Annotated in this window: 56 protein-coding genes and 1 pseudogene (2 of these 57 only partly in view); 33 read left to right on the top strand and 24 right to left on the bottom strand. The window is 66.3% G+C overall.

Annotated features, from left to right (window positions below; all coding sequences use genetic code 11):
• From EYS21_RS08530 to EYS21_RS08570, 9 genes are all read left to right on the top strand, one after another.
• Window positions 1-1,194, top strand: the 3' portion of a protein-coding gene (locus EYS21_RS08530; protein WP_131132760.1) for a flotillin family protein. It extends 240 nt beyond the left edge of the window; only the last 1,194 of its 1,434 coding nucleotides appear in the window; its start codon lies off the left edge, out of view; it ends in the stop codon at window positions 1,192-1,194.
• Window positions 1,187-1,435, top strand: a complete 249-nt coding sequence (locus EYS21_RS08535; protein WP_131132761.1) for a hypothetical protein — start codon at window positions 1,187-1,189, stop codon at window positions 1,433-1,435. The genes EYS21_RS08530 and EYS21_RS08535 overlap by 8 nt, the downstream gene beginning before the upstream one ends.
• Before the next feature lie 89 nt (window positions 1,436-1,524).
• Window positions 1,525-2,709 (top strand): glycosyltransferase family 1 protein, encoded by a 1,185-nt coding sequence (locus tag EYS21_RS08540; RefSeq protein ID WP_131132762.1) that lies wholly within the window; start codon window positions 1,525-1,527, stop codon window positions 2,707-2,709.
• Window positions 2,706-4,082 (top strand): UDP-glucose/GDP-mannose dehydrogenase family protein, encoded by a 1,377-nt coding sequence (locus EYS21_RS08545; protein ID WP_131132763.1) that lies wholly within the window; start codon window positions 2,706-2,708, stop codon window positions 4,080-4,082. The genes EYS21_RS08540 and EYS21_RS08545 overlap by 4 nt, the downstream gene beginning before the upstream one ends.
• 110 nt (window positions 4,083-4,192) lie before the next feature.
• Complete coding sequence (locus tag EYS21_RS08550) at window positions 4,193-4,459, top strand: GlsB/YeaQ/YmgE family stress response membrane protein (RefSeq protein ID WP_131132764.1); 267 nt, start codon at window positions 4,193-4,195, stop codon at window positions 4,457-4,459.
• A gap of 287 nt (window positions 4,460-4,746) precedes the next feature.
• Window positions 4,747-6,819 (top strand): EAL domain-containing protein, encoded by a 2,073-nt coding sequence (locus EYS21_RS08555; RefSeq protein WP_131132884.1) that lies wholly within the window; start codon window positions 4,747-4,749, stop codon window positions 6,817-6,819.
• A 59-nt stretch (window positions 6,820-6,878) separates the two neighbouring features.
• Window positions 6,879-8,204, top strand: a complete 1,326-nt coding sequence (locus EYS21_RS08560) for an MBL fold metallo-hydrolase (RefSeq protein WP_131132765.1) — start codon at window positions 6,879-6,881, stop codon at window positions 8,202-8,204.
• A 102-nt stretch (window positions 8,205-8,306) separates the two neighbouring features.
• A complete protein-coding gene (locus EYS21_RS08565) occupies window positions 8,307-11,699 on the top strand; it encodes a response regulator (protein ID WP_207307718.1) in 3,393 nt (1,130 codons plus the stop codon).
• A complete protein-coding gene (locus tag EYS21_RS08570) occupies window positions 11,696-12,604 on the top strand; it encodes a diguanylate cyclase (protein ID WP_131132766.1) in 909 nt (302 codons plus the stop codon). Before EYS21_RS08565 ends, EYS21_RS08570 begins: the two co-directional genes overlap by 4 nt.
• Before the next feature lie 32 nt (window positions 12,605-12,636).
• Here EYS21_RS08570 and EYS21_RS08575 read toward each other — a convergent pair whose 3' ends face one another.
• Entirely contained in the window at window positions 12,637-13,155 is a 519-nt protein-coding gene (locus tag EYS21_RS08575; RefSeq protein ID WP_131132767.1) for a hypothetical protein, read from the bottom strand.
• A 260-nt stretch (window positions 13,156-13,415) separates the two neighbouring features.
• On the opposite strand from EYS21_RS08575, the gene EYS21_RS08580 reads away from it, so the two are divergent.
• Window positions 13,416-13,967 (top strand): dihydrofolate reductase family protein, encoded by a 552-nt coding sequence (locus tag EYS21_RS08580; protein ID WP_131132768.1) that lies wholly within the window; start codon window positions 13,416-13,418, stop codon window positions 13,965-13,967.
• An 18-nt stretch (window positions 13,968-13,985) separates the two neighbouring features.
• On the opposite strand, the gene EYS21_RS08585 is transcribed toward EYS21_RS08580, so the two are convergent.
• Window positions 13,986-16,970 carry a BTAD domain-containing putative transcriptional regulator gene (locus EYS21_RS08585; protein ID WP_165478280.1) on the bottom strand — a complete coding sequence of 995 codons (2,985 nt, stop codon included), beginning with the start codon at window positions 16,968-16,970 and terminating at the stop codon, window positions 13,986-13,988.
• Between the two features lie 249 nt (window positions 16,971-17,219).
• Between EYS21_RS08585 and EYS21_RS08590 the strand changes: the two genes are divergently transcribed.
• Window positions 17,220-17,744, top strand: coding sequence for a hypothetical protein (locus EYS21_RS08590; protein ID WP_131132770.1), 525 nt, complete (start codon window positions 17,220-17,222; stop codon window positions 17,742-17,744).
• 3 nt (window positions 17,745-17,747) lie between these two features.
• On the opposite strand, the gene EYS21_RS08595 is transcribed toward EYS21_RS08590, so the two are convergent.
• On the bottom strand, window positions 17,748-19,160 hold the full coding sequence (locus EYS21_RS08595) for a PLP-dependent aminotransferase family protein (protein WP_131132771.1): 1,413 nt from the start codon (window positions 19,158-19,160) through the stop codon (window positions 17,748-17,750).
• On the opposite strand from EYS21_RS08595, the gene EYS21_RS08600 reads away from it, so the two are divergent.
• The gene (locus tag EYS21_RS08600; RefSeq protein WP_131132772.1) at window positions 19,159-20,133 is read left to right on the top strand and encodes a DMT family transporter; all 975 of its coding nucleotides are present in this window, start codon (window positions 19,159-19,161) and stop codon (window positions 20,131-20,133) included. The genes EYS21_RS08595 and EYS21_RS08600 overlap by 2 nt on opposite strands.
• 4 nt (window positions 20,134-20,137) lie before the next feature.
• Window positions 20,138-20,767: an FMN-binding negative transcriptional regulator gene (locus EYS21_RS08605; protein ID WP_131132773.1), complete on the top strand. Its 630-nt coding sequence runs from the start codon at window positions 20,138-20,140 to the stop codon at window positions 20,765-20,767.
• On the opposite strand, the gene mmuM is transcribed toward EYS21_RS08605, so the two are convergent.
• On the bottom strand, window positions 20,764-21,723 hold the full coding sequence (gene mmuM, locus EYS21_RS08610) for a homocysteine S-methyltransferase (RefSeq protein ID WP_131132774.1): 960 nt from the start codon (window positions 21,721-21,723) through the stop codon (window positions 20,764-20,766). The genes EYS21_RS08605 and mmuM overlap by 4 nt on opposite strands.
• Window positions 21,724-21,848: 125 nt before the next feature.
• Here mmuM and EYS21_RS08615 point away from each other — a divergent pair, with 125 nt between their 5' ends.
• Window positions 21,849-22,637 (top strand): IclR family transcriptional regulator, encoded by a 789-nt coding sequence (locus tag EYS21_RS08615; RefSeq protein ID WP_131132775.1) that lies wholly within the window; start codon window positions 21,849-21,851, stop codon window positions 22,635-22,637.
• A 74-nt stretch (window positions 22,638-22,711) separates the two neighbouring features.
• Here EYS21_RS08615 and EYS21_RS23905 read toward each other — a convergent pair whose 3' ends face one another.
• The 10 genes and pseudogenes from EYS21_RS23905 to EYS21_RS08650 form a co-directional block, all read right to left on the bottom strand.
• The gene (locus EYS21_RS23905) at window positions 22,712-22,840 is read right to left on the bottom strand and encodes a hypothetical protein (protein ID WP_278184721.1); all 129 of its coding nucleotides are present in this window, start codon (window positions 22,838-22,840) and stop codon (window positions 22,712-22,714) included.
• A 276-nt stretch (window positions 22,841-23,116) separates the two neighbouring features.
• The gene (locus tag EYS21_RS08620) at window positions 23,117-23,539 is read right to left on the bottom strand and encodes a hypothetical protein (RefSeq protein WP_131132776.1); all 423 of its coding nucleotides are present in this window, start codon (window positions 23,537-23,539) and stop codon (window positions 23,117-23,119) included.
• A 370-nt stretch (window positions 23,540-23,909) separates the two neighbouring features.
• Window positions 23,910-24,302, bottom strand: coding sequence for a hypothetical protein (locus EYS21_RS08625; RefSeq protein WP_131132777.1), 393 nt, complete (start codon window positions 24,300-24,302; stop codon window positions 23,910-23,912).
• Between the two features lie 149 nt (window positions 24,303-24,451).
• Window positions 24,452-24,607 carry a hypothetical protein gene (locus EYS21_RS23365; protein WP_165478281.1) on the bottom strand — a complete coding sequence of 52 codons (156 nt, stop codon included), beginning with the start codon at window positions 24,605-24,607 and terminating at the stop codon, window positions 24,452-24,454.
• 20 nt (window positions 24,608-24,627) lie between these two features.
• Window positions 24,628-24,809, bottom strand: a pseudogene (locus EYS21_RS23570) (hypothetical protein); the annotation flags it as partial.
• A 4-nt stretch (window positions 24,810-24,813) separates the two neighbouring features.
• The gene (locus EYS21_RS08630) at window positions 24,814-25,578 is read right to left on the bottom strand and encodes an IclR family transcriptional regulator C-terminal domain-containing protein (RefSeq protein ID WP_131132778.1); all 765 of its coding nucleotides are present in this window, start codon (window positions 25,576-25,578) and stop codon (window positions 24,814-24,816) included.
• A 78-nt stretch (window positions 25,579-25,656) separates the two neighbouring features.
• Window positions 25,657-27,096: an amino acid permease gene (locus EYS21_RS08635; RefSeq protein WP_131132779.1), complete on the bottom strand. Its 1,440-nt coding sequence runs from the start codon at window positions 27,094-27,096 to the stop codon at window positions 25,657-25,659.
• 193 nt (window positions 27,097-27,289) lie between these two features.
• Window positions 27,290-28,108: an SDR family NAD(P)-dependent oxidoreductase gene (locus EYS21_RS08640; RefSeq protein WP_131132780.1), complete on the bottom strand. Its 819-nt coding sequence runs from the start codon at window positions 28,106-28,108 to the stop codon at window positions 27,290-27,292.
• A 126-nt stretch (window positions 28,109-28,234) separates the two neighbouring features.
• Entirely contained in the window at window positions 28,235-28,930 is a 696-nt protein-coding gene (locus EYS21_RS08645) for an ABC transporter ATP-binding protein (protein WP_131132781.1), read from the bottom strand.
• A gap of 50 nt (window positions 28,931-28,980) precedes the next feature.
• Window positions 28,981-30,114 (bottom strand): ABC transporter permease, encoded by a 1,134-nt coding sequence (locus EYS21_RS08650; protein WP_131132782.1) that lies wholly within the window; start codon window positions 30,112-30,114, stop codon window positions 28,981-28,983.
• A gap of 172 nt (window positions 30,115-30,286) precedes the next feature.
• Here EYS21_RS08650 and EYS21_RS08655 point away from each other — a divergent pair, with 172 nt between their 5' ends.
• On the top strand, window positions 30,287-31,627 hold the full coding sequence (locus EYS21_RS08655) for a sensor histidine kinase (protein ID WP_131132783.1): 1,341 nt from the start codon (window positions 30,287-30,289) through the stop codon (window positions 31,625-31,627).
• Window positions 31,624-32,277 carry a response regulator transcription factor gene (locus EYS21_RS08660; RefSeq protein WP_131132784.1) on the top strand — a complete coding sequence of 218 codons (654 nt, stop codon included), beginning with the start codon at window positions 31,624-31,626 and terminating at the stop codon, window positions 32,275-32,277. The genes EYS21_RS08655 and EYS21_RS08660 overlap by 4 nt, the downstream gene beginning before the upstream one ends.
• 101 nt (window positions 32,278-32,378) lie before the next feature.
• Here EYS21_RS08660 and EYS21_RS08665 read toward each other — a convergent pair whose 3' ends face one another.
• Together EYS21_RS08665 and EYS21_RS08670 are read right to left on the bottom strand one after the other, a co-directional pair.
• The gene (locus EYS21_RS08665) at window positions 32,379-33,782 is read right to left on the bottom strand and encodes a GntP family permease (RefSeq protein ID WP_131132785.1); all 1,404 of its coding nucleotides are present in this window, start codon (window positions 33,780-33,782) and stop codon (window positions 32,379-32,381) included.
• A 57-nt stretch (window positions 33,783-33,839) separates the two neighbouring features.
• A complete protein-coding gene (locus EYS21_RS08670) occupies window positions 33,840-34,385 on the bottom strand; it encodes a gluconokinase (protein WP_131132786.1) in 546 nt (181 codons plus the stop codon).
• Between the two features lie 190 nt (window positions 34,386-34,575).
• Here EYS21_RS08670 and EYS21_RS08675 point away from each other — a divergent pair, with 190 nt between their 5' ends.
• Complete coding sequence (locus EYS21_RS08675; protein ID WP_131132787.1) at window positions 34,576-35,310, top strand: FCD domain-containing protein; 735 nt, start codon at window positions 34,576-34,578, stop codon at window positions 35,308-35,310.
• A gap of 95 nt (window positions 35,311-35,405) precedes the next feature.
• Window positions 35,406-37,160 (top strand): cytochrome c oxidase subunit I, encoded by a 1,755-nt coding sequence (gene ctaD / locus EYS21_RS08680; RefSeq protein ID WP_131132886.1) that lies wholly within the window; start codon window positions 35,406-35,408, stop codon window positions 37,158-37,160.
• A 26-nt stretch (window positions 37,161-37,186) separates the two neighbouring features.
• Here the strand turns inward: ctaD and EYS21_RS08685 are convergent, their stop codons facing one another.
• Window positions 37,187-38,452 (bottom strand): plasmid pRiA4b ORF-3 family protein, encoded by a 1,266-nt coding sequence (locus EYS21_RS08685; protein WP_165478282.1) that lies wholly within the window; start codon window positions 38,450-38,452, stop codon window positions 37,187-37,189.
• A 40-nt stretch (window positions 38,453-38,492) separates the two neighbouring features.
• Here EYS21_RS08685 and EYS21_RS08690 point away from each other — a divergent pair, with 40 nt between their 5' ends.
• Window positions 38,493-38,972, top strand: a complete 480-nt coding sequence (locus tag EYS21_RS08690; RefSeq protein WP_165478283.1) for a hypothetical protein — start codon at window positions 38,493-38,495, stop codon at window positions 38,970-38,972.
• A gap of 34 nt (window positions 38,973-39,006) precedes the next feature.
• On the opposite strand, the gene EYS21_RS08695 is transcribed toward EYS21_RS08690, so the two are convergent.
• Both EYS21_RS08695 and EYS21_RS08700 read right to left on the bottom strand, forming a co-directional pair.
• Complete coding sequence (locus EYS21_RS08695) at window positions 39,007-39,588, bottom strand: dihydrofolate reductase family protein (RefSeq protein WP_131132790.1); 582 nt, start codon at window positions 39,586-39,588, stop codon at window positions 39,007-39,009.
• Window positions 39,589-39,754: 166 nt separating this feature from the next.
• Complete coding sequence (locus EYS21_RS08700; protein WP_066274236.1) at window positions 39,755-39,958, bottom strand: cold-shock protein; 204 nt, start codon at window positions 39,956-39,958, stop codon at window positions 39,755-39,757.
• 329 nt (window positions 39,959-40,287) lie between these two features.
• On the opposite strand from EYS21_RS08700, the gene EYS21_RS08705 reads away from it, so the two are divergent.
• On the top strand, window positions 40,288-40,674 hold the full coding sequence (locus EYS21_RS08705) for a TfoX/Sxy family protein (RefSeq protein ID WP_131132791.1): 387 nt from the start codon (window positions 40,288-40,290) through the stop codon (window positions 40,672-40,674).
• A 32-nt stretch (window positions 40,675-40,706) separates the two neighbouring features.
• Here the strand turns inward: EYS21_RS08705 and EYS21_RS08710 are convergent, their stop codons facing one another.
• On the bottom strand, window positions 40,707-41,201 hold the full coding sequence (locus EYS21_RS08710; RefSeq protein WP_242633339.1) for a MarR family winged helix-turn-helix transcriptional regulator: 495 nt from the start codon (window positions 41,199-41,201) through the stop codon (window positions 40,707-40,709).
• Window positions 41,202-41,312: 111 nt separating this feature from the next.
• On the opposite strand from EYS21_RS08710, the gene EYS21_RS08715 reads away from it, so the two are divergent.
• The 8 genes from EYS21_RS08715 (at window position 41,313) to EYS21_RS08745 (ending at window position 46,105) form a co-directional block, all read left to right on the top strand.
• Window positions 41,313-42,128: an alpha/beta hydrolase gene (locus EYS21_RS08715; RefSeq protein ID WP_242633340.1), complete on the top strand. Its 816-nt coding sequence runs from the start codon at window positions 41,313-41,315 to the stop codon at window positions 42,126-42,128.
• Complete coding sequence (locus EYS21_RS23370; protein WP_165478284.1) at window positions 42,125-42,535, top strand: hypothetical protein; 411 nt, start codon at window positions 42,125-42,127, stop codon at window positions 42,533-42,535. Before EYS21_RS08715 ends, EYS21_RS23370 begins: the two co-directional genes overlap by 4 nt.
• The gene (locus EYS21_RS08720) at window positions 42,532-43,134 is read left to right on the top strand and encodes a methyltransferase domain-containing protein (protein WP_165478285.1); all 603 of its coding nucleotides are present in this window, start codon (window positions 42,532-42,534) and stop codon (window positions 43,132-43,134) included. Before EYS21_RS23370 ends, EYS21_RS08720 begins: the two co-directional genes overlap by 4 nt.
• Before the next feature lie 51 nt (window positions 43,135-43,185).
• On the top strand, window positions 43,186-43,953 hold the full coding sequence (locus EYS21_RS08725; RefSeq protein ID WP_131132794.1) for an alpha/beta hydrolase: 768 nt from the start codon (window positions 43,186-43,188) through the stop codon (window positions 43,951-43,953).
• Window positions 43,954-44,002: 49 nt separating this feature from the next.
• Window positions 44,003-44,266 (top strand): type II toxin-antitoxin system prevent-host-death family antitoxin, encoded by a 264-nt coding sequence (locus EYS21_RS08730; protein WP_131132795.1) that lies wholly within the window; start codon window positions 44,003-44,005, stop codon window positions 44,264-44,266.
• The gene (locus EYS21_RS08735) at window positions 44,263-44,676 is read left to right on the top strand and encodes a type II toxin-antitoxin system VapC family toxin (protein WP_131132796.1); all 414 of its coding nucleotides are present in this window, start codon (window positions 44,263-44,265) and stop codon (window positions 44,674-44,676) included. Before EYS21_RS08730 ends, EYS21_RS08735 begins: the two co-directional genes overlap by 4 nt.
• A gap of 299 nt (window positions 44,677-44,975) precedes the next feature.
• Window positions 44,976-45,521 (top strand): hypothetical protein, encoded by a 546-nt coding sequence (locus EYS21_RS08740; RefSeq protein WP_131132797.1) that lies wholly within the window; start codon window positions 44,976-44,978, stop codon window positions 45,519-45,521.
• A gap of 2 nt (window positions 45,522-45,523) precedes the next feature.
• Complete coding sequence (locus EYS21_RS08745) at window positions 45,524-46,105, top strand: hypothetical protein (protein ID WP_131132798.1); 582 nt, start codon at window positions 45,524-45,526, stop codon at window positions 46,103-46,105.
• 16 nt (window positions 46,106-46,121) lie between these two features.
• On the opposite strand, the gene EYS21_RS08750 is transcribed toward EYS21_RS08745, so the two are convergent.
• Window positions 46,122-46,754 (bottom strand): hypothetical protein, encoded by a 633-nt coding sequence (locus tag EYS21_RS08750; protein ID WP_131132799.1) that lies wholly within the window; start codon window positions 46,752-46,754, stop codon window positions 46,122-46,124.
• Between the two features lie 246 nt (window positions 46,755-47,000).
• Here EYS21_RS08750 and EYS21_RS08755 point away from each other — a divergent pair, with 246 nt between their 5' ends.
• The 5 genes from EYS21_RS08755 to EYS21_RS08775 all read left to right on the top strand — a co-directional run bounded on the left by EYS21_RS08755 (window position 47,001) and on the right by EYS21_RS08775 (window position 54,406).
• Window positions 47,001-48,443: a DUF3375 domain-containing protein gene (locus EYS21_RS08755; RefSeq protein ID WP_131132800.1), complete on the top strand. Its 1,443-nt coding sequence runs from the start codon at window positions 47,001-47,003 to the stop codon at window positions 48,441-48,443.
• Window positions 48,440-49,078, top strand: a complete 639-nt coding sequence (locus EYS21_RS08760) for a DUF4194 domain-containing protein (RefSeq protein ID WP_131132801.1) — start codon at window positions 48,440-48,442, stop codon at window positions 49,076-49,078. The genes EYS21_RS08755 and EYS21_RS08760 overlap by 4 nt, the downstream gene beginning before the upstream one ends.
• The gene (locus EYS21_RS08765; protein ID WP_207307719.1) at window positions 49,075-52,491 is read left to right on the top strand and encodes an ATP-binding protein; all 3,417 of its coding nucleotides are present in this window, start codon (window positions 49,075-49,077) and stop codon (window positions 52,489-52,491) included. The genes EYS21_RS08760 and EYS21_RS08765 overlap by 4 nt, the downstream gene beginning before the upstream one ends.
• The gene (locus tag EYS21_RS08770; RefSeq protein ID WP_131132802.1) at window positions 52,484-53,791 is read left to right on the top strand and encodes a Wadjet anti-phage system protein JetD domain-containing protein; all 1,308 of its coding nucleotides are present in this window, start codon (window positions 52,484-52,486) and stop codon (window positions 53,789-53,791) included. The genes EYS21_RS08765 and EYS21_RS08770 overlap by 8 nt, the downstream gene beginning before the upstream one ends.
• Before the next feature lie 378 nt (window positions 53,792-54,169).
• Window positions 54,170-54,406, top strand: a complete 237-nt coding sequence (locus tag EYS21_RS08775) for a hypothetical protein (protein WP_165478286.1) — start codon at window positions 54,170-54,172, stop codon at window positions 54,404-54,406.
• Between the two features lie 99 nt (window positions 54,407-54,505).
• Here EYS21_RS08775 and EYS21_RS08780 read toward each other — a convergent pair whose 3' ends face one another.
• The 3 genes from EYS21_RS08780 to EYS21_RS08790 form a co-directional block, all read right to left on the bottom strand.
• On the bottom strand, window positions 54,506-54,685 hold the full coding sequence (locus EYS21_RS08780; protein WP_131132804.1) for an antitoxin MazE-like protein: 180 nt from the start codon (window positions 54,683-54,685) through the stop codon (window positions 54,506-54,508).
• Between the two features lie 2 nt (window positions 54,686-54,687).
• Window positions 54,688-55,344, bottom strand: coding sequence for a hypothetical protein (locus tag EYS21_RS08785; RefSeq protein WP_131132805.1), 657 nt, complete (start codon window positions 55,342-55,344; stop codon window positions 54,688-54,690).
• A 167-nt stretch (window positions 55,345-55,511) separates the two neighbouring features.
• On the bottom strand, window positions 55,512-56,001 hold the 3' portion of the coding sequence (locus tag EYS21_RS08790; RefSeq protein WP_131132806.1) for a glycogen debranching N-terminal domain-containing protein. Its footprint extends 1,544 nt past the window's final position; the window shows 490 of its 2,034 coding nt (coding positions 1,545-2,034); its start codon lies beyond the right edge, outside the window; it ends in the stop codon at window positions 55,512-55,514.

Here is a 56,001-nt window from a genome sequence, read left to right on the forward strand (position 1 = left end):
CTCACGCTGAATGAAACAGAACTCAAGGTTTCCTGCGTGACCTCCCAGGGCATCCAGGTCATTGTCGAAGGCGTGGTGATATACAAAATCGGTGATGCCCCGCCGTTTATCGCAAATGCGGCCAGGCGCTTCCTGGGCCAGCAGCCCAAAATGGAAAGCCAGGTCTACAACGTCTTTGAAGGGCACCTGAGGTCCATCATCGGAAGCATGACCGTCGAAGAGATCATCCGCGAACGGGACAAGCTCGGTTCGCAGGTCCGCAGCGCCAGCGGGGTGGAAATGGAGAAGCTGGGCCTGGTGGTGGATTCCCTCCAGATCAAGGACCTGCAGGACCCTACCGGGTACATCCAGAACATCGCCAAGCCCCACATCGCCCAGGTGAAGATGGAGGCCCGCATCGCCGAGGCCACCCGGAACCGTGAGGCGGCCGAGAAGGAAGCCGAGGCGGCAGCCCTGATCGCGGACGCGCAGAGTGTTTCGGCCATCCGGCAGTCGGTGGCGCAGGCCAACGCCGAGCGGGCCAAAGCCAACGCGGCCCAGGCGGGACCGCTGGCCGATGCCACGGCTCGGCAGCAGGTGGTGGTCCAGGAAACGGAAGTGGCCAAGCTTGAGGCGGACCGGGAAGAGCAGAAGCTCCAGACCACCGTCCGGAAACCCGCCGACGCCAAGGCCTACGCCAAGCGCACCGACGCAGAAGGCCAGAAGGCGGCGGACATCAGTGCCGCGGAGGCGCTGGCCCGCCGCACCGAGCTCGAAGCGCAGGCCAATGCCCGGCGGACCGAACTTCAGGCCCAGGCGAACGCCACCGCCGCTGCTGCCGCCGCCGGAGCCACGAAAGTCACCGGCGAGGCCGAAGCCGCAGCCACGAAAGCCCGCGGTGATGCCACGGCCTCCGCCATCAAGGCCAAAGCCCTGGCCGAGGCCGACGGTATCAAGGCGCGGGCCGAAGCGCTCGGAACCAACCAGGAAGCCGTCATCTCGCAGCAGCTGGCCGAGAACATGCCGGCCATCATCGCCGCAGCGGCCGAGCCCTTCTCCCACGTGGGCCAGATGACGGTACTGAACGGCGGCGAAGGCGTCAACAAGATGCTCGGCGGAATCCTTGCCCAGGTGGGCGACTACCTTCCCGCACTGTCCTCGGCACTGAAGAACAGCCGGGAAGGCAAACGGCCCCCGAAAGCCCCGGATGCATAAGAACGTTGACCGGAGCCTCACCGGCAAGATCGGGCGGGTGACCGGGCGCATCGGCCCCGGCACCATCGGCGAAGTCATGCTGCCCTACCTGGGCGGCACCAACGCGTTCCACGCCCACCCCTTCGACAAGACGAGCATCTTCGCGGTGGGCGACGAAGTGCTGGTGATCTACTTCGAGCCGCCGCAAACCGTCTATGTGGACGAACTTCCGGACGTGCTGAAGCACGGCCAAAACGGATGACCCGGCGCTCCTGATCTGTTAACCCAACCTTTCCCTCCGCTCTACCCGCGCGCCCCCGCACCGTCAGCCCGGGCGCCCACCGTGGAGGGGTGAGGATCGCAATAGTCGCTGAATCATTCCTGCCACTGATGAACGGGGTGACCCACTCCATCCTTCGGGTACTGGAACACCTGGAGGAACAGGGCCACGAAGTCCTGGTCATTGCACCCTCAACGCTGGACACCAAGGACACCGCGGTCCCGGAAGCTGTGCACGGTGCGCTGGTGTACCGGCTGCCCTCGGTCGCGCTGGCCGGGTACACCAACGTCCGCGTGGCGATGGGCGGTGTGTACCGGGTCAAGCGAATCCTTGCCGACTACGCACCGGACGTCGTCCACCTGGCGTCACCCTTCGTCCTGGGCTGGCGGGCGGTCCAGGCCGCGCACCAGCTGGGCATCCCCACCGTTGCCATCTACCAGACCGAGGTGCCCAGCTACGCCGCCCGGTACGGGGTGCCGTTCCTGGAGAACTGGGCCTGGAACCGGGTGGAGAACATCCACCTGCTGGCCACCCGGACGCTGGTCCCGTCCACCTTCGCCCTGAATCAGCTCCGCGGCCGCGGCATTCCGCGCGTGGACATGTGGCGGCGCGGCGTGGATACGGCCCGGTTTTCGCCGGGAAAGCGCGACGGCGGCTGGCGGGCTTCGGTGGCTCCCGGCGGTCAGCGGATCATCGGCTATGTGGGCAGGCTTGCCATCGAGAAGCAGGTGGAGGACCTGGCCGCCCTGGCCCGGGTGCCGCACGCGAAGCTGGTGATCGTGGGCGACGGCCCCCAGCGGGCGGCCCTCGAGGAAGCCCTGCCCGATGCCGTGTTCACCGGTTTCCTCGGCGGCGAGGAGCTTGCACGGGCGGTGGCGTCGTTTGACCTCTTTGTCCATCCCGGCGAGTTCGAAACGTTCTGCCAGACCATCCAGGAGGCCATGGCATCGGGTGTTCCGGTGGTTGCCACCGGCCGAGGCGGCCCTCTGGACCTGGTGGAAAACTCCCGCACCGGCTGGCTCTACCAGCCCGGTGACCTGGCCGGCCTGCGGGCGCACGTGATGGACCTGATCGGCGACGACGCCAAACGCCGTGCCTTTGCCGCCGCAGCCCACGCTTCGGTGCAGGACCGGACCTGGCCTGCGCTGAGCGCCGAACTGGTGCGGCACTACCGCTCGGTGATCACCGGCGACCCGGTAGTTGAGCCTGCCACTACCCATCGACGCCTCGACACCAAGAGCGGAGCAACCCTGTGAGGATCTCGGTCATCGGCTGCGGCTACCTCGGCGCCGTCCATGCCGCCACACTCGCCTCGATGGGCCACACGGTGGTGGGCATCGACGTCGACGCCGCCAAGGCGGACCACCTCAGCCACGGGCACGCGCCCTTCTTCGAACCCGGCCTGGACGAACTGCTCCGGGACGGGCTGGCCACCGGCCGGCTCACGTTCTCCACGGACTTCGCAGACGCCGCACGCGCCCAGGTCCACTTCCTGTGTGTGGGGACGCCGCAGTCCAAAACGTCCGACGGCGCCGACCTCACCTTCCTGGTGTCCGCCGCCAAGGCGCTGCTCCCGCACCTGGCGAGGGGCGCCGTCGTCGTTGGCAAATCCACGGTGCCCGTAGGCACTGTGGAAATGCTTCGCGGAATCCTGGCGCGGCGGCCCGACGTGCTGCTGGGCTGGAACCCGGAGTTCCTGCGCCAGGGCACGGCGGTCAAGGATTCGCTGGTTCCGGACCGGCTGGTTTACGGCGTCTCCGGCGGGCGGGCCGCCGCTTTCGATCCCGGGACGGGTGCGCCGCGGGGCGTGACTGCGGCCCTGGATGCCGTCTACGAGCCGCTGCTGAACGCAGGCATTCCCAGGCTCGTCTCCAACTACGCCACCGCCGAGCTGATCAAGTCGGCCGCCAACGCCTACCTGGCCACCAAGGTCAGCTTCATCAATGCGATGTCCGAACTGTGCGATGCCTCCGGCGCCGACGTGACCGAGCTTGGCGAAGCGATGGGCCTCGATCCGCGGATCGGCAGCCGGTACCTGCACGCCGGACTGGGGTTCGGCGGCGGCTGCCTGCCCAAGGACATCCGCAGCTTCCGGGCACAGGCCAGTGCATTACATGTGGACTCCGTGGAGGAGTGGATGGGCGTGGTGGATGGCATCAACGTGGGCCAGCGCGCCCGCACCGTGGACCTGGCACGTGAACTCTGCGGGGATCTGGCCGGCCGCACCGTCACTGTCCTCGGTGCCGCGTTCAAGCCGGATACCGACGACATCCGCGACTCCCCCGCCCTCGACGTGGCGGCCCGGCTCGCCGCGGCCGGCGCCCACGTGACGGTGACCGACCCGAAAGCCATCAACAACGCCTGGATGCGCTACCCGCAGCTGCGTTTTGAGGTGTCCACCCGCCGCGCGCTCGAAGGCGCAGAGCTGGTACTGCTGCTCACCGAGTGGGAGGAATACCGGCAGCTGTCCCCGGCTGTGGCCGGCGGCCTGGTCCGCCGGAGGGTCATCCTGGATGCCCGGAATGTTCTCAACGGGATGGCCTGGGAGGCGGAAGGCTGGGTTGTCCGGGGGCTGGGCCGGCCGTCCACGCCCCGGAATGCCGAAGCCCTGACCGAAATGCGCAACTAATTGTCTCCTTTTCGATATCCGGGAATCCTTGCGATGTAGTAAGCACACTGATTGAATTGGATGACCGGGGTGAGGCATCGGCACCACTTATCGAAAAAGGAAGTGTGATCATGGGAATTCTTGGATTTCTCATTTTGGGCCTGATAGCTGGAGCGATTGCCAAGGCAATCCTGCCCGGCAGGCAAGGAGGAGGCTGGCTTATCACCCTCGTCCTGGGCGTCGTCGGCGCAATCCTTGGCGGCTGGATCGGTTCCCTGATCTTCGGCGGCGGGCTGGCTGAGTTCTTCGACCTCCGGACCTGGCTGCTGGCCATCCTGGGCTCCATCATCGTCCTGCTGGTCTACGGTATGGTCGCCAAGCGCGGCAGCCGCGTCTGACACTTACCTGCAACTACCTATAGGCGCCGTGCCCCGCGAAGGGGGACGGCGCCTATGCTGTGTGCCCGGCACTTTGCTCCTCCACGGGAAACCGATTCCACCTGCCGCATTGATATCCCGGATCCGCACTTTATGATGTGCGTGGGGGTGATCGCGTCATGGCGGATTCAGGACGGCACAGCAGGGATTTGTCGGGGGGAGCTTTTGGCGATGACGCTGCCGCAGCGGAGAGTTCCAGGCCGGGCACTCTCCCCGCGTTTGCCGGCCCATCCGTGGCCAGCAACGCCATGTTCGAGGCGAGCCCCGATGCCCTGATTGCGATCGCCGAAGACGGCCGCATCCGGATCGCCAACGCCGCCGCATCCCGGCTGTTCGGCGTAGCAGCCGACGAACTCATTGGCAGTGACCACCGGGCCCTCCTGTCTGAGGGCTTCCGGAACGAACTCGAGCAGATCTTCCGGCACCTCAGGGACCTGGAGCCGATTCCGCCGCGTGAAGTGTACGGAGTCCACAGCGACGGCACCGAGTTCGCCGCCGAACTGGCCGGCGCCTTGCTGGAATCCGCCGAGGGACCCCAACTGCTGGTGTCCATCCGGAGCACCTCGCACCGGAAGGCCGCGGACGCCGACCTGCGCGAGGCCATGTCGCTGCTGACTGCAACCCTCGAATCCACGGCGGACGGCATCCTGGTGATCAGCTCGGACGGCAGCGTGGCGGGGTTCAATGACCAGTTCCTCAAGATGTGGGGCATTCCGCCCGAACTCCTCGAAGGCGACAGTGAAGAGCCTGTCATGAGGCTCATCCTCTCCCAGGTTGAGGATCCGGAGGCTTTTATCGCACGGCTCACTGAAGTGGAGGAAAACCCCGATGCGGAAAGCCACGATGTGCTGGACTTCAAGGACGGCCGGACCTTTGAACGGTACTCGCGGCCCCGGCGGGTGGGCGAAAAGATCGTGGGCCGGGTCTGGAGCTTCCGCGACGTCACCCCGCGGCGGAAGGCCCAGGAGCAGGCGCAGCGGGCCATGCTGGACCTTGCCGCCCAGGCCGAACAGCTCCGGGCCCTGGCTTTCCAGGACCACCTGACCGGGCTGGCCAACCGGGCCGTCTTCAACGACGGCCTGGCCGCTGCGCTGCGCGAGCCCCGCCTCAAGACCGTGGACGTTTTGCTCGTGGACCTGGACGATTTCAAGGAAGTGAACGACATCCTGGGCCACCAGGCCGGCGACGACATGCTGGTGGAAGTGGCGCGCCGGCTCCGCGGCTGCGTCCCCACCGCGGACGTGGTGGCCAGGCTGGGCGGGGACGAGTTCGTGGTGCTGCTGACGGCCTGCCCGGACGCTGATGCGATTGCGGCCTGCATCGTCAGGTGCCTGCACGTGCCGGTAACCATCAGCGGCACCGTGCTGCGGCCCAGCCTGAGCCTGGGAATGGCATCGGCCGGCGCGGACGCCATCAGTCCGTCCGAGCTGCTGCGCCAGGCCGACATCGCCATGTACGCGGCCAAGGCTGCGGGCAAGAACCGGTTCCTGCGGTTCCATCCGGAGATGATGGCGGCCCTGGTGCAGCGCACGGACATGGAAGCCGGGCTGCAGCTGGCCGTCCCCCGTGGCGAGATCTCCGTGGTGTTCCAGCCCATCGTGTCGCCGCGGCTGGGGCAGGTGGTGCAGGTCGAGGCGCTGGCACGGTGGGACCGCGGCGGCGTGCGCGTCCCGCCGTCGGTCTTTATCCCGCTGGCGGAGCGCAGCGGACTGATCAGCGAGGTGGGCGAAGAAGTGATGGCCCGCAGCCTGGTGCAGCTGGCGCCGTGGCTGAACGAGGACCCGTCGCGGTCCCTCGCGGTGAACGTCTCGGGCGTGCAGCTGCAGGACGCCACCTTTGCCGACGGCGTCCTGCGCCTGACTGAGGCCGCCGGCGTGGGTGCGTACCAGCTGGTCCTGGAAGTCACCGAGAGTGTCTTTTTCGACGCCGACAGCCACCTGATCAGCCAGCTCAGCAGCCTGCGCGAGGCCGGCGTCCGGGTGGCATTGGATGACTTCGGTACCGGCTACTCGTCGCTGGGACGGCTGCAGGAGCTCCCCGTGGACACCGTCAAGATCGACCGGACATTTGTGTCCATGGTGCGGACCGGCCGTGAGCGGCTGCCCATCCTCAGCTCGATGATCAACATGGCACACAGCCTGGGCCTGACCGTCACCGCCGAGGGAGTGGAGACGGCGACGCAGGCGGACTACCTGACGGCGCTTGAGTGCGATTCCCTGCAGGGCTACCTGTTCTCGCTGCCGGAAATGGGGAACCGGCTGGAGCTGGCCGTGCGGCAGGCGGAGCAAGCCATCGCCGCGCTGAACGGCCGCCCGGGCTGATCCGGCGGCTGACATCCCGAGCAACACACGCGGAGCCCCCACGCGAGGAGAATGGTCGTATGGACGTCGTTGTCATCGAAACCCGGCCGCTCGGGGACCGCAGCTACCTGGTCCACGACGGGCGGGTGGCGCTGGTCATCGATCCGCAGCGGGACACGGACCGCGTGGACGCAGCAGCGGCTGAGGCCGGCGTCAGGATCACCCACGTTGCAGAAACCCACCTGCACAACGACTACCTCACCGGCGGGCTCATCCTGGCCCGCACCCATAGTGCCGCCTACCTCGTGAACGGGGCGGACGCCGTCGGGTTTGAGCGCGTGAAAATAGCCGACGGCGACACGGTCCGGGTGGGCCGGCTCACTGTGAAGGCGGTGGCCACGCCGGGACACACCCACCACCACCTCAGCTACGTGGTGACGGACGGCGCCGAGCAGGCGGTGTTCTCGGGCGGCAGCCTGCTGTACGGGTCGGTGGGGAGAACGGACCTGGTCAGCGACGACGACACCGAAAAACTCACCCACGCCCAGTACTCCTCGGTCCGGCGCCTGGCCGCCGAGGCAACGCCGGACGCTGCCCTGTACCCCACGCACGGGTTCGGCTCGTTCTGTTCGTCGGGGCCGGCGTCGGGTGTCCACGGGTCCACGATCGCCGAGCAGCAGGACACCAACCACGCCTTCACGGATCCGGACGAGGACCACTTTGTCCGGGAGCTCATCAGCAATCTGACCGCCTATCCGTCCTATTACGCGCACATGGCGCCGGCAAACCGGACGGGACCGGGGCCGGCGGACCTCGCCGTGCCGGAGTCGCTCGATCCCGCCGAGCTCAGCCACCGGCTGGCGGACGGCGAATGGGTGGTGGACCTGCGCAACCGGGTGGCGTTCGCCAGCAGCCACCTGCAGGGGTCGGTCAGCTTCGAGTATGGCCGCGGCTCCAGCTTCACCGCCTACCTGGGCTGGGTCCTGCCGTGGAACCGGCAGCTGACCCTGGTGGGCGCCCGCGAGGACGTCGAAAAGGCCATCCGCGACCTGTCCCGGATCGGCATCGACTCCCCCGACGCGGCCCTCGGAACCGAGCCGTCGGCACTCGCGCCGGGCACCGCCGTCGTGCATTATCCGCGCGTGGACTGGGACCGGCTGCTGCACGGCCGCAGTGCCGGGGACGTGGTGCTGGATGTGCGTCGGACGGACGAGTACGACGCCGGCCACATCGCCGGGGCGGTGAACATTCCGCTGCATGAGCTGCTGGGGCGGATGGCCGGGGTTCCGGCCGGCACCGTGTGGGTGCACTGCGCCACCGGATACCGCTCCGGGGTGGCTGCCAGCCTGCTGCAGCGCGCCGGCCGGGACGTGGTCCACGTGGACGCGAGATACGGCCCTTCTTGAGCTGTGAGGGATATCATAAGGATGCGTCTCCGCCCAGGTCTCGGGCGGGCCCAGGTCTCACGTTTTTATGGGTAACGGGCGCACCTATGGGGAGGGATCCGCGTGTCTCAGACAGGTCTCCTGGAGCAACGTCCCGCCACAGGCACGCGCACGGCCACGCTGGTGTGGCTGATCGCGTCTGGTGCTGTGGTGCTGGCCGTTCTTGGGCTGTATTTTGCCGCCAACAGCGGCACTCCTCCTGCCCTCGTCGCGGGTGACTTCTGCATCCTCCTGGCCGCCATGCTGGCGGGCCGCAGTTGCGCCGCGGCCGCGCGCCGCGGCGGCGTTAATGCCCGGGCCTGGACGATGATGTCGGTGGCCGCCTATGTCTGGGCGGCCGGCATGCTCGTCTGGACGTACTACGGCCTCGCCAACAACCACGTCTACCCGTTCCCGTCCCTGGCAGACGCACTTTTCCTGGCCTATTCCGTGCCGGCCGCCATCGCGCTGTTCAGCTTCAGGCGGCCGGGCGGCACTACCCGCGTGGGGCTGGCCCGGACAGTCCTGGACGCGGCCGTGATTGCCGGCGCAGTCCTGGTAGTCAGCTGGTACACCGCGCTGGGCCCGGCCTTCAGCGCGGAAGGCGATCTCCCGACCCGGCTCGCCACCATGGGCTACCCCGTGGTGGACGTGGTCATCACCTCCCTGGTGCTGGTGCTCGGGATGCGGCGACAGCCCGGCGAGCGGCTGCCGTGGCTGTGTTTCGGCGGCGGCCTGCTGGTCCTCACCATCACGGACAGCACCTATGTGGGGCTGACGTTCGACGGCGTCACGGGCGTCACCGGGTCCCCCCTCGCCCTGGGGTGGATCGGCGCTTTCCTCCTGATTGCACTGGCACCGCTGCTCCCCTACGCGGAGAATCCACGGCCGGACCGCAAGGCGTTTGCGCTGGCCCTTGAGCTGCTGCCGTACGTGCCGATCCTGGTGGCCGTCATGATGGTCGCGCAGCCGCACGTCAGCGAGATGAGCGCTTTCTTGCTGACGGTGGCCAGGGTCACTGTGGCGCTCATCCTGGTCCGCCAGGTTCTGATCATCATCGAAAACCTCACCCTCACCACCGGGCTGGAGCAGGAGGTGGCTGCCCGGACGGCGGAGCTTGAGGGCCTGGGCGCGATCGTGAACTCGTCCTCGGACGCCATCCTGAGCACCACGCCGGAGGGCGTCATCACCAGCTGGAACCCGGGAGCGCAGCATCAGTACGGCTACACGGCCGAGGAAGCGATCGGCCGCGACGCGCGGTTCCTGCTGGCGCCGGGCGGTACCGCCGCTGCCGCCGAGGTGTTCGACAAGCTCCGCGCCAGCGGCAAAGCCATGAGCTTCGAGATCGAGCACCTGACGAAGGACGGCGCCGCCATTTCCGTCTCGATGACCGTCTCCCCCATCCGGGACGAGACCGGCCGGCTCACCGGGTTGGCCACCATCGCCAGGGACATCACTCTGCGCCGCGCCGCCGAGCAGGAACTGAAGGCCGCGCGGGAAGCCGCACTGGAATCCAGCCGGCTCAAGTCCGAGTTCCTTGCCACCATGAGCCACGAGATCCGCACCCCTATGAACGGCGTCGTGGGGCTGACAGCCCTGCTGCTCGAGACGCCACTGGACGAGACACAGCAGCAATATGCGCAGGGCGTCAAGGGAGCGGGCGAGGCGTTGCTGGCCCTTATTAACGACATCCTGGACTTCTCCAAGCTGGAGGCCGGCAAGGTGGACCTCGACGTCCGCCCCTTTGACCCGCGCGCGCTCGTGGAGGAAGTGGCCGGCCTGCTGACTGAGCCCGCGCAGGTCAAGAACCTTGAGCTGATCGCCTACTGCGAGCCCGGCGTCCCGGCCAGGCTCCACGGCGATTCCGGCCGGATCCGCCAGATCCTGCTGAACCTCGCCTCCAACGCCGTGAAGTTCACGGCCGCCGGCGAGGTGTCCATCCAGGTGAAAGTGGAGACCCCCGACGCCCGGCCGGGCGCCACCGCCATGGTCTATTTCGAAGTCCGCGATACCGGCATCGGCATCGATCCGGCCGACCATGCGAGGTTGTTCGAGTCGTTCTCCCAGGCGGATGCCTCCACGACCCGGCGCTATGGCGGCACCGGCCTGGGCCTTGCCATCTGCCGCCGGCTCACGGAGGCCATGGACGGCGAGATCGGGCTCGACAGCGTCCTGGAGGAGGGCAGCACCTTCTGGTTCCGGATCCCGCTGCCGGTGGCGGCGCCGTCGACCGATCCCGTTCCCGCGGCAGGCTTCCTCGCCGGGCTTCGGGTCCTGGTGGTGGACGACAACGCCACCAACCGCCTGGTCCTGGAATCGCAGCTGCGCGGCTGGAAGCTGCAGCCGGAGGCGGTTCCCGACGCCAAGTCTGCCCTGGCCCGGGCACGCGAGGCAGCAGCGGCCGGGACGCCGTTTGACCTCGCCGTGCTGGACCTCTGCATGCCCGACACCGACGGGCTGGCACTGGCCCGCGAAATCAAAGCCGACGCCGGGCTGGCGGACATTCAGCTGATCATGCTCACCTCCACCATGCAGGTCAACGCCGCCGAGATCGCCGGCGCCGGGGTCCGTGAATGGCTGATGAAGCCGGTCCGCAGCTCCGAGTTCTACAACCGCCTGGTGCGCCTGATGTCCCGCCGTGAGCAAGCTGCAGCCACCGCTGCGCCTGCGGCGGCCGCGGCCTCCGCAGCCGCACCGGCCACCCCCGAAGGGCCGTCGCGCGGCCGCATCCTGGTGGTGGAGGACAACGAGGTGAACCAGCTGGTGGCCCGCGCCACGGTATCCAAGTTCGGCTTCGCGGTGGACGTGGTGGCCGACGGCGCCGAGGCCGTTGCGGCCACCGCCCGGAGCCAGTACGCCGCCGTCCTGATGGACTGCCACATGCCGGTGATGGACGGCTTCGAGGCCACCCGGGTCATCAGGAACCGCGACGGCAAGCACAGCCGCCTGCCCATCATCGCCATGACCGCCGGCGCCCTCGACGGGGACCGGGAACGCTGCCTGGCCGCGGGCATGGACGACTACCTCTCCAAACCGGTGGACGCCGCGGAGCTCGAGGCCGCCCTGGCCCGGTGGGTACCCGAGCAGGCTCCCCAGCTGCTGGCCGTCACCGGCGGCCGGCCGCCGTCGGTGGATCCGGACCGGCTCGCCATGCTGCGCGACCTCGGCCCCGAGGACGGCCAGGGCCTGTTGCCGGCAGCCGCCGAGGCCTTCCGGAAGGACCTTCCCGCCCGGCTCGCCGTGTTGCGGGAGTCTGTGCACAACGGCGGCGGTCCGGCCCTGGCGCAGGCCGCGCACGCCCTGAAAGGCGCGGCGGCCAACATCGGCGCCACCGCCGTCGCCGCCCTCTGCGGCGAGCTGGAGGAGATGGGCCGCACCGGAAAGCACGACGGCGGCCCGCAGCTGGTCAGCCGGTTGGAGGCTGAGCTGGTGAAGGTGAACTTCGAACTCGATCTTGCACTGGAGGTGGCGCAGTGAAAGTCCTGGTGGCGGATGACGATCCGGGCTCGCTCCTGGTGGCCAGGGCCGCCGTCGAACGTTCCGGGCATAACTGCCTGACGGCGGCGGACGGGGACGAGGCATGGGCGCTGTACCTGGAGCACCAGCCAGACGTGGTGGTGACTGACTGGATGATGCCCGGGATGGACGGGCTGGCGCTGTGCCGTGCCATCCGGGCGCGGGACGCGGACCTGTACACGTACGTGGTGCTGCTGACATCGCAGGGGTCCCGGGACGACGTGCTCGCCGGGCTCGAGGCGGGCGCCGACGACTACGTCACCAAGCCGCTGGACCCTTTTGTCCTGCACGCCCGGCTGCTGGTGGCGCTGCGGGTGACCACGCTGCACGCCGACCTGGCGCATTACCGGAAGGTGCTGTCGCAGCAGGCGCGGACCGATCCGCTGACGGGCCTGAACAACCGGCTGAAGCTGTCCGAGGACCTTGAGCAGCTGCACGCCCGCAGCCAGCGGTACGCCGAGGAATACTGCGTGGCCATGTGCGACGTCGACAATTTCAAAAGCTACAACGACATCTACGGGCACCAGGCGGGCGACCTCGCACTGCGGGCAGTTGCAGCAGCGCTGACAGGCGCGGCCCGGAAAAGCGACGGCGTGTACCGGTACGGCGGCGAGGAGTTCCTGCTGGTCCTGCCGAACCAGTCGCAGCTGGGCGCGAAGGCGTTTATGGAACGGGCGCTGGACTGCGTGCGGGAGCTGGAGATCGTCCACTCCGGGGATCCGATGGGGCAGCTGACGCTGAGTGCCGGGATCGCGGCGTTCAGCGCGGACCACAGGGCCGACGCCGAGACCCTCCTGGGCGAGGCCGATGCGGCGCTCTATGCGGCCAAGGCGGCAGGACGGAATCGGGTGGAACTGGCGCTGTAGTGCGCCGTTCCGGGGTCATCGGCGCCTGGCGGCTACGCGGCTTTTTTGCGCTGCTTGGCCGGAGCTGGCTTCTTGAGCGGCTGCCGCGCGGGGCGGCTCTGCGATGCAGGCCGGCTGTGCTGGGGCTGGACCGGTGCGGGATCCAGTGTGGGTACAGGCTCCGTTGCAGGCTCGACCTGGACTGCAGGCTCGACCTTCACTGCGGGCTCCGCTGGCGCCTCGGTTACGGGCTGCTGCTGATCCGGGAATGCTGCCTCTTCGGCTGCCTCGGACTCCGCTGAGACACCGTCCTCTGCAAGCGCTTGCGCGTACTGGCGGTTTCGCTGCCAGCGGCGGACCAGATTGACTGCGGCGACCACACCGGCGAGCGGCGTCAGGACGGCGGCGGCGTAGACAAAAAGCAGCCAGGTCAGGGTAGCCATAGGCGGCTGGTTGTTGTTCAGCAGCGAGAGCCCGCCGAACATGGCGATGACCCAGAACAGGATCACAGCCGCCAGCACCGCGGCAGCAGGAAAATACTGGTTCTTCACGATCTTCTTCAGGGTTTCCATGCACTTCCTCCTGCCTGGCCGGGGGCTGCGGTGACACGCCGCATCAAGACCAGTATGGGGCTGCCGGGCCGCGGATTTCGGCAACACGCAGGCGGTGGTGACGAACCTAACTTCCGGCCGGGTTGGCGAGCGATTTTCGCGGCCCGAAACCGGGCCGGGTCGAGGGCCCTTCCCAGCTGCGGACACACCTAATACGGTGGATTTGTCCGGTCCTGCCGCCGGCCCGCACCAGCCGTCGTCACCATTATTTGGAGGTCCTTTTGCGCAAAGTTACTGCAGGCCTGTTCCACTCCGTTGACGGCGTGGTGTCACAACCGAACCTCTGGCAGTTCGACAGCTTCGACGAGGACCTGGGCAAGGGCATGACGGAGATGATGGGGCGCGTGGACACCGCGGTCCTGGGCAGGGTCAGCTACCAGGAATGGGCGGGCTACTGGCCCACGGCATCCGTCGACGACGACTTCGCCGGCTTCATCAACCCGATGGAGAAGTTTGTGGCCTCCCGGACCCTGACCGCACCGCTGGAATGGCAGAACTCGCACCTGATCGAGGGTCCGCTGGAGGACTTCGTCGCGGAGCTGAAAAAGGGCGACGGCGGCGAAATCGCCGTGTTCGGCAGCATTTCAGTCACGCGCCAACTGCTGTTCGCCGGGCTGCTGGATGAACTGACCCTCATGACCCATCCGGTGGTGGCCGGCAGCGGCAGGCGGCTGTTCGAGGACGGCGACCCCGTCACCCGGCTCAGCCTGAAGGACCAGTACAAAACGGCCAAGGGCAACGTGATCAGCACCTACAGTCTGCTGGGCGAATAGACCGGGGAACTGCGCTGGTCACCACGGAGCCGCGCTGACTGAATTTTCGCCGGATCGTTCGAAAAGTAGATGAACGGCGGCATCGGTGATGAACTCGTTGCGGTTGTTCCCCGGCCTCACGTTAAGCAACTCGTGGACGACTTGGGCGAGGGTCAGCGACTGACCGGCCGCCCAGGCAAGCCCGAAGCGGATCGGGCCAGCCACAGCACGCACCTTGGTGATGATCGCTTCAACTAGCCGGTGTTCAGGTGAATTGAGCGGAAGCCCTCGGTCGGAGCGGTAGGCCTCCGCCGCCGACAGTATGCGGATGGCCTTCTCGACTCGGTGCTGTTCCACGTAGACGCCGGCAAGTGACTCAAGGAACCCCACCATGTTTCCCTGCGCACCGAGAGCGAGAGCCGCGCCAACCGCCTCATGCAGGAGTCGCTCGGCGGTGTCGTACTCGCCGGCTTGCTGCATGCTCTCCGCCAGATTGGTCAGAACTATCCCGAGGAGCCACCGGTCGCCGAGCGGCCGGGCAAGATCGAGGCTACGGCTGCACAGGTCACGGGCCCGGGCATGGTCGCCACGGTAGAACGCCAACCGACCGAGGATAACCAATGCGGCCGCGCGGGTGTAGGTGCTCGCCTGTGCTGACGACAATGCCGTGGCAGCCAATCCCTGCGCCGAGTCGGGGTCGTTCCGCTCCGATGCCTGGACGGCGAGGCACACCGTGGTCCACGCCTCACCGCGCTCGTTTCGGGCTGCCTGGAACGCCTGAAGAGCACGGCGATGAAGGTCAGTCGCTTCCTCGTTGCGGCCGAGAATCCAGCACATGGTGGCTGTTCCGCTGAGTGCTGGCCCGCTGCGCTCAGGTGGAGCATCCGGAGCGCCGGCAAGCACCTTGAGCGCGGTTTCGCACGGCTCGGCTACGTCCCCGGTGAGCTCCCAATAGTGCCAGAGTTGCCCTACCAAACGAAGCCCCACATCGGTGGAGCCATCCGGTCCCGCTGCCCATAACAGTGCGGCCCGCAAGTCGGGCGCGTCCGCGTGCAGCAGTTGAAAGGCCTCCACTTGGACCTGTCCCCAAAGCTGCGGGCTGACGCGCTCAGCGAGACCGAGGTAGTACGCCGCGTGCCGGTGCGGGACTGCCTCAGGGTTGTCGAGCAGACAGAGCCTGCCACGGGCAAACTCGCGGATCGAGTGCAGCATCGAGACTCTGCTGCTTCCTGAAGAATCGGTATAGCGCCGTAGCAGGCTGTGGCGCGCGAGTGCGGACAGCAAGACTTCGGACGGCAAGGCTTCGGATTCCGGCTTCGTGCCTTCCATCCGGCCGCAAATCGCGCCGACCGCCGCCACAGTAGGATCAGCAGCAAAGACGCCGAGCTGGTCAAACAGCCGCCGCTCTTCGTTGACCAGCAACTCATAACTCCACGCGATCGTCGCGGTCAGCGTCCGCTGGCGGACCGGCAGGTCGCGGAAGGCTGCGGGCAAGGAAGCAAGGCTGAGCTCGAGGTCGTCCAGGAGCGAGGCCTCGCTGATGTCCCGCAGCCGTGCGGCCGCCAGCTCGATGGCCAGCGGAAGGCCGTCCAGCCGGTGGCACAGCCGGGTGATCACGGCAGCGTTGCCGGAATCGACGTCGAAATGCGGACGGACTGCCCGTCCGCGTGTGAGGAACAGCTTTACGGCAGGCACCTCCCGCAGCTGGCTCGGAGGCAGGGGCGGGTCGAGCGGCGGCAGGGCCAGCGGCGCGAGCTCGTATTCGTACTCGGCGCGCAGCCCGAGGCGTCGCCGGCTGGTGGTCAGGATTCGAAGGTCGGGGGCGGCGGTGAGCATATCCAGCACCACCGGCCAGGCCTCCTCCAGGTGCTCGAAGTTGTCCAGGACCAGCAGGAGCCGGCGCGTGCGCAGGAAACGCGACGCAATCTTCAGGGGATCTTCGCCGCCCCAGTCCTCCAGGCCGAGGGTCGCGGCGATGGCGCCGGCGACTTGCTGCGCCTGCGTGAGAGGGGCCAGATTAACCCAGCCCACGCCGTCGGCCATCCGCTCGCCGAGCTGCGCAGCCGCCGCAAGCGCCAGCCGGGTCTTTCCGGTCCCGCCCGGACCCGTGACGGTCACCAGCCTGCAGCCCTCCGAGCGGTAGAGCGAACACACCTCCCCCAGCTCGGCGTCCCGGCCGACCAACGGGGTGAGTTCGGCCGGCAGGTTATCCAGCCTCGGCCTGATCCTGCGGTGCCCGTCTGCGGCGGGTGCAGCGAGGGACGCGTCCTGCCGCAGCACCAGCGTTTCCAACTCCTGCAGGCGTGCACCGGGATCGATACCAAGGTCAGCCGCGAAGATGCTCCGCGCTTCCCGGCACGCGGCCAGCGCATCGGCCTGCCGGTCGGACCGGTACAGGGCGAGCACGAGTGAGGCCCACAGACGTTCCCGGTACGGATGCTGCTGTACAAGCCGCTGCAGCTCCCCCATTAAGGCGCCGTGCCGGCCGAGCGCGAGTTCGACGTCGAAAAGGTCCTGGTACGCGTCCAGCCGGGCTTCTTCCAGCCCGTCCAGGTCCGGGCCCAAAAGCCCGACGTCGGCCAGGTCGGGAAAGGCGGGCCCCTGGAAGAGATCCACAGCCTGGCGCAGGGAGTCGGCGCCGCCCGCCAGGTTCCCCGCCTGCACGGCCAGCTCACCGGCCGCGACGTGTTCCCTGAACTGCAGGAGGTCGAGTTCATCGGCGGTGGCACTCAGCACGTACCCGCCCGGCCGGCTTGCGAGCCGGTGGGACGCGACCCCTCTGGACCGGTCCGGTTCGAGCAGGCGCCGAAGGTTTGCCACGTAAACCTGCAGTTGCGGGCCCGGCTGCGCGGGCGGGTGGCCATCCCAGACGGCTTCGGCGAGGAAATCGGTGGCGACCACCGAGTTTGCCCGCAGGGCCAGGCACGCCAAGACGATCCGAAGCTTCCCGCTGCCCACGCCGACCGGCGCGCCGTCGGCGACGACCTCCAGCGGGCCTAGACTTTTGATCCACAGTGCGCCCATCGCCAAGCACCCCTCACCGACCGGCCGCAGTACCGGGCCTGACAAAACCCGTCCCGCGGAGCTCATCGACCAGCGACCCCATAGCGCCCGCCCCGACACACGATGCGGCCTGGATGTTCCGGACACATCAACCCCATCATGCTCCCGCCGGAGGCGGACGGTCCAGTGTCCCGCGGACGATTAAGGACCAATTAAGTCCACAGGGCCACTCTGGGAAAACCAAACCAAACACGTTCGAAAGGCAATCCCATGAAAACCACCATGACCCGCACTCTGGCGCTCTCTGCCCTGGCAGCAGCCGCTCTTGTCGCGCCGGCGCAGCCCGCGCTTGCCGACGACTTTTTCGTTATCCTGCCAGCTGGTACCGGCTGTACCTTCAACCTCGGATATGCGGCAACCGGAGGGAACCTGCAGACCAAGGAATTTGTCGACGAGAATGGCAACACGGTTCGCCTTCTCACCGCTGGCAAAGGCGTGCTCCTGACCTACACCAACTACGGGATGAAGCCCAAGAAGCCAGTGGAGGGCGAATCCATCACCATCCGCACGGACGGGTCCGTCGCAGAAACCGTCGTCAACCCGGATGGCACCCTTACGGTCACGGCCACCGGGCACAACGGCCTCATCATGTTCCCGACAGACGAGCCGGCAGGTCCGACCACTACCCATTACATCGGCAAGATCGTTTACAACATCGACCCCGCCACGGGCGTTTTCACTCTAGTGAGCACGACTGGCCAGGAGCTTGATGTCTGCGCCGAACTCGCCAGCTGAGTCCTAGCCCAGGTTCCGTTCCAGTGACTCGCCGATAATCCGGGCGCCCTCGGGAAAGGCGCCCGGATTCGTCCCCGAGTAGTTGAGCCGGATGAACGGGCCTGCCGGTTCGGCCGGAAACCACTCGTTGCCGCCGGCGATGATCACCCCGGCGGTTTCGCAGTCGCGGGTCAGCCGTTCCAGGTCGGTCCCATCGGGCAGCCGCGCCCACAGGTTCAGGCCACCCTTGGGCACCTGGCCGATATGCGCCTGCGGGGCGTGCCGGCGCAGGCTGGTGACCAGCAGGTCCCGCCGGGATTCGAGCTGGTGGCGGAGGCTGCGGAGGTGCGTCTGCCACCCCGGCTGAGTGACGACGTCGAGCGCCGCCGCCTGGAGCAGCCCGCTGACGTACATCGATTCGGCAGCCCGGTCCGCGAGGATGCGCTCCCGTGCCGGACCGCGGGCGATCACCGCTGCGACGCGGATCGAGGGCGACACACTCTTGGTCAGCGAGCGCAGGTAGACCACGTGGCCGGAGTCGTCACGGGAGGCGACAGGCACGGGGGTGGAGGTGATGCCGAAGTCGTGCGCCCAGTCGTCCTCCACAAGGAACGCACCCTTCGCGCGCACCACGTCCAGGACCTGTTCCCGCCGTTCGGCAGACCACTGGGCGCCGGTGGGGTTGGCATAGTTGGGCTGGGCGTAGAACAGCCGCGCGCCTGACTCGTCAAAGGCGCGGGCGAGCTCAGCCGGGTCCGGACCGTCCGGTCCGCTGGGCACCGGAACCACACGCACGCCGGCCTGCGCGGCGGCCAGGATGGCGCCCCAGTAGGACGGTGATTCCATCAACAGCGGCTGCCCGCGGCCCGCGAGCGCGCTGAAGATGGAGCTCAGCCCGCTTTGGCTGCCGGGGAGTACGACGACGTCACTCGGGTTCGGCGGGGTGGTCCCGGCCGGCGTCGAGGCACCGAGCTCGTGCGCGAACCACGACTGCAGTTCCGGCAGGCCTGCGGCGGGCGGACGGGACAGGGCTGCGTCGCCGCGGGCCGCGCGGGTGAGGGCGGCGCGGACCAGCCGCTCCGGCAGGAGCTCGCGGTCCGGGTAGCCGGAGTGGAAGGAGATGGCATCGTTCGGCACATTGCGCATGGTGCTCGAGGCCGGAGGCAGCGGCGCCAGCGGGGACCGGAGGGCCGCCGTCTGCCAGCCATAATCGGACGGGCGCGCAGTCCGGACGGCACGGACGAATGTCCCGACGCCGGGCCGGCTCTCGATCAGCCCCTGGGCCGTCAGCGTCTGCAGGGCCTTCTGCACCGTGACGGGACTTGCCTGGTATTCGGCGACCAGCGACCGGGTGGATGGCAGCTTCGCTCCGGGAGCGGCCGAGGAAATCCACTTCTTCAGGTGCGCCACAATCCGTGAACTGCTATCGTTGTTCATGAGAGTCAATAGTAGCGCTACTCCTTCCGGGCGCATAGTGTTATCCCCATCCCAGCCCTCCGGACTCTGGTGGGCCCTCCTTGGAGTAGCGGCGTTCTCGTTCACGGTTCCCTTCACCAAGGCGGCCGTCGCCGGCCTGTCCCCGCTGTTTATCGGCTCCGGCCGCGCCGTGTTAGCCGCCGTCCTCGCAGGCTTCGCCCTCGCACTGACCCGGCAACGGCTCCCCCGTGGCGCGCAGTGCGTGCGCCTCGCGGTGGTGGCCGCCGGCGTCGTCGTCGGATTCCCCCTGCTGACCTCCTTCGCGCTGACCAGCACGCCGGCCAGCCACGGCGCCGTGGTGATTGCCCTGCTCCCGGCCGCAACGGCGACGGCGGCGGTCCTCCGGGGGCGGGAGCGTCCGCGGCTGGCCTTCTGGCTGGTCACCGGCGCCGGCGCCCTCGCTGCCATCGGCTTCGCCTCCCTGCAGTCCGGCGGCTTCGGACTGCTGCACTGGGCCGACGTGCTGCTTCTCGGCGCCGTGGTTGCTGCCGCTGTCGGCTACGCGGAAGGTGGCCTGCTGGCGCGCGAACTCGGCTCCTGGCAGACCGTGTCGTGGGCGCTGGTTCTCGCGTCGCCGCTGATGGTGGTGCTGACGGCAGTCTCCGTCACCCAGCAGCCGCCCTCTGCTACGCCCGTCCAGTGGCTGGCCTTTGCATACCTCGGTGTGGTCAGCATGTTCCTGGGCTTCTTCGCCTGGTACCGCGGCCTGGCCATCGGCCCCATCGCCCAAGTCAGCCAGATCCAGCTCGTCCAGCCGGTGCTGACCATCTGCTGGGCCGGGCTGCTGCTGGGCGAGACCCTGACGTGGAGCACCGTCGTCGGCGGCCTGGCCGTGATCCTCTGCGCCGGCGCAGCCGTCCGGGTCCGGCTCAAACCTGCCCCGGAACAGCCCGCCGTCCACACTCCACGAACCCTCCAGCCAGCAAAGGATTAGCACCATGTACACGCCAGCCCATTTCGAAGCCGGTCCCGATACCGTCCAGGCGCTGCTCACCCGGCCGGGCGCAGCCAACCTGGTCACCATGACGTCGCAGGGCCTGCTCGCCACCCTCCTGCCGTTTGTCTACGACCCCTCCGTGGGCGAACACGGAGCACTGCTGGCACACGTGGCCCGGAACAATCCGCAGTGGTCCGAGCCTGCGATCGGGGTATCGCTCATGATCATCCAGGGCGCGGACGCCTACATTTCGCCGTCCTGGTACGCGTCCAAGGCCGAGCACGGACGCGTTGTGCCCACCTGGAACTACTCCACGGCGCATGTGTACGGAACTCTGGTGGTCCACGACGATCCGGCCTGGCTTGCCGGCCAGGTCAGGCGGCTGACCGGAGTCAACGAAGCCGGCTTCGAGCACCCGTGGAGCGTGGACGACGCCCCGGAGCGCTACATCTCCGGCCAGCTGCGCGCGATCGTTGGCCTTGAACTGGTCATCACCCGGATCGAGGCGAAGGCCAAACTGAGCCAGAACAGGCCCGACGCCGACATCGACGGCGTGGTCTCTGGCCTCAGCGCTCTTGGGCAGTCGGAGAGCGCCGCCGACGTCGAAAGGGCACGTCCGGCGCGCGCCTAGGCAAGCCCGGTAGCGGCGAGGGCGGCGATGTCCCGGGGCGTGGTGCGGCAACAGCCTCCCACAATGCGGGCACCGAGCTCCCGCCAGGCACCGGCTTCGGACGCGAGTCCACCGGGCCGGGCTTCAGCCGATTCACCGCCATCCTCTGAAGCAGATGCCCAGGTCTTGGTCGCGGCGTCGTAGCTTTCGCCGGAGTTCGGATACGTGACCAGCGGCTTCGAACCCGCCTCGCCAAGGGCCGTCAGGGCTGGCTGGACCAGGTGCAGCGGCACGCAGTTCACTCCCACGGCCACCACACGCGGCTCGGACGCGCACAGCTCCGCAACCGCATCCAGCGAGGTGCCGTCGCTGACGTGCGCACCGTCCCGCAGCGAGAACGAGAACCAGGATTCGACGTCGAACTCCCATGTCAGTGCCAGCAGCGCCTCTGTTTCGGCAAAGGACGGCAGCGTCTCGCAGGCCAGGAAGTCAGCTCCGGCCGCCACGAGGGCGCTGATGCGGGGGCGGTGGAAATCCTTGAAGGCTTCGGCGTCCAGGACATAGTCCCCGCGGTACTCCGAGCCGTCCGCGAGGTAGGCGCCGTAGGGGCCCACGGACCCGGCGATCAGCAGCGGTCCGGCCTTCGGGTGCCCGGCAAGGTGTGCGTGACGGGCGTCGTCCGCCAGCCGGACCGAGAGCCTGACCAGGTCCAGTGCCGCGTCCTCGGAAAGTCCACGCTGCGCGAACCCCAGCGGCGTGGCCTGGTAGCTGGCGGTGGTGGCCACGTTGGCGCCGGCCCCGAAGTAGTCGCGGTGCACGTCACGGATCAGCTGCGGCTGCTCGAGCAGGACCTTGGCCGACCACAGCGGGTCATCCAGGCTGCAGCCGCGCGCCTCAAGTTCGGTAGCGAGGGCACCGTCGGCCGTGAGGTGCGCTCCGGCATCCAGCAGGCGGGACAGCGTGGTGTTGCGGGGCATGGCAGGCACTCCGGGAATCGGCGGTGGGAAGGGCTATATTCATCATAGGCAATTTAAAATGCTCTTAAGGAGCGTGGCGAAGTGTGACCGCCCGGGAGTCCGGCAGCTCCATTAGACTCTTGCCTATGTCGAAAACCTCCAGCATGGGCCGCGGCATGCTGGCCATCCTGGCTCTGGGTGCACGGCATGGGACCGGCCTTCCGGGCGGCACGGTCGCAGGGATCGCAGCAGACCTGGGCAAGGACCGCAGCCAGGTGTCGCGGAACCTCCGCACCGGTGAGCAGGAAGGATTCCTCGGCCGGACCGGCGAGCGCACCTACACCCTGGACTGGTCCATCCTGACCGATGCCCAGCAATTGACGGCGCAGAGGCTGCACTCGGACGGTGCCGTGGCGCTGGACCGGCTGGCCCGCGACACGGACGAGGGGTGCTTCCTGGGCGTGCTGCACGGCGCGAGCACCGTGACCATCGGCGAAAGCGTTCCGGCCAGCAGCAACCTGGTGGGCTCATGGCTGGGCAGGCCCTACCCCGCGTACTGCAGCGACGCCGGCCAGGCTGTGCTGTGGGAGTCGTCGGAAGCCCAGGTGCGGACCGTTTTCGCCGGCGTCGACTTTGTGCGGCACGGTCCCAATACCCCGTCCGACGTCGGCGATTTTCTTGGACGGTTGGCTGCGGCCCGGGTGCGCGGGTACTCAGTGGTGGATCAGGAAGCGGAACCGGGGCTCTATTCGCTGGCCGTCCCCGTCCGGGATTTCAAGGGCGACGTGGCGGCGGCACTGCAGATCGTGGGCACCAGGGCACGCCTGGAGCCGCGCCGGACCGAGTTCGCGGCGGCCCTGCTGGAGCAGGGACGCTGGCTTGAGGCCAGGCTTGGCTATGTGCCCCGGGAAAGCAGCCGGCCGCTGCAGGATTAGGGGGCTGCTGGAAATTCCACCTCCAAGGAACCGGGGCACTCTTTGCGGGGCACTCCCCCAATGCGCCGGGCTGGTCAGAGCGGTCGGCCGTAGGGGTAGTCCACCCAGGCTCCGGCACCTTCTTCCGGGCACGCATGGTCTGCACCGTTTACCGTGCTCCAGTAGTCCGCGGGGAAGCGGGCTCCCTGGAGGACTGCGTTCAAGTCGACGCCATACTCCTCGCGCCCGTCGGCGAATCGCGCGTCATATCGAATGCTGCGATAACGACTCTTCAACCAACGACGTATCTTCCACGATGCAGTGGCTCGGATAGCAATCGGCATTTGCGAACTCATGCCTACATCCTCCCCTGTCTGTGGGTCCCCCTCTTGCGAACCGCTGATGGAAAGGCTCAACGGATAATCGAACAAACGTGTCCCACTTCCTTAGAACCGGGACTAATGCGGTGAAAAAGCAACGGGATTGCATTGGCTCCGCCGCTAACGGGCTTCTTCTGCGACCAGCCAAAGTCTGCCATTGGCGCAGTCGCGTTCCGTCCAATGGTCTTTGAGCGGGTCATCGTGAACAAGACCGCCACCGACGACAACAATCGATCCCGAGCGCGCCACAACGTTCTTGCCTGCGTCGAGGATTTCAAAGGATTCCGAATCACCTTGAACCGTGTACCCCTGGGGCCATACGAGGGTGTATACCGGCTCTCCTGGCCCCGTCGCATGAATGCAGCCATTGCCGTCAACTCCCAGCGTGCCCTCGAAACGCGCATCCATGCCGTGCTCCTGCGGCATATCGACGGTGACCAGGCGGAGAGGGGACGAAGATGACGGGGACGCGCAGGCACTGAGCACGGTAGCCAAAGACAAAATTGATCCAAGAGTGACCACCTTCAGCGATGGCGCCTTCATACGCGGGACTATACGCGCGATACTTAGGGTGCCTCAACAGAGAACTCTGAGTGCCGACAGGTCCGGTCCGGTCTCATTGCTACTGGCCCGGATGGTGCTCTTGCCCTTCAGCGGATGAGTTGGACTCCGCCGCTGCGACAACGGCGAATCCGTCGAGGACATCCGTCCGGTCCTGATCATTTCCGCCGGCAGGCGCGCCCCGAAGCCATCGAACAGCCCCACACCGACTTCGCCGCGCACGAGGCAACTTCCTGATCGGTGCCGCTGGCCGAACGGGTCATCGACGGTCAGCGATGCCGCCCGATTTTTCCCGAGTACTACGGGGACGCCACGGCTCCGCGGTGGTCACTCAAGGATGCCGGCGAGGTCGTCAGCGCCCAGCGGGGAGCTGGTAGATCGCCACGTGGATCTTTCCCGAGTCTTTCGGCGGGATGACTACCCGGAATGCCGGCCCCCGTCCGGAGTCTGTGTCTTTGGAACACAGGGTGGAACCTGGCTCAATCCCGACGCCGCGCAGCACCTTCGCGTCCTGGGCAACGATCTCCGCATTGGGGGCCACCATCGAACCCGCCGACACACAGATGGACTTCATCTCCTCAGTGTCGGCCGTGAAACTCGTCAGGGAAGCACCGGCAAAAGGCTCAAGCGGAGTCTGGTCCACCGCAATGCCGTCGGCACTCGCCGGAAGGCTGAGGTCCAGCGGTGCAAAAAGCGAAGCCGCCAGGCTGCTTGCGTCGCCGGTGGCAGGGGAATCCATGGTCATGTCAGGTCCTGTCGTCGTTGTCCCGGAGGCTTCCAAACGGGTATCTGCCGGTGTCGTGCCTCCCGGCCGCGAGAGACCGGGGGTGGCGCATCCGGCCAGCAAGATTCCGGTGACGGCCAGGGCCGCCGTCGCCATTCCTTTGCGCGCCATCAGTTGACACGTCCGGAGCTGTGGTGAGTTGAAGATTCGCCTGTCATGTTGTAATTCTGCGCGATCCCTACTTCGTTAAGGCGTCCAAGCTGCTTGTCGGTGACCGAATCCGTGGTCCGCCGGGACGCGGGGTCGGCGCCGACAAAGTCAGTCATGCACCCATCGTGCCGGATCATCAAAACAGCGGCCATGGGCAGCTCTTCCCATGGCCGCCAAGACAGCACTCGCGCTTGGCCCGGGTCAGTTCAGCCCGGACCAGCAGTCGCCGTCGGTCGGATAGGCCACCTCTTCAAGCACCCGCGGGTGCGGGGCAGCAAGGACGGGCTTCGCGTCCCTGAAACCGGCCATCAGGCGCTCCGGCTCAGCTGGGGGTCTGGGAGCCCAGTCGGTCCGCCGCACCGCGCAGGACAGCGGCAACACCCGCAGCGTCATCGCCTACTTCGTTCCGCCGTCCCAGCACGCTGAGGGCGGCCAGGATGTTGCCGCCGGGGTCGCGCACCGGGACGGCGAGTTCCAGGATGTCGTGCTCAAATTCCTCGTCGCAGGCCACATAACCGCGCGCCACGTCGCGGGCCATCAGCGCCCGGACCTCATCGGTGGAGTGCGCGGCGCCGGGGCCGCCTACGCCAATGAAGTTCACGTCGCCCAACAACAGCTCCAGGGCGGCCTGGTCGTGGTCCCAGAGCAAGGCCCTGCCGGCGCCGGTGCACCAGACCGGCGTCACCATGCCCGGCGCAACAAAACTGCCCAGGCCGGCGTCGTTGCTGGAGGCGCGCAGCAGGATGGCCCGGTAGCCGTCCCGGACGGAGAGCCTGGCGCGCAACCCCAGGGCCGCGACCAAGGACTCGAGTTCGGGCTTGGCGTCACGCACCCAGCCGGTGTTGAGCGAGGCGGCAAGGCTGAAGTAGCGCGGTCCGGTCCGGAACGGGCCGCGGTCCACCCGCTCCAGCAGGCCCAGCTCGCAGAGTTCCTGGGTCAGCCTGGAGACACGGCTCTGGTCCATGTCCAGCTCCGCGGCCAGCTGCGAAACGCCCACCAGCTGCCGCCCGCGTTTTTCGCGGTCAACCACCAGCCGGACAATCCGGAGTCCCTGCGCCAGCGATGACGCTTCAGCGGACGAATCCACGCTAATTACCCCTCACTGCCGGTGCTCGCCCTATTCTTCCACGGCGACCCGGGCGGTCACGCAGGCGGCCCAGGCTGGTTACTGGACTGCCGCCGTCGAACGTTTCCGGCCGTGCCGGAAGTAGAAGTAGCCGTAGCAGGCGGCAACGAACGGGATGCCGAAGTAGAGGGCGGCCACCTGGTTGGGGTCCAGTGCGATGCCCACCAGCGAGATGACGCACAGGGTGAAAGCCAGGATGGGCACCAGCGGAAACAGCGGGGCCCTGTATGCCAGGGCCGAGACGTCGCCGCCGTTCCGCACGAAGGCGCGGCGGTGGAAATAATGCGAGGTGGTGATGGACATCCACACGCCCACCACGGCGAACCCGGCCACAGATACCAGAACCAGGTACACCGTTTCCGGGGCGACCACGCTGCTGATGAGGGACGCGATGCCGCCCACCATGCTCACCGACAGGGCGATCAGCGGGATGCCGCGGCGGGTGAGGCGCCGGAAGGCCTGGGGCGCGTGGCCTTCGTCGGCCAGGGAGTAGAGCATCCTGGCGCAGGAGAAGAGGCCGCTGTTGCCGGCGGAAAGCAGGGCCGTGATGATGACGAAGTTCATGATGTCGGCGGCGAACGGGATGCCGACGGCGGAGAAGACGGTGACGAACGGGCTCTCGTCCAGCCCCACTTCGGTGTACGGGATGGTGGCGGCGATGACGGCGATGGCACCGACGAAGAAGATCAGCAGCCGGATCACCGTGGTGCGCATGGCCTTGGGGATGGCCGTGGCGGGGTCCTTGGTTTCGCCCGCTGCCACGCCGATCAGTTCCGAACCGGAGAAGGCATAGAAGACGGCAAGTACGGTGACCAGGACACCGGTGAAGCCGTTGGGGAAGAGTCCTCCCGCGGTGTTGAAGTTCTCGAAGAGGAACGGGTGGCTGCCGCCGTCGCTGAGCGGACGGAAGCCGAACAGCGCCGCGCCGCCGAGGACGATCAGGCCGATGATGGCGCCGACCTTGATGATGGCGAACCAGAATTCGGACTCGCCAAAGAACTTGGCGGACACCGCGTTGAAGCCGAACAGCACGGCGGCGAAAATCAGGCACCAGATCCACACGTCAACGTCCGGGAACCAGCGCTGCATCAGCAGCCCGGACGCCGTGAACTCGGAGCCGATGGCCACCGCCCAGCACAGCCAGTACAGCCACGCCGTGGCGAAGCCCGTGGCCGGTCCGATGGAGCGGGCGGCGTAAATGTGGAACGCGCCGGACACCGGGTACGCGATGGCCAGTTCGCCCAGGCACGCCATCACGAGGTAGACCACGAACGCGCCCACCAGGTAGGCGAGCACCGCGCCCAGCGGGCCGGCCTGGGAGATGGTGTACCCCGAGCTGAGGAACAGGCCGGACCCGATGACGCCGCCCATGGCGATCATCACCAGGTGCCTGGCGCCCATGGATCTCCGGAGTCCGGGCTGGGCCGGCGCAGGCCCGGCGGGGGTCGGGTTCAGCGTCAGGGGTGATGGGGATTCCACGGGCGTCTCCAGGAGGGGTGGTCAGCAGGTGTGCGGCAAATGCGCGCACTCCCCTGTCCCGTCCCCGGTCGCGAAGATATGCACGTCAACAGAGAGAAATTAGCACAATCACCGAATTTCGCTCGTTAAAGTCATGCCAACTTGTTCATATTGCACGCCTGTTACCTCGCGTGACCCGCCCCCGGATGGAAAATCAGCGCGCGACGAGCGCCTCGCTGGCCTCCCACAGACCCTGCGCCAGCCCGGCGTCGTACGCCTGTGCGTTGGCTTTGGCGAGGGCGCGCTTGTAGTAGTACGCGCCGGACACCCAGTCGGTGCCGGCGGTGCCGTTTATGAGCCAGAGCAAGGTGTCGGCGCCCTGGTCCGGGGTGAGCATAAAGCGGCTGAGCAGCGTCTTGTAGGCGTGCCGCATGGGGCTGGTGGAGTCCGCCGCGAAGTTGGTGCGGACCACGCCCGGGTGGAATGCCGCCGTCGTAATTCCCTGCTCGCCGAAGCGGCGGTGCAGCTCGGACGTGAAGAGGATGTTGGCGAGCTTGCCTGTGCCGTAGGCGCGGTTGGTGGAGTACGTGTGCTCCGAGTTGAGGTCGAAGAGGTCCAGCTTGCCGAAGCTGTTGGCGCCGCTGGCGGTGTTGATGACCTTGGCCTTGCTGGCAGTGAGGACGTCCATCAGCTCGGTGGTGAGCAGGAACGGGGCCAGGTGGTTGATCTGGAAGGTGGACTCGTTGCCGTCCACGGTGAGCTGGTGCTTGCCCATGATGCCGCCCGCGTTGTTGGCAAGGACATCGATCCGGTCATAATCGTCCCGAAGCTGCGCGGCGAGGGTGCGGACCTGATCCAGCTCGGCGAAGTCGCAGACGAAATAGTCGGCGTCCAACTCCTTCGCGACGGCCTGCGTCTTGTCCTCGGAACGGCCGACGACGACCACCCGGTCCCCTGCTTCGGCCAGCGTCCGCGCGGCTGCCGCGCCGATGCCGTCGCTTGCGCCGGTGATCACGATGGTGCGTTGGGTCAAGGGGTGTCCTTTGGTTGCGATTCAGCGCTCGGGTAGAACACGCTGCCTCTGGCACAACGACGGCGGGACGGCCGGTGTTCCCCGGGCGTCCCGCCGAGCGGATGGCCCGGTTGGTCCGGGCGGGGATCAGATGCTCGCCGGCACCGGTGCGGTGAGCCGCCCGTCGCGCATCGTGGCGACGGAGTCGGTCAGCGGGAGGAACTCGGTGTCGTGCGTGACCATCACCGTCGCGACTCTGAAGTCGTCGGTGACGCGGCGCAGGAGCCGGACGATGGAGTCGCTGCGTTCGTGGTCCAGGGCGGCCGTGGGCTCGTCCACGAGCAGGACCTTGGGGTTGCCCATGAGGGCACGGGCGATGTTGACCCGCTGGCGCTGGCCGCCGGAGAGCTGGTGCGGGCGTTTGTCCGCGCTGGAGCTCAGTCCGACGACGTCGAGCAGCTCCGCAGCTTTGGCGCGTGCGGCCTTGACGGGCTTTCCGCGCAGGTGGTCGCCGATGATGAGCTGTTCGGCGGCGGTCAGGGACGGAAGCAGGTTGGGCTGCTGGAAGATGATGCCGATCTTTTCCCGCCGCAGCGCGGTCAGGTCCTTGTCGCCGAGCCCGGTGGCGTCGGTGCCGTCGATGAGCACCAGTCCGTGGGTGGGGCGGACGAGGGTGGCGGCGGCGGCGAGGAGGCTGGATTTTCCTGAGCCGGAGGGCCCGACGACGGAGACCATCTGGCCGGCCTGGACCGTGAGGTTCACGGAGTCCAGGGCTTTGAGGGTTCCGTCCCCGTCCGGGTATTCGATGGTGACGTTGACGAGGTTCAGGGGGCTGGTGGACATGGCGTTGTTTCCTTTGGGAATGGGCTCGGGCGGACTCTGTGGCGGAGGGTTTAGTTCCCGCCAAGGGCGATGAGGGCGTCTACCTTCGTGACGCGGCGGACGGCAAGGGCCGCGCCGGCCAGGCCCAGGGCGATGATGCCGAGGATGGGGAGCAGCGTCGTGGCGGGGGTGAGCAGGAAGGGGGCCGCCTGCGCTGCGAAGAAACCGCCGAGGATGCCGATGCCGCCGCCGATTCCCGCGCCGGCCAGCAGGACGATCGCGGCCTGGGTGATGGCGTCTCGCAGGATGTAGGCGCTTGATCCGCCCATGGCCTTCAGGACAGCGATGTCGCGGGTCCGCTGGACCGTCCAGACTGTCAGGAACGCCACGATGACCAGGGCCGAGATGCCGTAGAGAAAGGCCTGCATCAGCGTCAGCGAGCCGTTCTCGCTCTTATATGACCCCAGCGCCTGGAAGGATGCGGTGCGTGAAGCGCTCACGGTGTGTGCCGCGGCGTTGGCGGCCGCCTCGTCAACGGTGGCGCCGTCCTGATAGGTGATGGCGGCGACGGTTCCGACATGCTCCGGGTCGGTCAGGTGGGCGAGTTTGGTCCAGGCGGGAAGCGCGGTCCAGACGACGCTGGTGTGGGAGTACCACTGGTCTTCCACTACGGCGCTGACGGTCAGGTCGGTTCCGCCGACGCTGGCCTTGTCGCCAACAGCCAGGGAGAGGGCTTTGGCCACGGTTTTGCCGATCACCACGGTGTCCGCGGTGACGCCGGACGGTGCCAGCCGGCCGTCAGGTGCGACGCCGAAGACGGCGACGTTGGTGGTTCCGGTGCCCGTCCCGGTGTCCGTGGCCACGGCCTGGAACCGGGTCTGGCTGATGCCCAGGGCTTCGGCGGTTTCGACGCCGTCGCGGTTCTTCCACGACTCCAGCTGCGCGGCGGTGACTTCGCTTTCGGTGAAGGAGGCCTTGGGCTCGTTGGTGCCGGGTGCGCCGAAGACGATACTGTCCACCGGCTTGGAGGCGCCGCCGCCGCCGGTGACGGCCCCAAGTTTGTCGATGGCCGACGTCGACTGCTCGCCCAGGCCGGCCGTCAGACCTGAGAGCATCACCAGCAACAGTGTGATCAGGGCGACGACGGCGCCCATCAGGGCGAACCTGCCCTTGGCAAAGCGGATATCGCGGATAGCAAGAAACACGTTTTCTCTTCCTTCGGTGGGGCCAGGGCCGTCAGGGCCCTTGTTTCCACTCTCCCGCGGCGGGGCGCCTGCGCCATCGCGCAGGTGGTTGAGAGGTGACGGAAGAACGGTTGATCCCCGGGTCAACCATTTGGTTGATCCGCCGCCGTCCGGGCGCGCCTAAGCTGGTCAAATGCCCGCCACAGAATCCCTGCCGCCCCTGGACGGGACTGGTCCCGGAGGACCGGACGATGCACTGCTCAGCGGCCTCGACGCGGCGCCGTCCGTTGCGATCCTGCACGCGCTGAGAGTGACGCTGCACGTGGGCTTCGCCGCCCTGCTGGGCGTGGCCGTCCTGAGGCTGCTGGTATCCGGCGGCGGGGACCCTCTGTTGCCCGTCTGGGCCGGGACCGCGTTTGTCCTGGCCGGGGTTTACCTGGCCGGCACCATGCTGGAAAAGCGCTTCGCCACAAACGGCACGGGCTTCGATCCACGCCGCTACGGCGTCCTGTGGCTGGGAGTGGTCACCGCCTTGTGGGCGGTCCTGCTGGCCGCGAGCGCTGACTTCGCCTGGCTGGCCTTCCCCCTCTTCTTCCTGCACCTGCACCTGTTCCCGCGGCGGATTGCGCTGCTGACCATCGCGCTGATGACGGCAGCGGTGATTGCTGCCCAGTGGGCTGTCAGCGGACTGTCCGTCCCGCATCTCGCAGTCGTTTTGGGCCCTATGTTCGGTGCGGCGTTCTCCGTGGTGACCGGGCTGGCCTACCGCGCGCTCTACCGCGAAGCGGAGAACCAGCGCCGGGCAGCGGATGAACTCCGCCGGACGCGTGCGGAGCTGGCAGCATCACAGCACGACGCCGGGGTGCTGGCTGAGCGCGAGCGGCTGGCCCGGGAAATCCATGACACCCTCGCCCAAGGACTGTCCAGCATCGTGCTGGTGGCGCGGGCGGCGGAAAAGTCGCTGGCCGACGGCGACACCGCCACCGCTGCCGCGCGCTTCGCACTGGTGCAGCAGACGGCGTCGGAGAACCTGGCCGAAGCCCGGAACTTTGTCCGCGGTCTCTCCTCCCCCCAACTGCACGAGTCATCCCTGGTGGAAAGCCTGCGCCGGCTCTGTGAGAGCACTGAGAGCAGCGCCGCGGCCGGGGGCCAGGGGTTGCGGTGCCGGTTTGAATTCGACGGCGACCCCCTTGAACTGCCGCAACCGTACAAAGTGACCCTGCTCCGGGCCGCCCAGGCGAGCCTCGCCAACGTCAGGGAGCACGCCAGGGCGGGCAACGCCGTCGTGACCCTCGCATTTCTGGGCAGCGAAGTCACCCTGGACATTTACGACGACGGTGCCGGCTTCGACCCCGCGGGGATGGCCGCGCAGATGGGCGGGCGTGCAGACGGGAGCGGCTTCGGGATCCCGTCATTGCGGGAACGGGTGACCGCGCTTAAAGGCTCCCTCGAACTCGAATCGGCACCGGGCGAGGGGACTGTGGTGGCGATACGCCTGCCCCTGGACGACGCGCCTGGGAGGGACGGAGAGTGAACCAGATCCGCATTCTGCTGGTCGATGACCATCCTGTGGTCAGGGCCGGGCTGCGGGCCATGCTCAGCGACTTCGAGGGTATCTCGGTGGCGGCAGAAGCGGCCGACGGCGACGCCGCACTCAGGGAATTGAAACGGCTGCAGACCCTGGGTGACCCGGTCGACGTCGTGCTGATGGACCTGCAAATGGGTGCCGGCATGGACGGGGTCACCGCGACGGCGCAGATCAGGCTGCTGGAAGCGGCACCGCCGGTCCTGATCCTGACCACTTATGACACGGATGCGGACATCCTGGCCGCGGTGGAGGCAGGCGCCAGCGGTTACATGCTCAAGGACGCGCCGCCCGAACAGATCCGGCAGGCCGTGCTGGCGGCCGCCGCAGGCCAGACCGCCCTGGCCCCAAAAATTGCGGCCCTGCTGATGAACCGGATCGCGAACCCTGCCCCTGCACTCACGTCGCGGGAGATCCAGCTGCTCGAGCTGCTGGCCACCGGAATGTCCAACCGGGCCATCGCCAAAAAGACCTTCATCTCCGAGGCGACCGTCAAAACCCACCTGGTGCACATCTACGGAAAACTCGGCGTGGACAACCGCACCGCGGCCATCTCAGCGGCAACCCAGCGGCGCATCATCCGGGCCCCCGGCCAGTAGCTGAATGCACGACGGCGGGACGCCCCTCCCCCAAAAGAAAGTAGCGCGAAGTGTCGTTTTGAGGGTTCAAAACGACACTTCGCGCTACTTAGTTGGGGAAGCTAGCCCGCAATCCCGGCGAGCAGGAAGAGCACTGCCGCGATGGCGAAGCCCATGACGCCGATCAGCGTTTCCATGACGGTCCAGGTCTTCAGGGTGGTCTTGACGTCCATGCCGAAGAAGCGGCCCACCAGCCAGAAGCCGGAGTCGTTGACGTGCGAGACCACCACGGAGCCGGCGGCCACGGCGATGACCAGCGCGGCAATCTGCATGCCGTTCAGTCCGGCCAGTGCCACGGCCGGGGCGATGAGGCCTGCGGTGGTGGTCAGCGCCACGGTGGCGGAGCCCTGGGCGATGCGCAGGATGGCGGAGATCAGGAAGCCGGCAAGGATCAGCGGGATGCCCAGGTTGCCGAGGACGTCGGCAAGTGCGGCGCCGATGCCGGAGGTGCGCAGGACGCCGCCGAACATGCCGCCGGCGCCGGTGATCAGGATGACCGAGCAGACCGGGCCGAGCGAGGATTCGAGCAGCTTCTCGATGGCACCGGCGTCTTTGCCGCGGCGGGCACCGAGGACGAACACGGCCACCAGGACGGCGATCAGCAGGGCCACCGGGGTTTCACCGATGGTGCGGAGGATCTGGAACCACTGTTCCTTCTTGACCGTATCGGACAGCACGCCGGAGGAGGCAAGGGTGTTCAGGCCGGTGTTGAGGAAGATCAGGACGAGCGGCAGGAGCAGCAGGCCGATGATGGTGCGGAAGCGCGGCGGGTGGGACTCGGCCTCGGCGCTGGCGTGGCCCAGGATTTCCGGAACGGGGAGGACCAGCTTCTTGCCGGTCCACAGGCCGAACAGGTAGGCGGTGACGTACCAGGTGGGGATGGCGGTGATGAGGCCGGCGATCATGACCAGGCCGATGTTGGCGTCGAAGAACGCGGCCGCGGAGACCGGGCCCGGGTGCGGCGGCAGGAAGATGTGCATGACGGAGAACGCGCCGGCGGCCGGGAGTCCGTAGCGCAGCACTCCCCCGCCGAGGCGGTGGGCGACGGCGAAGACGACGGGCAGCATAACCACCAGGCCGGCGTCGAAGAAGATGGGGAAGCCGAAGATCAGCGAGGCGAGGCCCAGGGCGAACGGGGCGCGCTTCTCGCCGAAGACGCCGATCAGGTAGTCGGCCAGGACCTTGGCGCCGCCGGACGTTTCAACGATGCGGCCGAGCATCGCACCGAGGCCGACGAGGAGCGCCACGGTGCCCAGTGTCGTGCCGAAGCCGTTGATCAGTACCGGCACCACCTGGTTGGCGGGGATTCCGGTGGCAAATGCGGTGGCGAGGCTGATCACGATCAGGGCGACGAGCGCGTGCATCCGCAGCTTGATGATCAGGAACAGCAGCGCAACGATCGCCGCCGCCGCGATGAGCAGCAGGGGGCCTGCGCCCAGGGTTTGGGTCCATCCTTCGATGACCATGGTTCTCCTTTGAAACAGAATTTATTGGGGAATGGGGAGTTGGATCTGAGCGAACGCTCAGGCGTTGGAGGGCGCCTGGTCCGTGGGCAGTTTGAGCGCTGCGATCACGGCGGCGACGATCTCCTCCGGGGAGAGCGAGATGTCCAGGCGCAGGCTGCCGGCGGCGAGTTCTCCGTCGGTCAGCGGTTCCAGGGTGGCCAGCTGGCTGGGCAGCAGCGTGGGCGGCATGAAGTGGCCCTCACGGCCCTGCATGCGCGCACCGATCAGGTCGGCGCCGCCGTCGAGGTGGATGAAAAGCACCCGGCCCTGCGCTGCGGAGAGCAACTGGCGGTAGGTCTGCTTGAGCGCGGAGCAGGTGAGGACAGTGCTCTTGCCGGCCGCCGCCTGGGCGGTCATCCAGTCCTGGATCTCCTGCAGCCAAGGCCAGCGGTCTTCGTCCTGCAGGGGAATGCCCTGGGTCATCTTGTCGATGTTGGACTGCGGGTGGAACTCGTCGGCCTCGGCGCAGGCCCAGCCAAGCTGCTGGGACAGGGCGGCCGCGATGGTGGACTTGCCCGACCCGGCAACGCCCATCACCACCAGGTGCGTGGCTGGATTCTGCATGTTTGTACCTCCGGTGAAGACGTCTTTGGCTAAAGGAAGAAGCTCGCCGCACACTTGCTGGAAAGTGCGCTGGAGATAAGGTATCACCATTTGGCACCACAGATACTATCTTTGAGTGTCACAAGTCATACCTTTGGCTTAATCTTCGATATCCTGTGAGGGCGCTGCGGCGCATAGAGAGGCAGGAAACATGTCGACGGCGACAGTGGGCAACGCGGATACCGCGGACGACGGCGGGGCCTCCCCCGCGATGCACGAACGCGTTCTGGAGGCGGTTGGCATTGCCATCGCGTCCGGCAGCCTCCCGCCCGGAAGCCGGCTCACGCTGGACGTGCTGCAGCAGGAATACGGGATTTCCCGCACCGTCGCCCGGGACACCATGAAGGTCCTGGAGTCGATGAACCTCGTGTACTCGCGCCGGCGCGTGGGCATCGTGGTCCAGGAGCGTGCGCTCTGGAACGTCTACGACCCCAAACTGGTGCGCTGGCGGCTCGCCTCGGACAACCGCGCCGAGCAGTACAGCAGCCTCACGGAGCTGCGCATCGCCGTCGAACCCATTGCCGCCGCAGGAGCTGCCCGCCGGGCCAGCGCCGCCGAGCGCGCCAAGCTGCTTTCCCTGGCGGCCGACCTGCGCCGCCTGGGCGAGGCCGGTGAGCTTGAAGCTTTCCTTGCGGCGGATATCGAGTTCCACCGCCTGCTGCTGCACAGCTGCGGCAACGAGATGTTCACGGCGCTGGAGGGCATGGTGGCCGAGGTGCTCACCAGCCGCACCCAGCAGGGCCTCATGCCGTTCAAGCCGCGGAACGAAGCGCTGCAGGCACACGAGGACGTTGCCGCCGCGGTGGCCGGCGGGGATGCAGTCACGGCCGAGACCGCGATGCACTCCATCCTGGACGAGGTCCGGAACGCGATGGGCCTGAACTGACTCTTCCCGCACGCCGAGCTCCTGGAGTAGCCTGCAAATAGGGGCTCACGCAACGGGCCCATCAGCGCCGTCAAGGCGGATCTGTGAGGTGGAAAATGGCCATCACCGGGCATTCACGTCCAGGGACCGCGGCATCTGCCGCACCTGCCGTTGTACCGCAGCGCAAAGGCAGCATGGTGGTCAGATGGATCACCTCCACGGACCACAAGATCATCGGCTACATGTACCTGATCGCGTCGTTTGTGTTCTTCATCATCGGCGGCATCATGGCCCTGCTGATCCGCGCCGAACTCTTTGAACCCGGCATGCAGATCCTGCAGACCAAGGAGCAGTACAACCAGCTCTTCACCATGCACGGCACCATTATGCTGCTGATGTTCGCCACCCCGCTGTTCGCCGGCTTCGCCAACGTGATCATGCCCTTGCAGATCGGTGCTCCGGACGTCGCCTTCCCACGGCTGAACGCCCTTGCCTTCTGGTTCTTCCTCTTCGGTTCCACCATCGCGGTCTCGGGCTTCATCACCCCGCAGGGCGCGGCAGCGTTTGGCTGGTTCGCCTATGCGCCGCTGAACAACACCACGTTCACGCCCGGTGTGGGCGGTGATCTGTGGGTCTTTGGCCTGGCGCTGTCAGGCTTCGGCACCATCCTGGGCGCGGTCAACTTCATCACCACCATCATCTGCATGCGCGCCCCGGGCATGACCATGTGGCGGATGCCGATCTTCACCTGGAACACCCTGGTCACGGCCATCCTCGTGATCATGGCCTTCCCCCCGCTCGCCGCGGCATTGTTCGCCCTCGGTGCAGACCGCAAGTTCGGCGCCCATATCTATGACCCCGAAAACGGCGGTGCGGTCCTTTGGCAGCACCTGTTCTGGTTCTTCGGCCACCCCGAGGTCTACATCATTGCCCTGCCGTTCTTCGGGATCGTCTCGGAGATCTTCCCGGTCTTCAGCCGCAAACCGATCTTCGGCTACAAGGGCCTGGTCTACGCCACCATCGCCATCGCAGCCCTGTCCGTGACGGTGTGGGCGCACCACATGTACGTCACCGGTTCGGTGCTGCTGCCGTTCTTCGCATTCATGACCATGCTGATCGCCGTTCCCACAGGGGTGAAGTTCTTCAACTGGATCGGGACGCTGTGGCGCGGTTCCCTGACCTTTGAGACGCCGATGCTGTGGAGCCTGGGCTTCCTGGTCACGTTCCTCTTCGGCGGCCTGACCGGCATCATCCTGGCGTCGCCGCCGCTGGACTTCCACGTCTCCGACTCCTACTTCGTGGTGGCGCACTTCCACTACGTGGTGTTCGGCACCGTGGTCTTCGCGATGTTCGCCGGCTTCTACTTCTGGTGGCCCAAGTGGACCGGCAAGATGCTCAACGAACGGCTCGGGAAGATCCACTTCTGGATGCTGTTCCTCGGCTTCCACGGGACGTTCCTGATCCAGCACTGGCTGGGCGTCATGGGCATGCCCCGCCGCTACGCCGACTACCTCGTGGAGGACAACTTCGCCTGGATGAACCAGTTCTCCAGCGTCGGCTCCTACCTTCTGGGCGCCTCAATGATCCCGTTCTTCTGGAACGTCTACATCACGTCGCGGCCCGGTGAGAAGGTCACGGTCGACGATCCGTGGGGCTTTGGCGCCTCGCTCGAATGGGCCACGTCCTGCCCGCCGCCGCGGCACAACTTCACGTCGTTGCCGCGGATCCGTTCGGAGCGTCCGGCCCTGGACCTGCACCACCCCGAGCTCCGCGTCCGCGAACACGATACAACCCACAGCCCTGCGGCAGCGGCCCTGGGCGCCGCCGACATCGGCGAAAAGGACGTCAGGAATCCAGATCCGGACGAGTAACGTGGTTGAGCCCGTCGAAACCCCAGTTACTTTGCGCCTGAAAACTCGCGGTCAGCCTCCAGGACCTCCAGCAGGAACTTCGCGCCGCCGTCGGTCAGCATCACCTGGTCGAAGTACCCCTTCTTCGGCTCCATCAGGTGCAGGCACCCCAGTTTCCAGATAACAGTCCGGTTGATGTCGGTGACCCAGTCGTCGGGGATGGGGTGGCCAGACCGGGTCACAAAGCCCGCGCTCTCCAGTGCGCCTTTGATCGCTTCCGTTCGGCGGTTCCACGGCGGTGCGATGCCGCTGACGTGCCACTCCGCGTACAGGCGCGTCACCAGCCGGACGGCCTCGTGCTCCGGCCGGCCCACCGCGTCCAGCATGTAGTCCCACAGATCAGCGGGCCGTTCGCGGCAGCGCCTCCCGCGGGGAGTGAGCACCAGCCGGCCCTTCAACTTCCGGAGCAGCTTCCACGCCAGGAGGTGCTCCCGGAGCTCCCGGACGGGCAGCACGTTTGCCTCACGGTTCCCCTTGCCCATGACGGCGTCACTCCAGCCGAGTTCCTCCAGGGCGCGCCGGACCATGGCAGGCTTCAGGTAACTGTCCTTCGTCAGCTCAATCCCGTCGCCGGTGGCGTGTTCGAGGAGCCAGCGGACCGGCCGGAGCACTGCGTCGCGCTCGTCGTCGGTGACGGGCTGTGGCCACCATTGGAGGCTGAGCAGCCGCAGCTTCCGGTTGGCGGCGGCGAGGTCGAAGGAAGTGGGATCAAAGGAGGCCCTTAACTCACCGGTGACTGTATAGGTCCAGTGGGCGGCGTCCTGGTGTTCCGGATGTGTCCGGTCACCGAGGATCTCCACGAGCCGGCGGTAGCCGTGCGGCCCGCCGGAATCCTCCACCGGTCCGCGGTTGGCGCCGTCGACGCAAACGAGTTCGCCGGCCGGCAGCTCCGCCGAACCGAGCAACTGCACTTGGTGTGTCCAGTCGTCGCCGAAGTCGTAGTCGTACTCAAGCGCGGACGTGGGCGCTTCGGCGTCAAGCAGGTCGGAAAGCACGACGCCGGAGGCCGGCTCTGCGTCCAGATCCTCCATCCCGTCGCCGGGACCAATGATCACGCGCGCCTTCCCGGCGGGATCCTCACAACGGACGCCGTAAAGGTGCCGGTTTTCCCAGCCGAAGGCGGCCTGGATGGCGAGGTGGAACTCCGCAACGGTCAGCGATACGGGCACTTTGAGCCTGCGCCAGATCAGCGGTTCGGTGTCCTCGATGCTGATCCGGAGGTCAAAGGAAGGGACGGTAGCGGCTGATTGCATGCTGGCCATTTTGCCAGGCCCTGCGGCGTAGACTCGCACCATGAAATCAGGTTGGGGGATCGTGGGCGTGTTCGCGGCGTTGGCCATCGTGGTCATGCCCTCTGCGGGCTGCACAATCAATGCCTGCCCGGCCATCGGCTACATCAGGACCCTGACGGTGAACATCGAAGGGAATGTAGCCGCGGTCAGCGACGTCAGCGTGTGCAATGAGAGCGGGTGCTCCCAGCCGGAGCCTACGGCCGCTTCGCCGGCCCCGCTGAAGTCGGTGGTCACGGAGTTCTCCCCTGAGCCGCAACCGACGGCGAGCCATCCACCGTTCTACGGCCACCGGTATGACCAGGACACCTGGGTTTTCAACGTGGCTTTTGGCGACCCCGCAAAGGTGGCCGTGAAGGCCCTTGCCTCGGAAGGCACCGTGTTGGCCGAACAGGAACATGACCTTGTCTGGACCATGGTGGGCGGAACGGCACAGTGCGGCGGGCCAGTCACCACCCCGCCAATACAGCTTTCCGTGCCCTAAGGCGGTCGACGTCGGTTCCCGCCGCCCAGATCGGTCAGCGGCGCACCCGATAGCGCAGGTGAAGCACCCGGTCGCCTTGGATCACCACGTCAGGATCCTCCAGCAGGTGCTGCGCGTGGACGGACTCGAAGTAGCGCTTGCCGGACCCCAACACGACGGGTACGACGTCCATTCGCACCTCGTCGACCAGGCCCGCGGCAAGCGCCTGGCCACCGACGTCGCCGGCGGCGACCTCGACTATGCGGTCACCAGCGAGCTCCTGCGCCTTGGCCACGGCCGCTTCGACGCCGTCGACGAAGTGAAACGGCGCCTCGGGGTCCCAGCCCTCGGGCTCTGGCCGGTGCGTCACGACGACCACGTGGTCGACCCCGCCCGGAGGCTTCCCGTCCCAGCCGTCCGTCATGTCGAAGACGTGGCGGCCGGCGATTGTCGCCCCGATCTGGTCCCAGTACTCCCGGGTGTAGTCGTAGGACGCTTGTGACACCTTCAGCACGCCGCTCTCGTCCAACGGGACGTCACCGCTGAGCAACCAGTCGAACAGCGGTCCGGGCTGGTCGTCCTCGTCCGCGATGAAGCCGTCTACTGACACCGAGGCGTACATGACTACTTTGCCCACGGGGCGCTCCTCTGCTTGGGGGTGCCCCCAATATTAGTTTGCATTGTGAAGAGCCCCATAGCGTCCACGCAAAAAGCACACCCGGTGTTAACAAAAGCAGGGCCGGTCAAATGACCGGCCCTGCTTTGAAAATATGAAACCCTAAGGCCCCAGTTTCTCTAAGGAATTAGAGGGACTGGATGTTTACGGCCTGGGGACCCTTGGGGCCCTGCTCGGTTTCGAAGGAGACCTTCTGGTTCTCTTCGAGTGAGCGGAAGCCGGAGGAAGCGATCGCAGAGTAGTGTGCGAAAACGTCCTGTGAGGAGTCATCGGGGGAAATGAAGCCGAAGCCCTTTTCAGCGTTAAACCATTTGACGGTACCAGTAGCCATTATTTTTGTCCTTCGTGAAGGTGGAGGAAAAGTCCCGACTTTCGGGTCCTCCGGTGTGGGGTGTTCAAAACCGCTACTTCAGAAGAACGCGGACTTTCGACCGCGCGTACTGCCTGAACTACCAACTGCATAAACACAACAACAAAATCAACTGTACAGGAGTTTCCGGACAGCATTTACCACAACCCGATGCGGCGCGCTGACCAGGCAGCCGGCAGCCCAGCCGCACGCCGCCGTCGGGCCTTCCTTGCCCTGCCCTGTACGCGGCGGCGGAGCGGGCATATCCTGCCAACAGATCCAGCCCGCCCCCTACCCCCCGGGAGAGAACCATGGAGATGCCCAAGGCGTCCGACGCCGACAAGGAACGCTTCCGCTCGGTGGTCCCGGACCGTCCGGACGTGGTGGTGAAGCCGATGTTCGGCAACCTCGGCGCGTTCGTCAACGGCAACATGTTCGCCGGCCTGTTCGGCCCCGTCATCGGCGTGAAGCTCGACGACGAGGCCCGGGTGGAGCTCGAAAGCACCGAGCGGACTGTGCCGTTCGGGCCGGCCGAGCGGCCGATGGCCGGCTACGCCGGATTGCCGGAGGTGTGGAACGCAGAGGGCGACGGCGACCACGCCCGGGTCCGTGCCTGGGTGGAGAAGGCGCTGGACCACGTCGCAACCCTGCCGCCCAAGGAACCAAAGGAACGCAAGCCCAAGGCCGCCAAGAAGTAGCCTGCCGTGCCGCGATGAATCCCCCGGACGGCTCAGGCGGGCCCGGGGCCCTGCTTATCCGGCCTGCGGGTGGCATCCAGCACGTCCTGGAGGGTCTGCAGGGCTGCTTCGAAGCGCTGCTCCCCCGCGAATGAGCCCCAAAGCTGTTCCAACTCCCGTACTTTCGCCGATGCCTCGCGCAGCATCTGCAACCCCCGGGCCGACGGGAAAATAAGTTTAGCCCGGGCGTCGGTGGGGTCGGGCCTGCGTTCCAGGTATCCCAGCGCCTGCAGCTCGTTGACCAGTTCGGATGTGGCCGCAAGGCTGAGCTGCGCCCGCTCGGCCAAGACCGTCAGGCGGATTCCCTTGGTGCCGATATTGCCCGTGATCTGCAGATGGGCCAGCCGGATATCGCCGTAGCCGCGGGATTCCGCCTCGTCGAGGAGCTCCCGGCGGAACTCAGCCAGCAGGCGTACCAGCAGCTGGCCCACGGGAAGCCTCGGGCGCTCGGAATCAGGCTTGGAATCGCTTGACGGCGGCATGGACATGGAGGAAACTCTATTCCATAAGCTTCGGAAACCGAAGTAAATTCCATTCAAGACTGGTTTGAAGTGCAGGCTCTTTGGAGGCCGGAAATGTCTTCTGAAACTTTGTCGACCATGATTGGCACAACGCTTGGTCCCCTGATGGTCCGCCGCACCGGCACGGGCGCGCCTGCATTCCTATGGCACAGCCTGTTTGTTGATTCCCAAACCTTCGACGGCGTCGTGGAGGAACTGGGACGGCACCGTGAACTCTTCCTGGTGGACGGGCCCGGACACGGCGACAGTCCGGGTCCCCGCCGGCGCTATTCCCTTGAGGACTGCGCCACCGCAGCCGCCCAGGTCCTGGATGCGCTGGATGTTTCTGCCCCGGTGGACTGGGTGGGCAACGCCTGGGGCGGGCATGTGGGCATCGTCTTTGCGCACATGTTCCCCTCACGCTGCCGGACACTGACCACTATCGGCACGCCCCCATACCCGTTGACCCGTGCTGAACGCCTGCAGACGGTCCCGCTCGTCTACCTGTACCGGGTCCTGGGTCCGGCACTGTTCAGCGGGGCGATAGTCGAAGCGCTGGCGGGTCGCGGTGCGGCGAAAACATCACCTGCGGCTGCTGCGGCGGTGGGCGATGCGTTCCGCCGGGGCGACAAACACGGCAAGTACTGGGCAATGCAGTCGATCATGCTGCACCGCCCCGATCTCCGGCCGGTCCTGCCTCTCCTCCAGGTGCCCACCCTGACGCTGGTGGGCCGGGACGATTCCATGAACGATCCGGGGAAGGCCGAACGTGCAGCACGCAGCGTTCCGGACGGGCGGTTTGCGCGGGTAACAGGCGCCGGCCACGTGGCCCCGCTCCTGGTAGCACCTCGCGAAGTCACCCAGCACGTCCTGGACTTCTGGTCAGACACCCGTCACCGGCAGGCAGCGGCATGAGCATCCCACAGGCCCGGGAACTGGGCATCCCAGTCGGGGCACTGATTGGTTGGGCAGGACTGTTCGTCCACAACCTCGCCGATTTGCCCGGGCAGAGCTTTTTCAGCCCTGAATCGAGTATCCCGCTCCTGGTCACTGCCCTGCTGGTGTCCGCATGGATTACGTCGGCCCGGTACCAGGCGACGGTGGCCTTGCTGTGCTGGGGCCTGCTGAATTTCGTGGGCGGTGGCGTACTCAGCGTCCTGCCCTTGCCGTTCCTTCCGTTCTCGCCGGAGCAAACGGCCAGCCATTACCTGTTCCACGGCCTCTACGCGCTGGCCCAGGTGCCGCTGGTGCTCAGCACGGCGGGATGGCTCCGCATGCATCATCGGACCCGTCAGCCGCACACCTCACGTGGTGCATCATGAAAGCCGTCTACAACGCCTGGTACAAGTACGGAACTCCGCCGTGGGCAGGCAGCGCCCGCCACGAGCTGGTCCGTCTGGTGGACGAGGGGCGGCTGGCCCCGGGCCGGGCGGTTGACCTGGGCTGCGGCGAGGGCGACAACGCCATCTTCATGGCACAGCACGGGTTCGACGTAACGGCCGTGGACTTCGCGCCGGCCGCAATTGCCAAAGCCAAGGCGAAGGCGCAAAAGGCCGGCGCAGCAGTCAATTTCGTCGTTGACGACCTGACCAACCCGAGCCAGCTTCACGGTCCATTCGACGTTCTGGTCGACTACGGAACCTTCGACGATCTCACCGAACGCCAGCGCAACGCGTACCTTCAGCACGTGATCCCGCTCGCCGGGCCAGGCGCAAAGTTTCTGATGTGGAACTTCGAATGGGAAGCCCGTTCATGGGAGAAGCTGGTGTGGAAGCTTGTTCCCTTCGGAAACCTGACCCTTTCACCGGGCTACATCCAGGACACTTTCTCCCCGACGTTCGACGTGGAGAAGATCGCCGGCGAGTCCGGGTTGGCGGGATGGCCGCGGGGCTGGGCGGCTTACCTGATGACGCGCCGGTAGCTCGTCCGACCACGTCTGTCTAAGCCCCGTCGCACGGCGTAGCATCCTGCCATGGAATCTATTCGGGTCATCCTGCTTCCCGGGAGCGTGCTCCCGGCGCAACCCGCCTACGACGAGCTGATTAAAGCCCTGGGACTGGACGTGCAGGCGCTCGCCAAGGATCTCGAGCTCTACGCCAGGGACGAGCCTCCGGCGGATTGGAGCCTTGACACGGAAGTCGACGGCGTGCTGCGGGAGGCAGATGCCCTCGGGTGGGAGACCTTCCACCTCGTCGGGTACTCCGGCGGCGGCGCGGCCGCGCTGGCGTTCGCCGCCAAGCACCCTGACAGGCTGCTCAGCCTGGCGCTGCTCGAGCCCGCCTGGGCGGGCAACTGGGACTGGAGCCCTGCCCACGCGGCGCTCTGGAAGCAGTACGAGCAGCTGGAAGCACTGCCACCGGAGCAGTTCCTGCCCGCCTTCATGAGGCTGGGAGTGAAGCCCGACGTCGTCCTGCCGCCACAGCAGCCCGGTCCCCCGCCGCCGTGGATGGCCAAGCGGCCTGCCGGCATCAAGGCCTTCCTGCGGACCTTCAAAAGCTACGACCTGGACAGGGCGCGTCTGGCCGCCTTTCGCCCGCCCGTGTTCTTCGCCCTGGGTGGCCTGAGCAACCCGGATGACTACGGCGAGATTGCCACCCGGCTGGCACGGGTGTTCTTCCCGGACTTCCATCTGGAGGTCTTCCCCAGGCGCCACCACTTCGACCCGCCGCACCGGATCGAACCGCAGCGGCTGGCCGGGCTGCTCCGGCGGCACTGGGATCAGGCGGAAGGCAAGGGCTGACACTTACGCCCAGGTCCCCGAAGTTGCTACGATTGCTACGGAGGCAATCATGACAACTATTCCGCACCGTGAACTGCGCAACGAGAGCAGCAGAATCCTTGAGCGCGTGAAAAACGGCGAGACGATCGATGTCACCAACAACGGCGAAATCGCCGCCACGCTTATCCCGCCGTCCGCTTCTCCATTTGAACGTTTGCTGCTGGCAGGCCAGGTCCGCGCGGCGACTGGCCCCGTAGACTTCAGCACCCTGCCGCGGGTCACGTTGGAATCCAGCACAGAGGAGATCCTGGACGACCTTCGCGGGGACCGTTGATCATCTATGCGGACACGTCGGCCGTTCTCAAACTCGTGGCGGAGGAGCGGGAATCATCAGCCCTTGCCGAGTACCTCTCAACAGCCGTATCCCGGAACCACAGCCTGGTCGCCTCGATGCTCCTCTGCACCGAGCTTCACTGCGCGGCTCACCGTCGTGCCATTCCCGGCGAACTGGTCAATGCCGCCCTCGGCGGCATCAACTTGGTTGACCTTGCACGTTCGGACCTTATGTACGCAGCGGCCCTGCCTGGCAGGTTGCGCAGCGCCGACGCCATTCACTTGGCCGCTGCAATCCGCCTGCAGGCGGACGTTCTCGTGGCCTACGACGCGGAACTCCTGGCGGCCGCTGTTGATGCGGGCCTGAACGTCCTCTCGCCAGGTAAGCAGACGGGGTCTCGGGTTGGTTGAGCCCGTCGAAACCCGGCCGCTGAGCTGTGAATCCCCTGCCGGAGACAATGGCAGCGCCGAGCTCTAGAATGACTATTCACAAGTAGGCGCGCGTCACGCACCTGCTCCGTGATTGATCATGAATGGGATGGCTGATCATGAGCAACAGCGCACCTGAGTCCGGTCGCGAACCACGTTCTGTCCCGCCGCGGATGCCCGCCAACCCACCGAGAATCGGATCAGCCAAGGACCTTCCAACACCCACAACTGAACCCCTGGCCAGCCCCTCCGTTCAAGTGGCGGGCAGGGACGATGCGGCAATGCTCGACAACTACGCCGAGTTCATCGGGCGGTTGGAAACAGCGGCCGGGAAGCTCACTCCCCGGCGGGATACCCTGAGCGCGGCCCTGGACGCGGCCGGGCTCCTCTTAAACCAGAACAACGCAGGCGTTGAGCTTTGGGGTCAGCGACGCACTCGGATCCGCCAGCTCCTCAACCTAGTAGCCGCGAAGCAGCGGGCCCGGACCTACCGGAGCCTTAGCGAGCTGCATGAGGTTGCCCAGAAGATGGAGCAGATGTTCAGCAATCGTGCGCAGCGTGTCCTGCAGGTGTGCAGCGGGATCCGGGCCCGCCGGGATCAGATCAACGCAGCCCTTATTGAACTGGATAAGAGCAAGGTCAAATTGGCGGCATCGAGAAGGATCGCGCAGGAGCGGGAGAATCTCAGCAAAATCGCGGCGGAGCTCTCGGTCTCCGCCGACAATCTCAGCTTCGGTGTCCCCGACCCCGGCCTGCGTGACAGCCTCCGTGAGGCGCGGGAGGCAATTATTCTTGCCGAGGCCCTCCTGGAAGTGAAAGGGAACTGATCATGCCCAAGCCACAGACGAAGCACCGGGTGGTCTGCAGTTTTACTGAGAAACAGTGGACTGGGAGGCCGGACGACGGCGCGGGTGCTTTGTTCGGCAGGTTATCTGTGGCCGGACTTGTCCTGTGCTTCCTCCTGATGGGCCTGTTTCCGGGCCTGAGGGACCTGGCCGCCGTGCTGTTGTTCGTGGCCATGTTTGCAACCACATTCACGGCAGTGAGCATCCTCGCCATAAGTTCTCGGGAGCGTGCATTTCTTCAGGGGGTGACCGCGTCTGTAAACGAAGTAATACGCGAGCTCTCCGTCGACAGCGCTGCCCAACTCGGGCCGGACGAGCTGCGCTCGCTGCTCGTCAATGGCAAAACCAGGCCGCTGTCTGTGAACGGGGTAGCCGGCCTGGAACTGAAAGTCATCCGGAATACCTCACCGAAGACTTCTCTGCATGCCAAACCCATCATCAAACCGATCACCACGACTTACGTTGTTCTGGCAGCCACGGCGCCCGATTACGGAGTGGAAAGCTTCGACCGCCTGCTCGAGGCAGTCACCGCAGACCCCGACGCTAAATCCCTCGGAGCTGGGTGACCCCTCCTGCACGTCATCACGTAACCCGCGCGGCATGTGGCGCGGGACGGCGCCTGTCACGGAACCAGGCACGATAGGCGGCGAGCAGCAGAAGCGTCGCAGCGCCCACGCCCATGGCAAATGACAGGAGCACGACGCCGACAGATATTGCCAGGAGCAGGATACCTTCGACCCTGTCCACTCGGGGTGCTGCTAAACGCAGACCTGTGGCACACAGCAGGCCCAGGAGCAGCGCGATCGAACCAATCACGAACGTCAGCCCGAACCAGCGCAGCCTCAAGTAGTCCTCAAGGAAGTTGGAAACCGAAACAAGCACAGCGGCGACGGCGGCCACACGGACCGCGAACCAACTCAACTTGGCAGCCCGCCCGGGCAGGTGATCGTGTGTTGCCCAAAAGCTGCCGAGAGCCCAAAGGGTAGCCCCGAGGAACAACATCGCCACTGAAAGCAATGCCACGGCAGTGTATTCGAGCGGAGTCTCCGGACTCCAGTACCTGATTTCCCCAAAGGCATTGACCGCGCCACGTGCGCCGAAGGCGAAGCCGGCAAGAGCAGCAGTAACAGCCACGAACCGTGATCGCGCGACGGCGACTCCGGGGAGGGTCTGGCCGGCACCTTCTCCGGCCTGGGCAGAATCTCTTTCCGACATCGGTCAGCCCATCCTTTAGAAGCATGGTGTCCTGTCTCGGCAAATGACGCCGTGGTCCACAGATTGGCCCTGCCGGTCATCCTTGTCAATACGATTGCGTAACTACGTATAAGGACGGCGTTCCGGCTTCCTTGTCCCGGTCCCAGCAGTCCTCCACAGTAAAATTGTCGGTGGCTCCGTGTAGCTTGGGCATAACCGGTCAACTGCACCGGCGCAGCTGCACAACACATCCGCCCCAGGGAAGCAATGGACTTCTACGACATCAACGCCCTGCGCGACAACCACGCAGGCTGGTCACTCCTCCGCGCACAGAACGCCCCTCTGGCCATCTCCTTCTTCATCAAGGCCTTCACCGGGCCCAACCAGCGCGACATTGGCCGCCAGGAGCTCATCGACCACCTCGACGACGTCCTGTTCGGACTTCGCGACGTCTACGGCGAGGACAAGTACCCGCGCCCGGCCTCAGAGTATCTGGATGACTGGGCTGCCCCCGAGCGGGCCTGGCTGCGCAAATACTATGTGCCGGGGCAGGACGAGCCGCGCTACGATCTCACTGCCGCGGCCGAGGACGTGGTCCGGTGGGTGGAAAGCCTGAGCGGACGCGATTTCGTGGCCACCCAGTCCCGGCTCACCAGCATCTTCGCCGTGCTCAAAGCCCTGGTCCAGCAGTCCGAAACGGACCCCGAGGTGAGGCTCGCCGAGCTCCAGCGGCAGCGGGACGGCATCGACGCCGAGATGCAGCGGATCAGGGACGGCAATATCAAGGTCATGACCGCCCCGGAAGCCCTGGACCACTTCCAGCAGCTGACCACCCTCGCCAAGGACCTCCTGGCTGATTTCCGTGAGGTCGAGCAGAACTTCCGCAAACTGGACCGCCAGGTCCGTGAGCAGATCGCCACCTGGGACGGCGGGCAGGGCGAACTGCTCGAGACCATCTTCGCCAACCAGCAGGGCATCAGCAGCTCGCTCCAGGGCCGGACCTTCCAGGGATTTTGGGACTATCTCATGTCCCCGCAGCTGCGTACGGAACTGCAGGACCTGCTGCAGCGCGCCACCGAAATCGAGGCGCTCTCCGGCGTCGAGGACCTGCACGCCGTCACCAAACTCCATCAGGACTGGCTGCCCGCCGTGGACCAGACGCAGGCCACGGTCCGGCAGCTCTCCGAGCAGATGCGCCGGCTCCTGGACGACAAAGTCTTCCTGGAAAACAAACGCATCACGCAGCTGATCCGCAGCATCGAATCCGGTGCGCTGGGCACCCGGGAAGCGCCGCCGTCGGGCGTTTTTATGGAGATCGCGGCGCAGTCGGTGGACGTGGCACTGCCTTTCGAGCGGCCGCTGTATGAGCCCAGCCGGAAAGTGATGGTGGACGACGACGTCGTCGCCGCCGATGACGCGGACGTGGACGCGGGTGCCCTGTTCAGTCAGTTCCATGTGGACGTGGAGCGCCTGAAAACCAATGTGGACGGCGTCCTGGCGGACGCCGAACAGGCCACGCTGCTGGAAGTCACGCAGGCCCACCCGCTGCAACAAGGGCTCGCCGAGATCGTTGCGTACTACCAGCTCGCCAGCGAATCCCCGTGGGCCAGCATCCACGACGATGTGCCCCAGCAGTTGCAGTGGCACCTCCCGGACGGCAGCATCCGCGAAGCGACCATCGACCAGATCATCTTTGTGAGGCCGGCATGAACCCCATGGACACCATCGACACACAGGCCCGGACACCCGAGGAACTCCCCGGCGTGGTCACCCGGCTGTTCCGCGGGGTGGTGTACGCGGAGTCGGACGAGAAGGTCTGGCAGTCGCTGATCACCCTCGAGTCGCAGGCCCGCGACTACGTGGCAGTGCTCGGGCTGGATCTGATCCTGGACGAGTCGGAGGGCTATGCGTTCCTCAGGTCGCGGGAGGATCCGGAGGGCGACCTCCCCCGGCTTATCCCCCGCCGCCGGCTCACCTTCGACGTGAGCCTTCTGCTCGCCCTGCTGCGCGGCCGGATGCTCGAATTCGATACCAACAGCAGCGAACTGCGCCTCATCATGACCGAGCAGGAGATCACAGACATGGTGGCCGTGTTCCTGCCCGAATCCAGTAACCAGGCCCGGATCCTGGACCGGCTCGGCGCCAACATCAAGAAGGTGGTGGAGCTGGGTTTCCTCCGCAAACTCCGCGGTCAGGCCGACACCTATGAGGTGGCCCGGATCCTGAAGGCCTACGTGGATGCGCAATGGCTGGAGGAGTTCGACGCCCGGCTGGCGGACTATCGTGCCTCGCTTACCGGAGGCCCGCTGACGGCTACTGGCACCACTGAAGGGGAGCTCCCGTGACCGCTGACCTGCAGGACAGCCTGTTCAGCCTGGAGGAGCCGGGGGAAAACACAACGGACGACGCCGGCACTCCCCCGGGCTACCGGCTGCACCGTTTGGAGCTGCTCAACTGGGGCACTTTCCACCAGGGTGTGCGCACGTTCCGTTTGGACGGTGCCAACAGCCTCCTCACCGGCGACATCGGCTCCGGGAAGTCCACCGTCGTCGACGCGATCACCACCCTCCTGCTGCCCGCCAACAAGATCGAGTACAACAAGGCCGCGGGTGCGCAGAAGAAGGAACGCAGCCTCATGTCCTACGTGCGGGGCTACCACAAGAGCACCCGCAGCACCGGCGGCGAAAACTCCAAGCCGGTGTCGCTTCGCGGAACCGGAGCCCTCACCGTGGTGCTTGCCGTCTTCCACAACGCCGTGCTGAACAAATCGGTCACGCTGGCCATTACCCTCTGGGCTGTCCAGGAAGCCGGCCAGCCCAACCGCTTCTACTCCCTGGCGGAGACGGACCAGTCCATCGCCGCGGACTTCTCCAACTTCGGCCAGGATCCCGCCAAGCTGAAGAAGAAGCTGAAGGCCGAGGGTGTGACAGTCCATGACACCTTCGAGCCGTACGCGGCTGCGTTCAAGCGCCAGTTCGGCATCAGCGGGGACCAGGCCATGGAGCTGTTCCACCGCACGGTGTCCATGAAACAGGTGGAGAACATCACCCACTTCGTGCGCACCAACATGCTGGACGATGACGACGTTGACGCCAGGATCAAGAATCTCCTCCACCACTTCGACGACCTCAAGAAAGCCCACGGAGCCGTGCTGCGGGCCAAGGACCAGATCAGCCTGTTGACGCCGATCCGCGCCGGAGCCGCCCGGCACGCCGCCCTGACTTTGGAGGACGAGCTGGCCAGGGCCCAGCGGGACCAGCTGCACCCCTGGTTCACCAACAGGCGCCTTATCCTGAGCCTGGACCACGCGGCGGAGCTGGAGAGCACCGGCAAACGGCTGCGCGAGGACAACACGTCCCTCACGGCCCGGATCACGGAACTCCGGCACCAGCTCACCGCCGTGGCCGAGGACATCCGTTCCAACGGCGGCGGCCGGCTGGCAGCGATCGATGCCGACATCGCCCGGCTCGGCACCGAAGCCGCATCGCAGCGCACGCGCTACCAGACCTACGCCGCAGCCGCGGCAGAGCTGGGCCTCCGCGCGCCCGAAGACCGGGTACTGTTCGACGCGAACCGGGACCGGCTGGTCGCCGTCGAGTCCGGGCTGGCTGAGCAGTACAACGAATTTCAGGAGAGCCGCACCGAGCAGACCATGACGCGCACTGTCCTCACCGGACGCGCCGACGATCTCAAAGCGGAACTGACCAGCCTCCAGTCCCGGCGCAACCTTCTGCCGCTGCAGCAGCTGGAGATCCGGCGTCGTCTGTGCGACGGGACAGGAGTGGCGGAGAAGGAACTGCCGTTCGCGGGCGAACTGCTGCGCGTCCGCGACGGCGAAACAGGCTGGGAGGGCGCGGCCGAACGCACCCTGCGTGGCTTCGCGTTGTCCCTGCTGGTGCCCTCGGCGCACTACGCTGCCGTGAGCAGCTGGGTGGACGCGAACAACCTCAAAGGCCGGCTGGTGTACCTGAAGGTGGGCGACGCGTACTCCCCCAGGGCCGCGGAGCCCGGGACACTGGCGGCCAAGATCGGCATCAAGCAGGGCACTCCGTTCCGCGATTTCCTGCTGGATGAGCTGGCCAGCCGGTTCGACTACGTCTGCTGCGACACCCTGGCGGACTTCCGCCGCCATTCCAAGGCACTCACCGCCAACGGCCAGCTGAAGGGCGGCCGCGGCCGGCATGAAAAGGATGACCGTAAGGACCTGGCGGACCGGCGGAACTACGTGCTGGGCTGGGACAACCAGGACAAGATCAACCGGTTCCTGGCAGAGCTGGACGAGGTCAAAGGCCAGCTCCAGGTGGTGGAGACGCTGCTGGCCAAGGTGGACCGGCAACTGGGCGACATCGGCCGGAAACGCATCCAGCTCGGTACCGTTCAATCGGTGGCGGACTTCGCCGAGATCAGCTGGGAGCTTACGGCGCGGCGGATCGAGGAGCTCAAGGACGAGCGGCGCGCACTGGAATCCGCGAGCGACGTCCTGCAGGAACTGGCGGCCAAGGAAACGGAGCTGAAGAATGACCTGGCGCGGTTCGAAGAGCGGGCCAACAAACTCCAGCAGCGGCTTGGTGCCAATGAGAAGGACGCCGAGAACCTCGCGGAGGCCATCGCGGAGTGCCGTGCCCTGCTGCAGGAGCAGCCGCTGACGGACGACGCCGGTGTGCTGGCTTCCGTGGCCGGCCTCGCCGCCGCGGCGCCCGGGGATAAAGTCCTCACCTATAAGAACACAGTGGCGGTGGAGAGCCTGGTCCGGTCCGGGCTCACGGCGGACATCGATGCGCTGTCCAAGCGGCTGGCCAGGGCGGAAGCCGACACGGTGCGCCTGATGGCTGACTTCCGCAACAAGTATCCGAATGAAACCACCGAAATCGACGCCTCACTGGATGCCGCGGGCGACTACGAACGGTTGCTGGACCAGCTGGAGAAGAACGATCTTCCGAAGTTCGAGGCGCACTTCAAGGACTCGCTGAACCAGAACACCATCCACGAGGTGGTGGCGTTCAACGCGTTCCTGGACAGCCGGCGGCAGGACATCGTGAGCCGGATTACCAAGATCAATGAGTCCTTGGCCAGCATCGAGTACAACCGCGGCCGGCATATCCAGCTGGAACACCAGAACACTACAGACCTGGACGTCCGGCAGTTCGGGACGGACCTGCGGGCTTGCTCGGAGGGCACCATCGGGGACGACGACCAGTACTCCGAGCAGAAGTACCTGCAGGTGGAGCGGCTGATCGAGCGGTTCCGCGGACGCGACGGCTTCACCAACCTCGATGAGCGGTGGACGGCGAAGGTCACGGACGTGCGAAACTGGTTCACCTTCTCCGCCTCGGAGAAGTGGACTGAGACCGGTGAGGAGTTTGAACACTTCACCGATTCCGGCGGCAAGTCCGGCGGGCAAAAGGAGAAGCTGGCGTACACCATCCTGGCCGCGGCGCTGGCGTTCCAGTTCGGGCTCGGCGCCGGTCAAGGCGCAGCCGCAGGTTCGGGCCGGAGCGCCGGCAAGGGCCGCAGCTTCCGGTTCGTGGTGATCGACGAGGCGTTCGGCCGTGGATCCGACGAGTCGGCGCGGTACGGCCTGGAGCTGTTCCAGCGGATGAAGCTGCAGCTGCTGATCGTCACTCCGCTGCAGAAGATCCACGTGATCGAACCTTTTGTGGCACACGTGGGCTTCGTCGCCAACACCAACGGGAACGACTCCCAGCTGCGGAACATGACCATCCAGGAGTACAGGGACGAGCGGGACCGCCGTGCCTAAGCGGCGTCCCGAGGGGCCCGAAGCGAGCTTGCGAGGTTCGGGGAGGGACCTCCGCGCTGATTCCCCCGCCGGCTGGACAACACTGGCTGACCTGCGGGCGCAGTCGCTGAAGGCGTGGAGCAGCGGTGCGCTGCTGCGCGAGGTGCTGGAGCCCACCGGACTGTATCCCCGCCGTCGAACGTTGAAGCGCCCGACGGCGGCATCCCTTTTGAGCGATTATGCCGCCGCCCGCGAATGGGCGGCCGAGCTGTTTGCCGGCGTCGGCTCCTTCACGCTTGAGACAGCGGAGGTGGGGCGCACAACGATCGGTTCCAACCGGCTGCCCGCGGCGGCAGTGTTTGGGTCTGCCGAAGACGAGCTTGGTTTTGTAGCCAAGGCGAAGGACGCGGCCCGGTTCCTAGAGCTTGCGGAGTCCCTGTCTGCGATGGATTCGGCATTCCGTGCGTGGGCGCTGCGGCGGCCGCTCAAGTTGCTGGAGCTTGGGGGTGATGCGCTGACGGCTGGCCGGGTGGCGCTGTGGCTTCGGGACAATCCGGAACCCGGGGTTTACGTCCGGCAGCTGAGCCTGCCGGGAGTGCACACGAAGTTCATCGAGAACCATCGAAGGGTGATTGATGAGCTGGTGGAGGCCCTGCGTCCGTCGGAGCTTGCCACGGATGAGCTTCCCGACGACATCAATCCGGACGTGCCCGCGGAACCGGGTTCCCTCCTGGGGCAGCCGGCGGCGCGGACTCCTGGGGCCCGCTTCGCTGCGAGGCACGGGTTTGTGCATCTTCCCGAACTCGTCAGGTTCCGGGTGCTGGATCCTGAGATGCCGTTGCTGGGTGAAGTACGCGATCTGACGGTGACGGCGGAGGCGTTCGGCTCCCTTCGGCTTCCCGTTAGGTCGGTAGTCGTCACTGAGAACCTTGTAAACTTCCTGGCGCTGCCCGAACGGCCGGGCACCCTTGCGATCTATGGCGGCGGGTACGGATTCTCGTCCTTGCGCGATGCCGGTTGGCTGAAGGATTGCGAAGTCCTTTACTGGGGCGACCTGGATACCCACGGCTTCCGGATCTTGGACCAGCTCCGGGCGGTCCACCCGCACGTCGCCAGCGTGCTGATGGATGAGGAGACGCTGCTGGCTCACCGGGATGTTTGGGGCCACGAGCCGTCGCCCTCCAAGGCGTGGCTCAAGAGGCTGACCACAGAGGAATCCGAACTCTATACCGCGCTGGGCAACGATTCTTTCGGGAAGTCGGTTCGCCTGGAGCAGGAACTGATCCGATGGGACTGGGCCCTGGAGCGGCTCGGCAGTTGAATCTGTCGACACAAAATATCCAAGAGTCAGCACGGCAAGCTCTTCGAACGATGCAGCAAACGTCTAGGCGACGATAAGGATTCGTCCGTGCTGATGCTGACTCGTGGCGGGATCAGTACCCAGTGCTGCAAACATGGCACCAACCGTAGAGGATGCGTCGAGACCCAGGTCAGATAGCTGGCGCCCACGGGAAGCACTTGTAACCCTAAGCATCCCGATGTAATGGACTGAACCGTCTGCAGTCTGCATTCCTACAGTTAGCGGCGCGTTTTCGTCGGCACCTGCCATGACATCGTGAATTCGGTCGCTGGGCAACGTCGCAACAACCACGGCGTCATCAAAACGATCAGCGTCCACATAGTCACGAAGCCCCGAGTCGTGAGCGAGTTCCTGGCCAATAGTGGCAGCGAGCATCCCACGTTCAGCTCCCCGGTGATCATGCCGAGCGCGGACGAAGAACTGCTTTCCTTCGAATTCCATAGCCTGCTGAATGTGGACGTCGATGGAACCGTCGGCATCAAGGCCAGCATCCACAGCGAGGTTGAAGAGCTCCAAAGCGTCCGGGTGCTCGTCGTAGGCAGCTACGATGCCTGGCAGTTGTGGGCTAGCGACTGAACATGCGAACGCGTCGCCCCAATTGGTAATGATCATCTGTGCGTTGTTAGCCACGTAGCACCTCCAATGCCTGTTCCCTAGTGCGGCCCACTTGCTTGATCAGTATCTGCCTAACGAGTCCACCCGAAATTTCCAGACCTGTTCAATGAAATCCTGATCATCGCTGGCACGGTCAGCAGCGGCAACCGTCAAGGCTTGCCGCCGTGCCTCACGCTTGAATTCTTCCGTCCGTGCGTCCGGCACCCACATCCGAATCTGTCGGAACCCAGGCTCGCGCATGCCTACCCCGGGAACCCAAAGCAGGGGAAGAACTCCTCCACACCGGGGCGTGCAACTTCGATGCAGCGCGCCTTCACCTGTTCCAGGACTGCGTTGCTGTCCGTGCCCGCAGCCGTCAGTCCGTTGACCGTGACGGACACAGTTGCCGTGGCGGCACGCCTGAGATTGTTGTCGACCGAGTTGACGTTGCCCACGCCCGGGATGTTCTCGTGTGAGCTGAGGGTGTCGTGCTCGAGCGGGCCGGTGCCGGTCCACGACGCCGAGAGGCTGATGGTGACCGGGTTGCCGTCGCCGTCGGTGCCGGCCATGTCGGTGGTAATGGAGGCGCTGGTCAGCCGAGAATCAACGTCCAGGGGTGCAAAGTTCATGCCGTCGGCCTGGAACAGCACCACGCCGCGGCCGGGCGCGGCGCAGATATCGGAGATGCGCACGAATAGGCTGGTCAGGCCCTGCTTGTTCACGGGGCCGGGCTGGGCAGCGAACATGCCCGACATTGAGGAGACGAAGATTTCGGTCCGCTCGCAGCCGACGGTTTCGACCACCGCTGCCGAGCCATGCGTCGACGAAATCGTGTGGTAAATGTTGGGAGCGGCTCCGGCCGGCGCTGCACTCAGCGCCACCATGGCCGCCGTCGACAGCCCGATGAGCAAGCGTTTCATGACGACTCCTTTGTCCACTTCTCTCAGGTTAGGCCTCCCGAATAGGGCGGTCCATAGCGGAATGAAGCGGCAGAGAACGGCACACAGCGCCGCGCCAGTTGACGTTAAGCACGACGGCGGCACCGCGTTGCGTGCCACGCTCACCAAGGATCGTGGCCGGCCGCCCGCTAGGCCGGAGTGACGGTGGCTGCCCCATGCCGGTCGACGTCCACGGTGAAAGCTCGGCCTCCTGCCTGAAGCCCTTCAAAGGTGCACGCCCCGAAAGGCACAGGGACAGCAGCAGTCACCTCCGGCAGCAGCCCCGGTCCTTGCGGGGTCAGGCCCAACGTTGCGAGCATCAGGGGAATGGCTGATGCCGCTGCCCAAGCCTGCGGGCGGCACGAGGCCGGGTAGGGTTGGGGCCCGCCCTGGGCTGAGCTGTGACCGGAGAACAGTTCGGGCAACCGGTAGTCGAAGATTTCAGCCGCATCCATCACGCCCACAGCCAAGAGGGCTGCCTCGTCGCCGTACCCGGTTTTTGTCAGGCCGTCCAGGGTCATGGCCGTGTCGTGGGCCCACACAGAACCCGAGTGATAGCGCAGCGGCCAGTACGCGCCGTTGCCCGTATCTAGGGTCCGGACACCGTAACCGGAAAACATGGTGGGGTGCATGATCCTG

The organism is Arthrobacter sp. S39 (assembly GCF_004320525.1).
GTDB lineage: Bacteria > Actinomycetota > Actinomycetes > Actinomycetales > Micrococcaceae > Arthrobacter.

Excerpts from the sequence above, each read along its gene's own strand:
- EYS21_RS08535 (WP_131132761.1), top strand. The coding sequence starts at position 1,187 with ATGCATAAGAACGTTGACCGGAGCCTCACCGGCAAGATCGGGCGGGTG.
- EYS21_RS08550 (WP_131132764.1), top strand. The coding sequence starts at position 4,193 with ATGGGAATTCTTGGATTTCTCATTTTGGGCCTGATAGCTGGAGCGATT.
- EYS21_RS08555 (WP_131132884.1), top strand. The coding sequence starts at position 4,747 with ATGTTCGAGGCGAGCCCCGATGCCCTGATTGCGATCGCCGAAGACGGC.
- EYS21_RS08560 (WP_131132765.1), top strand. The coding sequence starts at position 6,879 with ATGGACGTCGTTGTCATCGAAACCCGGCCGCTCGGGGACCGCAGCTAC.
- EYS21_RS08575 (WP_131132767.1), bottom strand. The coding sequence starts at position 13,155 with ATGGAAACCCTGAAGAAGATCGTGAAGAACCAGTATTTTCCTGCTGCC.
- EYS21_RS08585 (WP_165478280.1), bottom strand. The coding sequence starts at position 16,970 with ATGGGCGCACTGTGGATCAAAAGTCTAGGCCCGCTGGAGGTCGTCGCC.
- EYS21_RS08590 (WP_131132770.1), top strand. The coding sequence starts at position 17,220 with ATGAAAACCACCATGACCCGCACTCTGGCGCTCTCTGCCCTGGCAGCA.
- EYS21_RS08600 (WP_131132772.1), top strand. The coding sequence starts at position 19,159 with ATGAGAGTCAATAGTAGCGCTACTCCTTCCGGGCGCATAGTGTTATCC.
- EYS21_RS08595 (WP_131132771.1), bottom strand. The coding sequence starts at position 19,160 with ATGAACAACGATAGCAGTTCACGGATTGTGGCGCACCTGAAGAAGTGG.
- EYS21_RS08605 (WP_131132773.1), top strand. The coding sequence starts at position 20,138 with ATGTACACGCCAGCCCATTTCGAAGCCGGTCCCGATACCGTCCAGGCG.
- mmuM (WP_131132774.1), bottom strand. The coding sequence starts at position 21,723 with ATGCCCCGCAACACCACGCTGTCCCGCCTGCTGGATGCCGGAGCGCAC.
- EYS21_RS08615 (WP_131132775.1), top strand. The coding sequence starts at position 21,849 with ATGTCGAAAACCTCCAGCATGGGCCGCGGCATGCTGGCCATCCTGGCT.
- EYS21_RS08620 (WP_131132776.1), bottom strand. The coding sequence starts at position 23,539 with ATGAAGGCGCCATCGCTGAAGGTGGTCACTCTTGGATCAATTTTGTCT.
- EYS21_RS08625 (WP_131132777.1), bottom strand. The coding sequence starts at position 24,302 with ATGACCATGGATTCCCCTGCCACCGGCGACGCAAGCAGCCTGGCGGCT.
- EYS21_RS23365 (WP_165478281.1), bottom strand. The coding sequence starts at position 24,607 with ATGACTGACTTTGTCGGCGCCGACCCCGCGTCCCGGCGGACCACGGAT.
- EYS21_RS08645 (WP_131132781.1), bottom strand. The coding sequence starts at position 28,930 with ATGTCCACCAGCCCCCTGAACCTCGTCAACGTCACCATCGAATACCCG.
- EYS21_RS08655 (WP_131132783.1), top strand. The coding sequence starts at position 30,287 with ATGCCCGCCACAGAATCCCTGCCGCCCCTGGACGGGACTGGTCCCGGA.
- EYS21_RS08665 (WP_131132785.1), bottom strand. The coding sequence starts at position 33,782 with ATGGTCATCGAAGGATGGACCCAAACCCTGGGCGCAGGCCCCCTGCTG.
- EYS21_RS08670 (WP_131132786.1), bottom strand. The coding sequence starts at position 34,385 with ATGCAGAATCCAGCCACGCACCTGGTGGTGATGGGCGTTGCCGGGTCG.
- EYS21_RS08675 (WP_131132787.1), top strand. The coding sequence starts at position 34,576 with ATGTCGACGGCGACAGTGGGCAACGCGGATACCGCGGACGACGGCGGG.
- ctaD (WP_131132886.1), top strand. The coding sequence starts at position 35,406 with ATGGCCATCACCGGGCATTCACGTCCAGGGACCGCGGCATCTGCCGCA.
- EYS21_RS08685 (WP_165478282.1), bottom strand. The coding sequence starts at position 38,452 with ATGCAATCAGCCGCTACCGTCCCTTCCTTTGACCTCCGGATCAGCATC.
- EYS21_RS08690 (WP_165478283.1), top strand. The coding sequence starts at position 38,493 with ATGAAATCAGGTTGGGGGATCGTGGGCGTGTTCGCGGCGTTGGCCATC.
- EYS21_RS08700 (WP_066274236.1), bottom strand. The coding sequence starts at position 39,958 with ATGGCTACTGGTACCGTCAAATGGTTTAACGCTGAAAAGGGCTTCGGC.
- EYS21_RS08705 (WP_131132791.1), top strand. The coding sequence starts at position 40,288 with ATGGAGATGCCCAAGGCGTCCGACGCCGACAAGGAACGCTTCCGCTCG.
- EYS21_RS08710 (WP_242633339.1), bottom strand. The coding sequence starts at position 41,201 with ATGTCCATGCCGCCGTCAAGCGATTCCAAGCCTGATTCCGAGCGCCCG.
- EYS21_RS08715 (WP_242633340.1), top strand. The coding sequence starts at position 41,313 with ATGATTGGCACAACGCTTGGTCCCCTGATGGTCCGCCGCACCGGCACG.
- EYS21_RS23370 (WP_165478284.1), top strand. The coding sequence starts at position 42,125 with ATGAGCATCCCACAGGCCCGGGAACTGGGCATCCCAGTCGGGGCACTG.
- EYS21_RS08720 (WP_165478285.1), top strand. The coding sequence starts at position 42,532 with ATGAAAGCCGTCTACAACGCCTGGTACAAGTACGGAACTCCGCCGTGG.
- EYS21_RS08725 (WP_131132794.1), top strand. The coding sequence starts at position 43,186 with ATGGAATCTATTCGGGTCATCCTGCTTCCCGGGAGCGTGCTCCCGGCG.
- EYS21_RS08730 (WP_131132795.1), top strand. The coding sequence starts at position 44,003 with ATGACAACTATTCCGCACCGTGAACTGCGCAACGAGAGCAGCAGAATC.
- EYS21_RS08740 (WP_131132797.1), top strand. The coding sequence starts at position 44,976 with ATGCTCGACAACTACGCCGAGTTCATCGGGCGGTTGGAAACAGCGGCC.
- EYS21_RS08745 (WP_131132798.1), top strand. The coding sequence starts at position 45,524 with ATGCCCAAGCCACAGACGAAGCACCGGGTGGTCTGCAGTTTTACTGAG.
- EYS21_RS08750 (WP_131132799.1), bottom strand. The coding sequence starts at position 46,754 with ATGTCGGAAAGAGATTCTGCCCAGGCCGGAGAAGGTGCCGGCCAGACC.
- EYS21_RS08755 (WP_131132800.1), top strand. The coding sequence starts at position 47,001 with ATGGACTTCTACGACATCAACGCCCTGCGCGACAACCACGCAGGCTGG.
- EYS21_RS08760 (WP_131132801.1), top strand. The coding sequence starts at position 48,440 with ATGAACCCCATGGACACCATCGACACACAGGCCCGGACACCCGAGGAA.
- EYS21_RS08780 (WP_131132804.1), bottom strand. The coding sequence starts at position 54,685 with ATGCGCGAGCCTGGGTTCCGACAGATTCGGATGTGGGTGCCGGACGCA.
- EYS21_RS08785 (WP_131132805.1), bottom strand. The coding sequence starts at position 55,344 with ATGAAACGCTTGCTCATCGGGCTGTCGACGGCGGCCATGGTGGCGCTG.